Source organism: Streptomyces sp. DSM 15324, assembly GCF_001514285.1.
In the GTDB taxonomy this organism is placed as follows: Bacteria; Actinomycetota; Actinomycetes; order Streptomycetales; family Streptomycetaceae; genus Streptomyces.
The window spans coordinates 640,043-697,713 of the sequence record NZ_KQ949024.1; the positions used below are offsets into that span (position 1 = coordinate 640,043).

Consider the following 57,671-nt stretch of genomic DNA (forward strand, 5'->3'; position numbering starts at 1 on the left):
GGTCGACGGGGAGGCACTGAACGGTGCAGTGCAGCGCATCGTAGAACGCCACGACGTGCTGCGCACGACATTCCCGATAAACGCCCGGGGTATTCCTTTCCAGCATATCGCGGAGAACCTGGAAATCCCGCTCGAATTCATCGACCTGACGTCGCTCCCGGAACACACCCGGCAAGCGGAGGCCCATTCCGTCGTGACAGCGTGGGCGGCACTCCCCTTCGACCTGGAAAAGGGTCCGCTGCTGCGCGTCCGCTGGGTGCGTGTCACGGAGCAGGAGCACCTGCTGTGTTTCTCGTTCCATCACGCCGTATTCGACGGCTGGTCGATCGACGTGCTGTACCGGGAGCTGGCCCGCCATTACACCCCGGGCGGACCGCAGATCGCACGGAGTGCCGAGGCCACGCCGCCGAAGCCCGCCCTGCAGTACGCCGACCACGCCCGCCGCCAGCGCCGACGGCTCTCGGACGGAGCGCTGGACCACCACCTCGACTGGTGGCGCGCCCACCTCGACGGCGCGCCCGTCTCGCTCTCCCTGCCCCGTCGCGAGGCCCCCGCGGACGAGATGGCGGAGCAGGGCGCGCAGCTGGTGGCCCCGGTGCCGCCGACGACCATGGAGGCGGTCTCGGCGCTCGCCCGGAGTGCCTCGGCCACCCCGTTCCTCGTGCTGCTCGCGTGCTACGCCCTGGTGCTGGCCCGGCACACGGGGATGCGCAGCCTGCTGGTCGGCACCCAGGTCGCCGGCCGGTCACGTCCCGAACTGCGGGATCTCATCGGCCTGTTCGTCGAGACCATGCCCATCCGGGTGGACCTGGACGGGGCCGGCACCTTCGCCGAACTGGTCACCCGGGTCCGCGAGTCCGCCTGGGACACCTTCTCCCATGACCAGGTGCCGTTCGAGGCGATCGTGGAGGCCGTCCGGCCGCCGCGCGTCGCGGGCAGCACCCCCCTGGTCCAGACGGCCTTCGCCGCGCCCGCGGCCCTCCCGGAGCCGCCCGTGCTCGCCGGGCTCCTGGCCGAGCCGGTCGCCCTGGCGCCGACCACGGCCAAGTTCGCCCTCGGCATGGCCGTGGAGCCCACCGCCGACGGGCAGCACCGGATCTCCCTGACCTACGACCCGCGGATCGTCGACCACGGCTGGGCCCGCCGGCTCGTCCAGCGGTACGGCGAGGCGCTCGCCACCCTGCCGGCCGCACCCGGGACGGTCCTCACCGAGACGTTCCTCACCGGGGCGGTCCCCGGCGAGGCGGCGACCGACGGCACCGCGCCCGCCCCGGGCACGCACGCCCCGGACGCGCCCGCCGCCGGCCCGCCGCCGCACGCGGACCTGGAGACCACGCTCCTCGCCCTGTGGCGGGACGTGCTCAAGAACGACCGGGTCACCGTCCACGACAACTTCTTCGACGTCGGCGGCCAGTCCCTGGCGCTCGCCGCCATCCACGCACGCCTGGAACGCCTGCTCGACCGGGAACTGCCGATGGTGGCGTTCTACGAGCACCCGACCATCACCGCGCTCAGCGCCCACCTGTCCGGCACCGGACGCCCCGGCACCGCGGCCCCCGAGCCCCGGGCGGCGAAGGACCGGGTGGAGCGCGCCCGGGCCCTCCAGCGGCGGCGCGCCCTGCACGCGACCGACCGGGGCTGACCGGGCCCGTCCGGCCCACCACACACCACCCGAGTGAGGAGAAGAGCCATGCCCTTCGAGAGCTGCGAGGACTTCGTCGTCGTCCGCAACCACGAGGACCAGTACTCCCTCTGGCCCACCGATCTGCCCATGCCGCAGGGCTGGGTGAAGGAGCCGAAGAACGGCTCCCGCGAGGACTGCCTGGCGTACATCGAGGAGAACTGGACCGACATGCGTCCCCGAGGCCTCCGGCAGGCCACCACCGCCCCGTCCGCCGACTGACCCTCCGGCGTCATCCCCCTCACCGCGCCCGGCAGAAAGGCGAACATGAGCAACACGGACGACCTCGGCGACGACAGCGCCGCGGTCGCGGTCATCAGCATGGCGGGGCGTTATCCCGGCACCGCGGACACCGAGGAGTTCTGGCAGCACCTCGTGGCCGGCAAGGACCTGATCACCCGCTTCCCCGAGGCCGGTGACGGCCGGGCCGTACCCGCCTACGGCATCGTTCCCGACGCGGACTGCTTCGACGCCGGATTCTTCGGCTACTCGCCCGCGGAGGCCCTGCTGCTCGACCCGCAGCAGCGTCTCTTCCTGGAGTGCTGTGCGGAGGCCCTGGAGCGGGCCGGCTGCGTGCCGGCCGGGCAGCCGGGCCCGATCGGCGTGTACGCGGGTTCCGGCGCCTCCTCCTACGCGGAGCAGCTGCGGGCCGACCCGTCCGTGGCCGGCGTCGTACCGGACTGGCACCTCCAGCTCGCCACGGGAGTCGACTTCCTGACCACCCGGGCCGCCTACAAGCTCGGGCTCACCGGCCCCGCCGTCACGGTGCAGACCGCCTGCTCGACCTCGCTGGTCGCCGTGCACCTCGCCGTGCAGGCCCTGGTGGCCGGCGAGTGCTTCCTCGCACTGGCCGGGGGCGTCAGCCTGCGCACCCCCCATCCGGTGGTGATCCCGCCGGAGGGCGGCATCTTCGCCCCCGACGGCTACTGCCGGCCGTTCGACGCCGAGGCCCAGGGCACCGTGGCCGCCGACGGCGCGGGGGTCGTGCTGCTCAAGCGGCTCTCCGACGCGCTCGCCGACGGGGACCGCGTGCACGCCGTCATCCGGGGCTCGGCCGTCAACAACGACGGTGTCGACAAGGTCGGCTTCACCGCTCCGAGCGTGACCGGCCAGACCACCGCCATCCGCACGGCCTACGCGGTGGCCGGCATCGACATGGACACCGTCGGGTACGTCGAGACCCACGGAACGGGCACCCCCATGGGCGACCCGATCGAGATCAGCGCGCTCACCCACGCCTTCCGGGCCGACACCGACCGGGTGGGGTTCTGCCGGATCGGGTCCGTCAAGTCGAACATCGGGCACACCGACACCGCCTCCGGTGTCATCAGCCTGATCAAGACGGTCCTCGCCGTGGAGCACGGGGTCATCCCGGCCACCCTGCACTTCACCAGGCCCAACAAGGAACTCGGCCTGGATTCCGGACCGTTCGTGGTGAACGACCGGACGACCGAGTGGCCACGGACGGACACCCCGCGCCGGGCGGGCGTCAACTCGCTCGGCATCGGCGGAACCAATGCGCACGTCGTCGTCGAACAGGCGCCGCCGCCCGCAGCCGCGGCGGAGCGGGAGGACGCGGCCGGCCCCCAGCTGCTGGTCCTCTCCGCCCCGACCCCGCAAGGGCTGGCCGCCTCCGCCGAGTCGCTGGCCGACCGGCTGGCCGAGCACCCCGGGGCGCCGCTCGCGGACGTGGCCTGGACCCTCCAGACCGGCAGGACCGCGCACGACCACCGGCTGCACGTCGTCGCCGAGGACCACGCGGGCGCCGCCCGCCTGCTGCGCGGGGCCACCGGCCGCGGTCCGCGCCGCACCGACCCGGCCGAGGTGACGTTCCTCTTTCCCGGACAGGGTGGCCAGCATCCCGGCATGGGCAGGGAACTGTACGCCTGGTCCCCCGCCTTCCGGGAACGGGTCGACACCTGCGTCGCCGTCCTCGGCGGGCAGCTCGGCGAGGACGTGCGCACCGCCCTCCTCGTCGGCCCGGACGACCCCGAGCGGTTCGCGGCCGTCCGCGAGCGGCTGGACGCGATGGAACTGGCCCAGCCGGTGCTGTTCACCCTCGAGTACGCGCTGGCCGGACTCTGGCAGTCCCTCGGGATCTCCCCGACCCGGGTGCTCGGCCACAGCCTCGGGGCCTACGCCGCCGCGTGCACCGCGGGCGTCCTCACCCCGAAGGACGCGCTGACGCTGGTCGTGGAACGGGGCAAGCTGCTCGGCAGCCTGCCCACCGGAGCCATGCTGGCCGTCGCCCTGTCCCCCGCCGAACTCGGCCCCCTGCTCACGGACGAGCTGTCGATCGCGGCCGTCAACGGCGCCTCCCAGTGCGTGGTGTCCGGCCCCGCCGAGGCGACGGAACGCTTCCGCCGGGAACTGGAGGGACGGGAGGTCGACACCCGTCGGCTGCACATCTCCAGCGCGGCCCACTCCCACCTGGTCGAGGCGGTGCTGGACGAGTTCGACGCGACGGTACGGGCCGTACGGCCGCACAGCCCCGTCGTCCCGTGGATCTCCGACAGCCACGGCCGCGCGGTGACGGCGGACGAGGTGCGCGACCGGGGGTACTGGACCGGGCACCTGCGGCACACGGTCCGGTTCGACGAGGCACTGACCACGGCCCTGCGGGAGCCGGGCGTGCTGCTGGAGGTGGGCCCCGGACACACCCTGGCCACCCTGACCCGCCGCCACCGGTCCATGACGGACCGGCACCGGGTGCTGTCGAGCCTGCCGCACGCCGTCGAGGAGACCTCGGCGCACGCCGCGGTGCTGGACACGGCCGGCGAACTCTGGCGGCACGGCCTTCCCCTGTCCTGGGACCGGATCCACCCCTCCGAGCGGCACCGGGTGCCCCTGCCGACCTATCCGTTCCAGCGCCGGCGCTACGCCCCGGCCCCGGCCGTGCCCGCGCCGCGCACGGCGGCGGCCGCACCCCGGACGGCCGGGCCGCTGCCCGAGCCCCCGGCGCAGGACACCACTGCCGCGGCCGCGTCCCCGACGCCCGGACACACCGGCGACACGGCCGCCCGGCTCGCGCGGGTCTTCTGCGAGGTGCTGGGACTCGACGCGATCGGACCCGACGACAACTTCTTCGAAGCCGGCGGTGACTCGCTGATCGCCACCCGCCTCGCGACGCTGATCCACCGCGAGTTCGGCGTGAAGGTCACCGTGCGCACGATCCTCCTGGCCCCCAGCGTCTCGCGGCTGCTGCCCCGTCTGCTGCCCGGGGAACGACCCGACGAACGACCCGAGAAGTGAACGCGAGAAGGAACGGAGTTCTCCGATGACCGGCCGAGCATCCCGCTGGCTGCTGCGCAGAAACCCGGACGCGAAGGCCGCCGTGCGGTTGTACTGCTTCCCGCACAGCGGTGCGTCCCCCAGCGAGTACATGAGGTGGGCGGACCGGCTGCCCGGCATCGAGGTGCTGGGGGTGCAGGGCCCGGGGCGGGGCGGACGTATCGACGAACCGCCGTACGACGCGATGGACACGCTGGTCGGCGCGCTCCTGGACGAGGTCGAGTTCGAGGGGCCGTTCGCGTTCTTCGGGCACAGCCTCGGCGCCCTCACCGCCTACGAGGTGGCCCGGGCCCTGCGCGAGCACGGCCGACGGCAGCCGGCCCTGCTGTTCGTGTCCGCCATGGGAGCCCCCCACCTCCAGCCGCACACCCCGCCCACCCACCACCTGGACGACGACCTGTTCCTGCGCACCGTCGAGGCGTTCGGCCCGCTGCCCGCCGACATCCTCGAGGACCCGGAGATGCGGGAGATCGTCGTACGGCTGCTGCGCGCTGACGCCCGGATCCTCGACACGTACCGGCACGTGCCCGCCTCCCCGCTCGACCTCCCGGTGATCGCGCTGGGCGGCGCGTCGGACACCGAGACCGCGTTCCTGCCGGGCTGGGCCGAGCACACCACCCACCCGCTGAGCACCCACGTCCTGCCCGGCGACCACTTCTACCTGAGGGAACAGCGTGAAGAACTCCTCGACATCGTCCGCGGCCACCTCGGCACCCGCCGTGAGCCTGTCCAATGAGCTCTTCCTCGGCACCTTCCGCTGGGATCTGATCGCCGCCTTCCCCGGTCAGGACGAGGCCGACCGGCGCACCGGGGACGAGGCCGTCGCCGAGTTCACCCGGTTCCTGTACGAGCGGGTGGACCCGACCGGCACCGACCACGCCCGGGAGCTGTCGAAGGCCGTGGTCGAGGAGTTGCGGGACCGAGGCTGCCTGCGCCTGATGGTCGCCCGGGAGGACGGCGGCCGGGGCCTGTCGCCGTACAACACCTTCCGGCTGATCGAGGCGGCGGCGAGCTGGTCGCTGCCGGTCGCGAACGTCATGGGCATCGGCAACGGGTTCGGCGCCGGCGCCTATCTGAAGATGCCGCTGGACGGTCCGCTGCGCGACGTCCTGCGCGCCCACGTCGCGGCCGGCAACGTCTCCGGCCGGGCCGACACCGAACCCGCCGGGGCGGGCAACAGCCGTCAGACGACCGTCGCGACGCCGGTGGACGGCGGCAGGGCGTACCGGCTGAACGGCGAGAAAGTGTTCATCGGCAACGCGGTGATCGCGGACCTCCTCGACGTCACCGCGACCGTGCACACGGACGAGGGACCGCAGAGCGCGTCGTTCTTCGTGGACACCGCGTCCCCCGGTCTGCACGTGGCCGGGCAGCAGGACTTCATGGGCCTGGGCGGCGCCCCGATCGGCCGGGTGATCCTCGACGACGTCGAGGTGCCCGCCTCGCGCATGCTCACCGGGGGTGACCTCGGGCGGCTGGCCCGCGAGGTCAAGGAGTTCATCTACCTGGCGCGGACCATGAGCGTCGTACCGCCGTCCCTGGCCGTCTCGCGCCTGTGCCTGGAGTGGTCGCGCGCGTTCACGAACCGCCGGACCATCGACGGCCGCCCGCTCGGCTCGTTCCCGGAGATCCAGCGGATGGTCGCCCTGTCGGTGGCGGAGACCTACGCCGTCGAGAGCCTGGTCCGCTGGACCCTGCTGAGCGGGGGAACCGATCCGCTGCACGAGCACGCGGTGCTGAAGAACGTCGCCTCCGAGACCTGCTGGCGGGTCCTGGAGCGGACGATGGGGCTGCTCGGCGGCGAGGGCTACGAGACGGCCGCCAGCAAGGCCCGGCGCGGGGTCCAGCCCCTGCCGCTGGAGCGGTTCCACCGCGACGCCCGAGGGCTGCGGATCTCCGGTGGCGTCGACTACCTGGTGGACCTCCTGGCCGGGCAGATCCGCCTCACCGACTGCTACTACGAACGGACGTACCGGCAGGCCCCGCCCGGGGACGAGGCCGAGGCCGGGCGGCGCATCGCCGAGACGCTCGGCGGCCCGTGCGCCGGGCACGTCGCCCACGTCACCGCCCAGGCGGCGGAACTGGCCCGTGCCTGCCGTGAGCTGACCGAGCGCCATCCGGACCGGGCGGACGGCTTCCGTGAGCAGCACACCGTGCTGACCCTGCACGGCATCGCCAACGAGCTGCTCACCATGGGCGCCGTCCTCGCCCGCTCGGCCGCCGAGGACCCCACCGGAACCTCCGGCACCCGGGAGCTGGCCGACATCCACTGCGCGGCGGCTCGGCGCCGGCTGACCGGGCTCTGGGAGCAGCTCGACGAGGGCTGCGCCGAACAGTACGCCGGGGTGGCCGCGCGGTGGCTGGGCGGCCACGCCCACGAGGAACTGCTCGGGGACGCCCTGACCGCCGTACCACCGGCCGGGAACCACCCGCACCACCAGCAAGGAGTCCACTCATGACCGATCCGGGCCTCCCCCACGGTCCCCGCGCCACGACGGCCTCCCCCCTCCTCGACGGCCCCGGCGCCCCGGCCCTGCCGGTCGACCGGCCCCGCGAGGCCGCACCGCCGGCCGAGCGGTGGCTGGCGTTCGACGTGTCCGCGGAGGACGCGACCGCGTGCGAGAAGGCGGCGGCCGGGTCCGGCGCGACCCTGCACACGGCCCTGCTCACGGCGTTCGTCGCGGAGCTGGCGCGCTGGTCGGGCCAGTCGGACTTCACGGTCGGGGTGCGCGGTGGGCTCCTGCGGGCGCAGGTGGCGCCGACCGCGTCCTTCCGGAGCCTGCTGGAGGCGACCGGGAGGTCGCTGGACACCCTCGCGGACCCGCCGCCCACGGCGGCCGGTCCGGAGGGGCCCGGCACGGCGCAGGTGGCCTTCGCCGAGGGCGGGGCGCTCGTCGGGGTCACGGGCCACGGCCTCGCCCTCGCGTACGAGCCGCGCGAGGACGGCGGCCTCGCCTTCCGGGTGCACTACTCGGGTGCCGTGTTCGAGGAGTCGACGGTGGCGGCGATGACCCGGCGGTACCGTCTGCTGCTGCGCACCGCGTCGGAGCAGCCGGACGCCCCGCTGCACGGGCTGCCGCTCCAGGAGGAGCGGGACGAGGTGTACGTGGCCGGGCTGGGCGTGGGTGTCCCGCTGACGAGGCGTCCGGTGACCGTGCTGGAACGCTTCGACGCGGCCGTCAGGGAGCGGCCGCGTGCCGTGGCCGTCGTCGACGGGGACACCGCCCTGTCCTTCGCTGAGCTCGACCTGCGGGCGGAGCACCTGGCCCGGCGGCTCGTCTCGGCGGGAGCCGGCGCGGAGTCGGTGGTGGCCGTCTGCCTGCCCCGCTCGGCCGACCTGCTCGTGGCGATCCTCGGCGTGCTGCGCGCCGGCGGGGCCTACCTCCCCCTGGACCCGGCCTACCCGGTGGAGCGGCTGGCCTACATGCTCGACGACAGCGGCGCCGGGATCGTGGTGAGCCGGGAGGGCGTCCTGCCGGACGGGGTCCGCCGCGAGACCGTCGCGGTCGTCCCTCCGCAGGGCGACGAGAGCGCCCCCGACCAGGCGGAGCCCGCGCGCCGCCCCGTCCACCCGCAGCAGTGCGCCTACGTCATCTACACCTCCGGGTCCACCGGCCGCCCCAAGGGGGTCCAGGTCTCGCACGCCTCCCTGGCCGCCCTGCTGGCCGGGCTGGAGGAGTCGGGCACGATCCGCGCGGGGACCGGCCGGGTGGGATGGAACGCGAGTCCGTCGTTCGACGCGTCGGTGCAGCAGTGGATCCGTGTCGTGCGGGGCGACACCCTCGTGCTGTTCGAGGACGCCGTACGGCTGGATCCGGGACGGCTGGCCCGGGCCCTGGCCGAGGAGAGGCTGACCGACTTCGACATCACCCCCTCGCACCTGGAGTACGTCCTGCCGCGGCTCGGCCCCCGGCTCGGCGTCGGCAGCGGGCTGCGGCTGTGGGTGGGCGGCGAGTCCCTGTCGCCCACGCTCCAGCGGCGCCTCGGGGACCTGCGGGACCGGTGCGACGCCGTCAACGTGTACGGCACCACCGAGACCACCGTCGACACCACCGCGGCGCTCGTACGGGCCGACGGGCCTGCGCACCTCGGCGCTCCGCTGCCGGGGCAGACGGTCCGGGTGCTGGACGACCGGCTGCGGCACGTCCCGGCCGGGTGCACGGGCGACCTGTACGTCTGCGGGCCCGGGGTCGCCCGCGGCTACCTCGGGCGGCCGGGTCTCACCGCGGCGGCCTTTCTGCCCGATCCCTGGGCCGGTGACGGCTCACGGATGTACCGCACGGGGGATCGCGCCCGCTGGACGGCCGACGGCCGTCTGGAGTTCCACGGCCGGGCCGACCACCAGGTGAAGATCCGCGGCTACCGGGTCGAGCTGGGCGAGATCGAGGCCGTGCTCGCCGAGCACCCGCAGGTCCTGGAGTGCGCGGTGGTACGCCGGCGACGGGGCGACGGCTCCCTGCTCGACGCCTATGTACGGCTGACGGCCGCCGGTACGGTCGAGCAGGTGCGGGAGCGGGCCGAACGGCTCCTGCCGCAGTGGATGCGGCCCGCGACCTACACCCCGCTGCCCGCGTTCCCGCGCACCGTCGGCGGCAAGCTCGACCGGGCGGCCCTGGCCGAGCGGGGCCCTGCGCCCGTGCCGGTGACCGCAGCATGACCGAACGTCGGTTCCACGGCAGCGCCTGCCGAGAACAAGGGATCCCCGCATGAGCACCCGGCCGGATTTCAGCCTCACCCAACTGCTGTACTTCGCCACCATCGCCGAGACCGAGAGCATCTCCGAAGCGGCGATGCGACTGCACGCGTCCCAGTCCGCGGTGTCCTCGGCCATGCAGCGGCTGGAGCGTCAGCTCGGCGTCCAGCTGCTGCTGCGCCAGCGCGCCAAGGGGGTCGTGCTGACGCCGAACGGGCGGCTGCTGCTGAACGACGTACGCAGGATCCTGCGGCAGGCCCAGGACCTGAAGGACTCCAGCAGCCTCCTCCAGGAGATGGCCACGGGCCACCTCGAAGCCGGATGCTGCAGCACGATCACGCCGTTCCTGATGCCCAGGTCCCTGGCCCGCATGGAGGTGGCGCATCCCAGGCTGCACGTGAGTGTGCACGACACGCAGACCCCCTTCGACCTGCTGCGCAACGGGGTGTGCGAACTGGTCGTGACCTACGGTTTCTCCTCTGCCGAGGACATCGTGTTCACGGAGCTGGCGACTCCCCCGCTGTCCGCGCTCGTCTCCGAGTCGCATCCGCTGGCGGGCGAGCCGAGTGCCTCGCTGGCCGACTTCACGGACCTGCCGCTGCTGATGCTGAGCCTGCCGCACACGGGCGCGCACCACGCCTACGCACAGCGGATCTTCGCGCACAGCGGGATTCCCATGCCCCGGGTGATCCACGCGACGGGGCTCGAATCGCTGCGCGGCCTGGTCAGCGCGGGGGTGGGCTTCATGCTCACCCACCAGCCGCACTCGGAGCACACCCTGGACGGGGGACGGGTCTCCCGGGTGCCCATCGCCGACGACCACCCCGCCCTGCCGATCGGGGTGCTGACGATGGCGGGCGTCCGCCCGAGCCGCCGGGCGGAGTTGTTCATCGACGCGCTGCGGGTGGCCGCCCGGCAGGTGTACGAGCCGGTACGTGGCGCGCTGTACGAAGTCGACGCGCCACCGCCCCCCGTCCGGCAGGTCCGCCCGCACCGGGTCCTCGGCCTGGCGTGACACCGGGCACCGGAGGGCGTGCGCGGGGCGGCCCGCCGGACGGGGGGTACGGCGGTCTCACCGGGAGGTGGCGGTGAGACCGCGCAGCGGGTTGAGCCGGTCCTCCCCCAGCCGTGCGCGCAGGTCGGGGTCGGTCACTCCGAGTCCTTGCTCCGGTGCCATGCAGAGCACCGCGACCTTGCCGACCTGCCGGCTGGTCTGGACGACCCGGCACGCCTCGGCGGCCTCGGCGAGCGGGTAGACGGCCGACATCGCCGGGACGACGGCGCCGCTCTCGAACAGCCGGTTGGTGGCCTGCTGCTCCTCGTGGTTGGCTCCGTGGCTGCCGACGATCTTCTTGAGCTTCATCCACAGGTACCGGTTGTCGAAGGTGTGCAGGTAGCCGGAGCTGGATCCGCAGGTCACCACGGTGCCGCCGCGCCGGGCCACGATGACGGAGAGCCCGAAGGTGACGCGACCGGTGTGCTCGAACACGATGTCCGGTTCCCGGCCGGCCTTCTCGACGACCAGCTTGGCCAGCTTCCTGCCGGTCTCGACCACGCGCCGGGGGTCGTCGGCGATGTCGTCGGTGATGCCCAGCTCGGCGCGGTTGATCACCAGGTCGCAGCCCAGGGCGCGCACCGCCGCCTCCTTCTGCGCGGAGCTGACGACGGCCACCGGGATGCCGCCGCCGTTCTTGACGAACTGGATGGCGTACGAGCCGAGGCCCCCGGAGGCACCCCAGATCAGGACGATGTCGCCCTGCTTCATCTGGGCTCCGCGGTCGCTGACGAGCATCCGGTAGGCGGTTCCGGCGCACAGCGGGCTGACCGCGGCCTCCTCCCACGTCAGGTGGGCGGGCTTGGGCAGCAGTTGGCTCGCCCGGACCACGCCGTACTCGGCCAGGCCGCCGAAGTTGGTCTCGAAGCCCCAGGCCCGCTGTTCGGTGCCGAGCATGCCGTCGCCGTGGGTGGCGGGCTCCTGCTCGTCGACGTGGGCGGGGTGGACGATGACGTGGTCGCCGGGCTTCCAGCGCCGTACGCCGATGCCGGTGCGTACCACGACGCCGGAGCAGTCCGAGCCGAGCACGTGGTAGGGCTGGTCGTGACGGGTCGCCCAGCCGCCCTGCCGGGCGTTCTGCTTGAGGAAGTGGAAGGTCGGGATCGGCTCGAACATCGCCGACCAGACCGTGTTGTAGTTGATGGAGCTGGCCATCACCGCGACGAGGACCTCGTCCGGCGCGAGCTCCGGCATGGGCACCTCGCCGAGGCGGAGCGACTTGCGGACGTCCTTGTCGGCCACCCCCTTGAACATGTCGGCGTCCTCGGCCCGCAGGTGCAGGGCCAGGTAGGTGTCGGGCACCGGGGCGGCCTCGATCTCCGCGGCCGACGCGCCGTCCAGTACGGCTCGGGACAAGCTGCTCATGTCTGTCTCCTCAGGGGCACGAGGTCTTCCCGTCGCGGGTGTCCGCGAGCGCGAAGTACCTTGAAATGATCTTGTTGACGGTGTCCGGCTGCTCCAGGTACCCGAAGTGCCCCGCGTCGTCGACGAGGTCGAACGTGGCGCCGGGGATGCTGTCGGCGAGCTCGCGGCCGTACCGGGGCGGGGCGACCAGGTCGTGGGCGAACGAGATCACGTGGCACGGCACGGTGATGTCCGCGTAGGCGGCGCGCCGGTCGGGCATCGGCTGGAGCGCCAGCTGGGCCAGGACACCGGGGCCGGGGGGCGGTTCACGCTCGAAGAGCGCGAGCCAGTCCTGGATCTCCGTCTCGTCGTCCATCGTGCGGGGCGAGAGCATCTGCAGGGCGCGCACCGCCGCGCGGTAGGCCGGGGGGAGGTTCACGCCCGAGTCGCCGAGTTCGACGTCGGCCAGGGCCAGGTGGGCCCGCAGCGGGTCCGAGCGGGCGCGGCCGGCCAGCAGCACCGCCCGCCGGACCAGGTCGGGCCTGGCGAGCGCGAGTTCCTGGACGACGTGGGCGCCCATCGAGGTGCCGACCATCCGGACCGGTTCCGTCGCGAGGTGTTCGGTCAGGGCGGCCAGGTCCGCGGCGAGCTCCGTCACCTCGAACCCCTGCGGGCACTCGTCGCTCGGCGGGATGCCCCGGGAGTCGTAGACGTACGCCCGGTAGCCGGCCTCGACGAGGGCGGGCACCTGGTACGGCAGCCACGACGTTCCGGAGGCGCCCGCCCCGGCGACCAGCACGACCGGTTCGCCGAAGCCGTGGCACTCGTAGTGCAGCCGGGTCCCGCCGGCCGTCACGAACGGCATGGCGTCACTCCGTCCGGTCGTCGTCGCGGGCGAGGCCCGCGGGGTCCGGGTGGAAACGGACGGGCAGGCTGTGGAAGCCGTTCAGCAGGTTGGAGCGGACCCGCGGCGCCTCGCCGACGCGCTCGAACCCCGTCGTCAGGTCCCGCAGGGCCGTGAGCAGTTCGGCTATCTCGACCTTGGCCAGGTAGGAGCCGACGCAGTAGTGGGGGCCGTAGCCGAACGAGACGTGCCGGTTGGGCGTGCGGCCCAGGTCGAACACCTCGGGCCGGTCGAAGACCCGCTCGTCACGGTTGGCGGAGGAGTGCCACAGCGTGACGATGTCGTTCTCGGCGATGCGCACGCCGCGCACCTCCGTGTCGCGCACCGCGCTCCGGCCGAAGTGCATGGACGGCGACGCCCAGCGCAGCACCTCGTCGACGGCCGTGTCGATCGCGCACTCCCCGTTTCTCAGCCGCCGCCACTGGTCGGGGTGGGCGGCCAGGGAGTAGACGCTGTCGATCATGGTGAGCCGGCTGGTCTCGTCGCCCCCGATGATGAGGCTGTAGCAGTTGAGGACGACGTCCTCGTCGCTGAGGCGGACGCCGTCGACCTCACTGTGCGCCAGGATGCTGATCAGGTCCTCGCCCGGGGACCTGCGCCGCTCCTCGACCAGGTCCAGGAAGTAGAGCAGGATCTCGTTGCGCGCGACGGCCGACTCCTCCTCGTCGACGCTGTCGTCGTCGGCGCTGAGCGCCGCCTTGTTCAGGGCCAGCAGGAAGTCGCGGTCGCTCTCGGGCACGCCCAGCAGGTTGGAGATCGTGTTCATCGGGATGCGGCTGGCGATCTCCAGGGCGAAGTCGCACTCGTCCCGCGTCACCGCCTCCCGCACCAGCCGACGGGTGTTGGCCCGGACGGCGGCGGCGACGGGCGCGAGGACCCGGGGACCGAGCGATCTCAGCAGGATCTTGCGCAGTTGTTCGTGACGCGGCCCGTCGGTGACCGCGAGCATCTTGCCGCCGCCCGCGTCACCGCCCTCCAGCAGGGTGACGAGGACGTTGCCGCGCTCGGAGGTGAAGTTCTCGTCGTCACGGTGGACGGCCATGATGTCCTCGTGCCGGGAGAGCACCCAGAACCCGGCGCGTTCGCCCGTCGGCGGGTTCCAGTGCACGGGTGCGGTGTCGCGCAGCCGGCGCCAGAAGTCGGTGAGGTCGTGGTCGGCGAAGGTGGCGGGGTCGGCGAGGTCGAGGGTGTCGGTGGCGGAAGAGTTCATCGCGGGGGCTCCGGCTGGTCGGGTCGGGGCGTCGGCGGCCGGGCCGGCCGTCACCAGTGGGTGCGCCAGAAGCGCCGGCGCGCGAACGGGTAGCCGGGCAGCGGGACACGGCGGCCGGGCAGGCCCTCGTGCAGTGCGGCGAAGTCCACCCCCTGTCCGCGCGTCCACGCCCGGGCGAGCCGCCGCAGGGTGTCCTCGTCGTCCCGCGCGGCGGCGGTGGCGGGGGCGAGTCCGGCGTCGGTGGTGCGCAGTCCTTCCAGGTCCAGGTGGGTCCCGGAGGCACCGGAGGCGACCCGGTCGCCGGTGTCGGCCTTGAGCGCCTCGGCCAGTTCGGCCGTGGTGGCGACGACGCACGCCCAGCGCCGGTCCATGATCCGGCGCCCCAGGTTGAGGCTGAGGGCGATGTCGTCGAGCCGGGCGTCCGGGTGCCGGGCGAGCCACTCCCCGAGCGCCACGCGCCGCCGGGCGAGGCCGCGGTCGTCGAGGGCGGAGAGAGCGACGAGCCGGGGCACGGCGGCCTCGGGCTCCCGCTCGGGCAGCTCGGGCGGCTCCTCCAGCACCAGGTGGGCGTTGTAGCCGCCCCCTCCGAGCGCGGTGACGCCCGCGCGCCGGATGCCGGCCTTCGGGACCCAGTCCTCGCCTTCCCACTGGGGCACGAAGGGGGTGTTCGGGAGATCGAGATCCTTGTCCACCTCGGTCAGGTTGATCGTCGGCACGAGCCGGCGGTGGTAGAGCGAGAGCGCCGCCTTCACGGTGCCGGAGCCGCCGGCGGCCACACCCGCGTGCCCGATGTTGCCCTTGACGGACCCCAGGGACGTGGTGCCGGTGTGGTTGCCGTAGGCCATGTGCGCGGCGCGGACCTCCAGGCCGTCGGTGATGGGCAGCCCGAAGGTGTTGGCCTCGTACAGACCGACGGTGTCCGGGCTCACGCCGCCGACGGCCATGGCGCCCGCGATGCAGGCGCTGAGCCGCTCGGGCTGGGCGAAGCCGTAGGAGACCGAGCTGGCACCGTTGTTGTTGATGGCGGTGCCCTTGACGCTGGCGTAGATGTGGTCGCCGTCGGCGACGGCCTGCGTCAGCGGCTTGAGCAGCAGCGTCGCGACACCGCTGGCGAGCCGCGTGCCCGTGCCGTGGGCGTCGAACGGACGGCAGTGCCCGTCCCGGGAGCCGATGCGGCCCTCCTCCCAGAGGTAGCCGCGGCGTTGCGGGAGCCGCACCATCACCCCGCCGGCCACGGCCATGTCGGTCTGCCCCATGAGCAGCGACTGGCAGGCGAGGTGGACCGAGTAGTGGAAGCCGGTGCACACCGCCGTCACGGTGACCGCCTCGCCGGTGAGCCCGAGGTAGTACAGGGCGTTCGAGGTCATGGTGTCCGTGAACCAGGAGTTGCTGCGGTCCATCACCTCGGGGCCGACCGAGGCCCAGTCCGGCGGTGAGCTGTACTGGGCGGGGGTCATGGGGTTGGCGCCCGAGTAGATGCCCACCTCGCCCCGGACACGGTCCGGGTCGTAGCCGGCGTCCTCCAGGACGTCCCACACGCTCTCCAGGAAGAGGCGGTGCTCCGGGGTCATCAGCGTCGCGACGCGGTCGGTGATCCCGAAGACGGCCGGGTCGAACTCGTCGTAGCCTTCGAGCGGCGCGCAGGCCCTGACGTACGACGGATTGTGCAGCAGCGACTCGTCGCCCTCGATCTCCTCCGTGCGCAGGAAGGTGATGGATTCGCGGCCCTCGACGAGGTTCTCCCAGAACCGGTCCTTGTCGCCGGCTCCTGGGTAACGGCATGCGATGCCGATGATCGCGATGTCGCTCTCGTCGAGTTCCCGCTCGGGGTGGTCGTTCATCGGTCGGTTCTCCAATCGCAGCGGTGTTCAGCCGCTGGTCGGGCGGCCGCGGCGGACCGCGGAGCGGCGGGCCTCTGCGCGGCGCCTGGCCTCCGTGACCGCGTCGGGCGTGGTGTCCTGTCGGCTGTCGTCCAGCCACTCGGCGAGTGAGGCGATGTCCCGGAACCTGAAGAGGTCCGACACCCCCACCCGCCTGTCGAACCGCTGGCTCATCCGCTTGGCGAGCCGCACCAGCAGCAGGGAGTTCCCGCCGAGGTCGTAGAAGGCGTCCCGGACGCCGATGGTCCCCGGCTCGCGGTCCAGGAGTTCGCCCCAGAGTTCGGCGAGCGCCAGCTCCGTGGGACTGGTGGGCGGTTGCTGCGTCCGCGGCGCGAGGGGCGCCGGGGGTTCGGGCAGCGCCGCGCGGTCGAGCTTGCCGTTGGGCGAGACGGGGAGTTCGGCGAGGAAGACCACCGTCTCGGGGACCATGTAGTCGGGCAGGGTCTCCGCCAGCCGCCCGGTGATCCCGGCCTGGAGGGCGGCGTCGAGCCAGGGCCCGGTCTCCGCCTCCCGCCCGGCCGGGGGTTCGCTCGGCACGACGTAGCCCACGAGCGCGTCCCCGTGCACCGCGACCGCCGCCTCCTTCACCTCGGGGCAGCCGGACAGCCACGCCTCGGCCTCCTGGAGTTCGATGCGGTAGCCGCGCACCTTCACCTGGTGGTCGGCGCGTCCGACGAACTCCAGTTCGCCGCCGGGCAGGACACGGGCGACGTCCCCGGTGCGGTACATGCGCTCGCCGTCCGCGTACGGGTCCGGCACGAAGAGTTCCGCCGTCAGCCGGGGGCGGTTGACGTACCCCCAGGCCAGGCCCTTGCCCGCCAGGTACAGCTCCCCGGGTTCGCCCTCGGGGACGGGGCGCAGCTCCTCGTCCAGAGCGTAGAGGCGGGCCGTGGCGGAGGGGGTGCCGATGGAGGGCTCGCCGTCCTCGTCCGGCGGGACCAGTTTGAAGGTGCAGAAGACGGTTCCCTCGGTGGGGCCGTATCCGTTGAAGACCCGCTCGGCGCTCGTCTCCCGGTACACCCGGTCCACGAGCCGGCGCCGTACCGCCTCCCCGCCGAGGACCACGGACCGCAGGGAGGGGGGCAGGCCGCCCGCGTCGAGCAGGCCCGCCATCACCGAGGGGACGGTGTTGAGGTGGGTCACCCGGTGCAGGTGCGGGCTCTCGGGCAGGTGGACGGCGCTGTCCACCAGGATCACGGCACCGCCCCGGGACAGCGGGGCGAAGATCTCCATCACGGCGAGGTCGAAGCAGACGGAGCTGACGGCCGCGACCCCGCTCAGGTCGCACTCCGCGAAGATCCGGTCGGTCTCGTCGAGCATGGCCGCGCAGCTGCCGTGCCGGATCGCGACGCCCTTGGGCCGTCCGGTGGAGCCGGAGGTGTAGATGACGTAGGCGGTGTCGTCCGGGAGGGTGGCCCGAGGACGGGGGGCGGCGGGCGCGGGGTCGTCCGTGCCGTCGTCGAGGAGGAGCACGGTGGGGCCCTGCGGGCAGCGGTCGCGCGCCGTGGACGTGGTCAGCAGCAGCCGGGTGCCGCTGTCCTCCACCATGAAGTGGAGCCGTTCCTCGGGGTACTTGGGGTCGAGGGGCAGGTAGCAGGCGCCCGCGCGCAGGATGCCCAGGATGCCGACGAGCAGGTTCTCGGTGCGCTCGGCGCAGATGCCGACGACGACGCCGGGGCCCGCGCCCCGGAGCATCAGCCGCTCGGCGAGCAGCGCCGAACGCCGGTCGAGTTCCCCGTACGTCATGACGCCCGCGTCGGTGTAGAGCGCCGGCGTGCGCGGGGTCAGCGCGGCGTGTTCGAGAAACCTGCCGTGCAGGGTGTTCACAGCGCGCTTCCCTTCGCGACGAGGACCGGGGGCAGCAGTGCGAGTGGTGTGTCCGGTCGGTCGATCGACGTCAGGAGCACGGAGCGGAACCACTCCAGCAAGGTCGTCACGGTTTCCCTTTCCATGAGGCCGGGTTTGTACTGGACCTGGCCGACGACCTCGTCCGCGACGTCGGCCATGGTGATCTCCAGGTCGAACTTCGCGATGTGCCGGCGCAGCGGGACGGGAACCATGGGGAGTGCCCCGGTGGGTTCCTCGGGCTCGCCCACGCCGTGGAACAGCGTGGTGGCGTAGGTGAAGGCGTCGCCGGACAGCCAGTTGACGGCGAAGTCGAACCAGGGGGAGCGTCCGTCGGCCCGGGGCGGGTTCAGCTCCCGCGCCAGCAGGTCCAGGGGGTAGTCCATGTGTTCCAGCATTCCGAGCGAGTACGCGTGGACCTCCTTCAGCAGCCCGCGGAAGCCGATGCCGTCCGTCGGCCTGGCGCGGACGAGTGCCGTGTTGAGGTAGTAGCCGACCGCCGCCTCCCGGCCCGCCTCCCCGCGCTGGGCGACGGCCGTGGCGACCACGGCGTCCTGGGCGCCGGCGTACCGGTTGAGCGTGGCGAAGAAGCCCGCCATGAGGAGCGTGCTGAGGGAGACCCCTTCGCGGGCCGCGAACTCCTTGAGCCGGCGCGTGTCGTCGGCGTCCCAGCGGAACGTCAGGTCCTCGCCCTCGTAGCTGACTCCCGGCGGCCGCACGCCCGGCGGGGCCGCCGGGCCGGGCTCGGACGGCAGGTCGAGATGAGCGGGCGGCTCGGCCAGGCTCTCCGTCCACCAGCGCAGTGCCTCCTGGGCGCGGGGCCCGGCGAGCCACCGCTGTTCCCAGGCGACGAAGTCGGTGTAGGGGGCCACGGCCTCCTGCGGCCCGAGGTCGTCGTGCAGGGCCTGCGCGTAGAACTCCCGCAGGTCGTGCACGACGACGTCGACGGACGCCGCGTCGGCCGCGATGTGGTGGATCACCAGCAGCAGATGGTGGTCCTCCGGTCCCCGGGACACCAGCGCCACCCGGAAGACGGGGCCCTGGTCGAGGTCGAGCGGTTGGTGGCCGTGGTCGACGAGGAGGTCGAGCACCGCCTCGTCGTCGAGGCCGGAGGCGTCCTCGGTCAGGAACTCGTACACGGGGTCCGCCCAGACCAGTTGGTGGGGGCGTCCGCCGGCCTCGGCGAAGGAGGTGCGCAGCGCGGGGTGGCGTTCCACCACCGCGGCCACGGCCCTCTCCAGCGCCTGTTCGTCCACGGGGCCGCGGATCCGCGCGGCGCACATGAGGTTGTAGGCGACCCCGTCGGGCGACAGCTGCTGCATGTACCAGATCGCGGCCTGCCCGTGTCCGGCGGGCGCGACGGTGAACGTCCGGTCCTTCTCCAGGGCGGTGCGCAGGGCCTCGGACGCGGGGGTGCCGTCCTCCGCGGGTGCGAGGAGCCCGCGGGCGACGAGTTCGTCGAGGAGCTCCGCCGCGTCGTCGTCCGTGAGGTGCGCAGGCCGCGGGTCGGCGTCGTCCGGTGCCGTCCCGGGCCGAGGGGTCTCGGACCGCGGCGCGACGAGCGTGAGGACCCGGTCGAGGAGTTCGCCGACCGTGCCGCCCTTGAGGAACTCCACCGGTGACACACGGTGGCCGAAGAGCGTCTGCATCCTGTTGGTGAGCCGGATCGCGAGCATGGAGTCCAGACCGAAGTCCTGGAGCCGGGCGGTGGGGCCGAGCAGGTCGGCCGGGACGGCGAGCATCTCGGCGATCTCACCGAGGACGACGTCACGGGGTTCCCGCGACCCGGTGGGCACGGCGGGCTCCTCGACGGCGGCGCCGGGGGCGGCGCCGACGTCGGCGCCCCGCTCGCGCGGCGCCGCGGTCGTGCCCAGCCAGTACCGCTGCTTCTGCCAGCGCACCAGGGGGGTCTCGACCGCCTGTGCGCCGGCCGGGTACAGCGTGTCCCAGGTCAGGGGCACGCCGTGGGTGAAGAGGGAGGCGACCGAGCCCAGAACGGAGCGGACGTCGCTCTGCCCGCGGCGCAGCGAGTCGACCACGTGCACGGAGGCGCCCCGGGACAGCGCGGTCTCCTCGATGGCACCGCGCAGGGTGCCGTGCGGACCTATTTCGACGTAGGTGTCGATGCCGTCCTCGACCAGCGCCGCGACGGCCTGGGAGAACCGGACCGGCTCGCGGAGGTTGCGCACCCAGTAGTCGGCGTCGACCCGCGGGTTCACCACTGCGTCGAGGGCGGTGGAGCGCAGCGGCACCCGGAAGGGCCGGGGGGTGATGTCCTTCAGCTCCGCCCGCAGGGCCGGCAGGACCGGCTCCATGAGCACGCTGTGTCCGGCTCGCTCCACTCGGAGCGCACGGCTGGACAGTCCGGCCCGCTTCAGGTCCGCCTCCAGGGCGCGGATCGCCTCCGGTGTGCCGGAGAGGGCCACGCCGGTCGGGCTGTTGTAGGCCGCGACGGACACCTCGCCCTCGTAGCGGGCGAGACAGGCGGACAGCTCCGGCGACTGCTCGGCGACGATCATGGCGCCGGGGCCGACCTCGTGCTGGATGAGGCGGGAGCGGGCCACGGCGATGCGGGCGCCGTCCTCGAGGGACAGCGCGCCGCCCACGCAGGCCGCGGCCACCTCGCCGAGACTGTGTCCGACGAGCGCGGCGGGCCGTACGCCGAGGTCCGTCCAGAGCCGGGCGAGGGACACGTGCAGGGCGAACAGCACCGGCTGCTGGATGTCCCCCTCGTGCAGCCGGGACGTCTCGGCAGGCGCCAGGAGCTCCTCCAGCACGGACCAGCCGGCCACCTCGCGCACCGCGGCGTCGCACTCCTCCATGGCGGCGCCGAACCCGGCGTGCCGCTTCAGGAGTTCGCGTCCCATGCCCGGCCACTGGGTGGCGCTCCCCGAGAAGACGAACGCGACCCTCCGGTGGTCGCCGTCCGCGGTGGCGCCCCGCAGGACGGCGGGGTCGGGTTCGCCCGTGGCGACCCGGGCGAGTGTGTCGAGGAGCTCCTGGCGTCCGCCCGCGAGGATCGCGACGCGGTGCCGGTGGTGGCTGCGCCGGGCCGCGAGGGTGTGGGCGAGGTCGGGGACGGTGAGGCCGGTGTCCCGCTCGACGTGCCGGGACAGCGCCCGGCAGGTGTCCAGCAGGGCGTCGGCCGAGTGGGCGGTCACCGGTACGAGGTGGGTATCAGCGGGCTCGGGCTCGGGGACGGCGCGGGTGGGCGCGCCGCGCCGCACGGGCGTGACGTGCCGTCCCCGGTCGCCGACGAGGAACGAGTCGGCGGCGACGGTCAGTCCGGCGGCGTGCAGTTCCCCGAGGGAGGAGAGCAGGCTACGGGCGTCGTCGGTGCCGCGGCGCATCGAGGGAAGGCAGCTGATCGGCCGGTCGGCGAGGGTCTCGCGGACCGGTTTGAGCAGCACCGGGTGCGGGCTGATCTCGATCATCGCGTCGACCCCGTGGTCGGCCGTCGTCAGCAGGGCGTCGAGCAGCCGGCTCTCGCCGCGCACGTTGCGTGCCCAGTAGTCGGGGCCGACCACGGTCTCACCGGTGATCCGCTCGCCGGTGACGGTGGAGATCATGGGGATCCTGGGCTCGGCGGGCGTGATCCCGGCGAGTGCGGTCCGCAGCGGGGCCACGACGGCTTCCACGAGGGGCGAGTGGGCGGCGTATCCCATCCGGACCGGGTGGCTGGTCACGCCGTCGGCCGTGAGCCGTGCGGCCAGTTCCCTCAGCCGGGTGCCGTCGCCGGAGACCAGCACGGAGCCGGGGCTGTTGCGCCCGGCGAGGGTGACGTGGTCCGCGAGGGCCGCGAGGTGGGGTGCCAGGCGGGTCTCGTCGCAGTCCACCACCATCGCGTCCCCGAGACCGACGGCGTGGCGCTGCACGAGCCGCGCGTGGTGCACGGCCAGCCGGACGGCGTCGTCGAGGCCGAGCGCCCCGGCGACATGGGCCGCGGCGAACTCGCCGATGCTCTGCCCGAGGACGACGTCGGGCACCACGCCCAGGGAGCGCCACGCGTCCGCGAGGGCGATCTGCACGGCGAACAGGACGGGTTGGACGACTTCCATGTCGTCGAGCCGGGCCCGGTCCGGTCCCGCCAGCAGCTCGTCGAGGACGGAGAAGTCGGCCACCTCCCGGATCCGTGCGTCGACGCGGGTCAGGGACGTGCGGAAGGCGGGCATCCCGGCCAGCAGCCGCCTGCCCATGCCGAGCCACTGGCTGCCGGTGCCGGAGAACAGGAACGCCACACGGGGCGGGCGGGTGCCGGTCTCGCGGTGGACCAGTCCCGCGTGGTCGCGTTCGGCGGTGAACGCCGCCAGTTGCGCCCGCAGTTCGTCGCGGTCGGCGGCGGTCGCGGCCAGCCTGAAGGGGCCGGTGCCGCGGGTGTCGAGCGCCTCCCGGCACAGGGCGGGCAGGTGGGTGCCGGTGCCGTCCGCGAGGTCGGCGGCCAGTTCGGCGACCCGGTCGTCGAGTGCCTGCCGGGAGTCCTCGCTCAGCAGCAGCAACGAGGCCTCGGGCCGCGGTAACTCCTCGGTGACGACGTGGCAGTTGGTGCCGCCGAAGCCGAAGGCGCTGACGCCGGCCCGGCGTCCGTCCGCTCTGCGGGGCCAGGGGGCGGTCCGGTCCTGGACGCGCAGCCCCGCCTCGGCGAAGGGGATGCGGGGGTTGGGGCTGGTGTAGTGCAGGCTGGCCGGAAGGACGCCGTTGCGCAGGGCCAGCGCCACCTTGACCAGGCCGGCGATGCCGGCCGCCGGTTCCAGGTGTCCCAGGTTCGTCTTCACCGAGCCGATCCGCAGGGGGTCGCCGGGGTCGCGTCCTTGGCCGAGGACGGTCCCGAGGGCCTTCGCCTCGATCGGGTCGCCGAGCGGGGTGCCCGTGCCGTGGCACTCCACGTAGTCCACCAGCTCCGGGGCGATGCCGGAGCGCCGGTAGGCGGTGCGCAGCAGTGCTTCCTGGGCGCGGGGGTTGGGGGCGGTGAGGCCGTTGCTCAGACCGTCGTTGTTGACGGCGCTGCCGCGGATGACGCAGTACACGGGCAGTCCGCGTTCGAGGGCCGTCCGCAGCGGGGCGAGGACGACCACGGCCGCGCCCTCCGAGCGGACGGCGCCGTCGGCACGGGCGTCGAAGGCCTTGATGCGGCCGTCGGACGAGAGCGCGCCGAGCCGGTCCATGGCCAGGAAGTGCTCGGTGAGGAAGCTCAGGTTGACCCCGCCGGCCAGGGCCAGTTCGCTCTCGCCGCCGCGGATCGACTGGCAGGCGAGGTGGACCGCGACGAGCGAGGACGAACAGGCCGTGTCGACGGCCATGCTGGGCCCTTGCAGCCCCAGCACGTAGGAGAGGCGGCCCGCGATGATGCTGTCCTGCGTCCCGGTCGCGGTGTGCGGCCCGATGTCCTCCTGGGTTGCGGACCGGTGCGCCAGCGCGGCGTAGTCGCTCCAGCTCGATCCCATGAAGACGCCGGTGTCGCTCCCGGCGAGGCTGCGCGGCGGGATGCCGGCGTCCTCCAGTGCCTCCCAGCCGAGCTCCAGCACCAGCCGTTGCTGGGGGTCCATGGCGACGGCTTCGCGGGGGGAGATCCCGAAGAACAGGGGGTCGAACAGGTCGATGTCGTCGAGGTGCCCGCCCCAGCGGAACGAGGGCGCGACGTCATCGGGCCCGATGCGCTCCCGGCGTACCGGGGGCACCACGTCGACGGCGTCCCGCCCCTCGACGAGCAGCCGCCAGTACGACTCCGGGTCCGGCGCTCCGGGGAACCGGCAGCCGATGCCCACGAGGGCGACCGGCTCCTGCGGGTCGTACCCGCGCCGCGTCCGGCCCCCTCCCGTGTCCTCGTCCTGCGGGTCCCCGGCCAGGGCGCGGCACAGTGCCTCGGGGGTCGGATGGTCCCACAGGGCGGTGACCGGGACCGGCCGGCCGAGGAACTCCGACAGCGCGGTGACGAGCTGGACGGCCTTCGCCGAGTCCAGGCCCGAGCTGTGCAACGGTGCCCGGTGGTCGAGCTCATGACGCGGGACATCGAGCAACTCGGCGAGCCGGGAGGAGAGGAAGTCCTTGGTCTCGTGGATATCACGCGCACCGGAATCAGCCGGCATATCTCTTCCTCCGCACATCGCAGGTACCGGAATCTGGTGGGGTCGAGATCACTTTCCACATCTTCGACGAGGGAAAGTCGGCCTTCAAACACACTTTTTCGATGTCCTGAAAAGGCTGAGGCGATGAACTGCCGTACTTCGACGGAAGCGCTGCGGCGCATCGACTTCCGTCAAGTGACCGGAAATGACAGCAAGTTCCGTTCGCGATCGGAAAAATTCCCTGGCCTCTTCGTGTTAGCTTGCGGTGATCACCACTGGACCGAGGAGTGTGACATGGCACGAGGCGAGGGCATGGGCGGGCCGGTCGCGGATCTGTTCGCGGCCGGAAGTTCCTCCTTCATCGACTTCCTTCAGGCCCACCGGCCGGAAATGCTCGGCACGTCCGGGCTCCTGCCCGAGGGCGTCCGGGCCGCACCCGACCAGGTTCCGCACGGCACCACCGTCTTAGCCCTGGTCTACCGGGACGGTGTGCTGATCGCGGGTGACCGCAGGGCCACGATGGGCCACATGATCTCGCAGCGCGACCTGGAGAAGGTGCACCCGGCGGACGACCACACGGCCCTCGCCTTCGCGGGCTCGGTGGGGCTCGCGCTGGACCTGGTGAAGCTCTATCAGGTCGAACTGACCCACTTCGAGAAGATCGAGGGCATCCCGATGACCCTCAACGCGAAGGCGACCCGGCTGGGCCACCTGGTCCGGCAGAACCTCGGCCAGGCCATGCAGGGCCTGGCCGTGGTGCCGCTGCTGGCGGGGTACGACCCGGAGACCGGCAAGGGCCGCGTCTTCGGCTACGACATCACCGGCGGGCGCTTCGAGCGGGAGGACTTCCACGCCGAGGGCTCCGGGTCCGTGTTCGCCCGGGGCGCGCTGAAGAAGCTGTACCGGCCGGAGATGTCACGGCGGGACGCGGCCCTGACCGCGCTCCAGTCGTTGTACGACGCGGCGGACGACGACTCGGCCACCGGCGGCCCGGATCTCAGCCGGCGGATCTACCCCATCCTCTCGGTGCTGACCGCGGACGGTTTCGAGCGGCTGTCCGAGCAGGAGACGGAGGAACTGGCCCGGGAGATCGTCGACCAGCGTCACCGTCTGCCCAACGGGCCGGTCGCGGCGGTGTGAACGACGGCCGGGGGGCCGCCGGGCCCGCTGTGGCCCGGCGGCCCCCCGGCCGTCTTCCCGCTCAGCCTTCGTGGAGCGTGATCACCGCGCCGGGGCAGAGCATGGCGGCGTCCCGGACGGCGTCGTGGAACTCCTGCGGCGGCACCGCGTCCAGCAGCGTCACCAGGGCGTCGTCCTCGTCCTGGTCGAAGACCTCCGGCGCGTACTGCCGGCACTGCCCGGACCCCAGGCACCTGTCCTTGTCGATGTCGATCCTCACCGGCGCTGCTGCCTCTCGTTCTCGTGCGTCACCAGGTGACGGGGAGCCGCTGGACACTGAAGAACAGGGCGTTCTCACGGAAGTCGATCTCCTCGAAGGGGACGGCCGGCCGCAGCCCCGGGAAGCGGTCGAACAGGGCGGGCAGGGCGAGCTGGAGCTGGGCGCGGGCCAGCGACTGGCCCAGGCAGTTGTGGATGCCGTGGCCCCAGGCGAGGCTGTTGCGGCCCGCCCGGTCGCGGGTGAAGTCCAGCACGCCGGGCCGGTCGAAGACCCGGGGATCACGGTTGGCCGCGTTGAGGGCCATGATCACGCCCTCCCCGGCCCGGACCGTCTGTCCGCCGATCTCCAGGTCCGCGGTGGCGATCCGGCGCACCCCGGTGTGCAGTCCGGGCAGATAGCGCAGCAGTTCCTCGACGGCGGCGGGCACCAGGTCGGGCCTGGTGAGCAGCAGGTTCAGCTGGCCGGGGTCGCGCAGCAGGGCGAGGGTGCCGAGGGTGAGGCTGGTGGCGGTGGTGTCGTGGCCGGCGATGAGCAGCAGCGCGATCGCCCCGACGGCTTCCTCCTTCGACAGTTCGCCGGTCAGTACCCGTGCGACGGCCAGTTCGCTCACCAGGTCGTCCCCGGGGTCGTCGGCCTTGGCGTCGATGAGGTCGCCGATGTAGGCGAGCAGGTGCCCGTAGGCGGCGGCCACCTCGGCACCCGGGAGACCGAGGTTCAGGATCTTCTTGGTGTTCTCCTGGAACACCTCCCGGTCGCTGAAGGGGACGCCGAGGAGTTCGCACATCGTCAGCGTGGGCAGCCGCAGGGCGAAGTCGTGGTACAGGTCGACCGGTTGCGGCAGGGCGGCCATGTCGTCCAGCAGGTCCTCGACGGTCCTGCGGATGAGGGGCTTGAGCTTCTCGACGTTCTTCGGCATGAACGCCTTGGTCAGCATGCGGCGGATGCCGGTGTGCTCGGGCGGGTCGTACTGCGAGAAGGTGCCGGGCGGCATCGGGGGCTCGTCGGCGCGCATGTGGGGGAAGCCGGGCAGGCCGCGGTCTGCGCTGAGCCGGCTGTCCGCCAGGGCGGCGCGGACGTCCTCGTGGCGGGTGACGAGCCAGGCGTACCCACCGCTCTCCACGGCGATCCTGCGGACGGGCTCCTCCTCCCGCCACCGGTCGAGGGCGGGCGGCAGGTCGAACGGGCAGGTGCCCTGGTCACCGGGGTTGGGCAGCGGGGCGAGGACGGTCTCGGTCATGGCGTTCTCCGGGCGGGGCGGGTAGGCGGGGGCCGGTGCTGCGGGGGGGGGCGAAGCCAGGGCGGCGGGGCGGGCCACGGCGAGGGGGCAACGGCGACGGGGCCACAGCGACGGGACTAAGGCCACGGGGCCCCAGCGACGGCGCCACGGCCGCAGGGCCACGGCGGCGGGGCCACAGCCGCAGGGCAACGAACGCAGGGCAACGGCCGCGGGGCCACAGCGACGGGGCCCACGGCCGCAGGGCAACGGCCGCAGGGCAACGGCCGCAGGGCCACAGCGGCGGGACCACAGCCGCAGGGCCACAGCCGCGAAGCCACGGCGACGGGGCCACAGCAGGAGGGCAACGGCCGCAGGGCAACGGCCGCAGCGACGGGGTGCCACGGCGACGGGGCCACAGCGACGGCGCCACGGCCGCGGGGGCCGCGGCCGCGGTCACAGGTGCACGGTGCCGCGTACGCAGGTGACGCTCTCGCCGCTGATCCAGATGTCCTCGCCCTGGGTCTCCACAGCGACGACACCGTGGCGTCCCAGGCGGGCGCCCTGGCCGGCGCGGTAGGCGGGCGGGGCGGTGCCGTCGCCGATCAGCCACTGGGCGAGGCCCGCGTGCAGGCTTCCGGTCACCGGGTCCTCGCGCACCCCGGCCGGCAGGCCGAAGGCGCGGACCTCGAAGCTCAGCGGTGAGCCCGGCGGATGGGGGCCGACGACGCCGAGCATCAGCCGGCGCAGGTGGTGGTCGTCCGGTTCCAGGGCGAGGACCTCCGCCGCCGACGCGAGGCGTACGGCGGCCCAGCCGGGGCCGTTGTCGACCCACTGGTGTGCGACGATGCGCTCGCGGCCGACGCGCAGTGCCCGCGCTATCCGGTCGACGTGGTCCGCGTCCAGCGGGCCGGTGCGCCGCGGTCGAGGAGCCCGGAAGCCGAGCCCGGAAGCCGAACGCCGCACCGCGACCAGGCCGGCGCCGCACTCCTGGACGACCGTCCCGGGCGACTTCGGTACGCCGCCGGCCTCCAGCCAGGCGTGGGCGGTGCCCAGGGTGGGATGGCCGGCGAACGGGATCTCCCCGCCGGGGGTGAAGACGCGCAGCGCGTAGTCGGCCTCGCCGGAGGAAGGCGGGACGACGAAGGTCGTCTCGGAGAGGTTGGTCCACGCCGCGAGGCGGGCCATGTCCCGTTCGTCGACCCCGTCGCCGTCGAGGACGACCGCGACGGGATTGCCCAGGTAGCGGGTGTCCGAGAACACGTCGACCTGGGCGAAGGGACGTTCCCTGGGGCTCATTCGCCCTCCACCAGAACCAGGTCCATGTGGGTGCCCGCGCGCAGCGGGACGATGGCCTGGTACTCGGGCGAGGTGTACCAGAGGCGGGCGAGATGGGCCGTGGGGAACACCATCACCGACAGGTGCGTGGGGTTCCAGTCGCCTTCGAGCGTCTCGAACGCGCCGCCGCGGATCATGAATCCGCCGCCGTACAGTTCGAGGGTGTGGAGCACTTTCTCGCGGTACTCCGCCATGGCCCGCTCGTCGCCGATCACGCCGACGTTGCCGATCAGTAGTGCCGTCATGGGAAAGCTCGTCTCTCGGTCCTGGTGGGGCGGTCCTGGGGGGTCAGCAGCTGAAGGCGGTCTCGGTGCCCACTCCGAGGCTCCGGGCGGCGCGTACGACGGCGAACCCGGAGGCGACGTCCTGGGCGGCCATGCCCAGCGACTTGTAGAGGGTGCGTTCCCCGGGGGCGGTACGGCCGGCGTGCTTGCCGAGCAGCACCTCGCCGATCTCGGGCAGGTGCCGGTCGGCGGGGACCAGTCCCGCCTCGACCGGGGAGGCGATCTCGGAGGACTCCCGCAGAGCGCCCTCCCTGCTGTCCACGAAGACGGAGCAGGCCGCGACGGCGGTCGCGTCGAGTTCGCGCCGGCCCGGTACCGAGGAGCCGACGGCGTTGACGTGGACGCCTTCGGCGAGGTCGGCCGCCCGTACGACGGGTTCGGTCGTGTCGATGGTCGTGCAGACCAGGTCGGCGCCGCGCAGCGCGTCGGCGGGGGTGTCCACGAGTTCGACGTCCACGCCGGTCCGGGTCCGCGCCCAGGCCACGAACGCGGCGGCCCGCTCGGCGCCGCGGTTCCACAGCCGGACCCGGCGCAGTGCGCGGATCTCACCGAGCGCCAGCAGGTGGCCGCGGGCCTGGGCACCGGCACCGATCAGGGCGAGGTCCCCGGCGTCGGGCCGGGCCAGGACGTCGGTCGCCACGGCGGACGCGGCGGCGGTACGCAGCGCGGTGACCGCCGCGGCGTCCATCATGGCCAGCGGCCGGCCGGTCTGCGGGTCGAACACCACGACCACCCCCACATGGGTCGGCAGGCCGCGCTCCGTGTTGCCGGGGACGTGCAGCACCGCCTTGAGGCCGTAGCCCGAGTCGGTCTCCCCGGTGACGTGGCACGGCATGGCCGCGAGGAGCGAGGAGTCGTGGCCCGAGCCGAGCACCGTGCGCACCGGTTGGACGACGTCGCCCGCGCTGTAGCGGCGCATCACGTCGGCCACCACCCGGTACGCGTCGGCCGCCGGGAAGACCTGGCGCACCTGGTCGCCGTCGAGCAGCAGCATGATTTCTTTCTCCTTCTGGGGTGTCCGGCGGCCTCAGACGGCCGGGCCGGTGGAGCCGGCCCGGCCGGCCTTGGTGAACACGGACCAGACCATGCGGATGGGCCGCTTGCCCGTGATGAACGTCAGCCCGTACCGCTCGGCGGCGGGCACGGTGGTGAGGGCGAGGTCGGCGGTCCCGTCCTGGACGGCGAGCGCGGCGGCGCTGGTCGAGTCCGCGTACAGCACCTTGTAGGTGGTGTGCCGGGCCGGCATGAGCTGGGCGATGATCGGTTCGGGCGAGGGGTGGCTGGCGACGGTCGGGGAGTCGGTGACGGGTACGGCCCCTTCGCGGGCGGCGATGCCGTAGAGCGGGGTGTCCATCACGAACACGTTGGTCAGTTCGAGGGCCGGGTCCATGTAGAAGTGGTGGACCGCCTTGTAGGCGTTGGCGACCACGACATGGGTCACGGCGTTCTCGCGCAGCGCGTCGGCGGCCTCCTCGTAGGTGTCGAACAGGTGCACGGCGGCGGGCGGGTCGCCGGCCCCGGCGACCCGGCGCGCGAACTGGGCGGCGGCCACCTCGCTGCTCGTCCCGGTCGGGCCCAAGGTGCCCACGGAGACGACGTCGTCCGAGCCGGGACGCAGGAGGGTGTCGAAGCTGAGGAGCGTCATCCTTGTTTCCCTGAGGTCGGCGTTGCATGGGAGGAGACGGGCGTGAGCCACTCCGGATGGGCTCCGCCCGGGGAACTCACGGCCTCGGTGTACAGCTCGCGGACCCGGGTCGTGACCGGGCCGACGGCGCCCGTCCCCACGTCCCTGCCGGAGAGGGAGGTCACGGGGACCACCCCGTTCCCGGTGGAGGAGAGGAACACCTCGTCGGCGGTGAACAGGTCCGCGGGGCGCAGCACCCGTTCCCGGACCTCCGTGCCGGCCTCCCGGCAGAGGGTGATGAGGGTGTCCCTGGTGATGCCGGGCAGGAGGTCGCCGGTGTCGGGCGGGGTGACCAGGGTGCCGCCGATGACCGCGAAGACGTTGGCGGTGGTCGCCTCGGCGACGTTTCCCGCGCGGTCCAGGAGGATGGCGTCGTCGTAGCCGGACGCCCGTGCCTCGTCGCAGGCGAGGGCGGTGGTGGCGTAGCCGCCGGTGATCTTGGCCTGGGCGGGCAGGCTGTCGCCGGCCGGACGCCGCCAGCCGCTGAGGACGGCGCGCACTCCGTCCGCGGCCCTGGTCTGGGGGAAACCGAAGGTGGTGATGGACAGCGCGTCGGAGACGCCGCGCAGCGAGACGCCCGGTGGGGTGCCCGGCAGCAGGGAGAGCTTGTACGCCACGGGCCGCACGTAGGCGTCCGTGTCGTGGGCGTTGCGCCGCAGCAGTTCGACGGTGAGGTCGACGAGTTCGCCCGCGTCGTGCCGGATGCCGGTGATGCGCAGGAGCCGGCAGGCGCGCAGCAGGCGTTGGTAGTGGTCGTGCGCCCGGAACAGGAAGACGCCGGCGTCCGAGCGGTGGGCGCGGATCCCCTCGAAGGCGCCCGTCCCGTAGTGCAGGCCCTGGGTCGACAGCGGCAGTCGTGGGGCGGTGGCCGGGACGAACTCGCCCCGGTCGTACGCCCACGCACCCAGTCCGAGCGCCGGACGGATGAGGGTCGCGCTGTCCTGGGGCCCCATCAGACCCTCGTCGCGGCGATGCGCACGGCCGAGGCGTGCTCGTCCGAGGACGTGGTGCGCAGGTCGACCACGCGGGCGGCCTTCCAGCTGACCATCGCCCCGGTGCTGGTGATGGGGCCAGGGGTGCCGAAACCGACGGTGAGGGGGGTGTCGAGCGTCGCCCGGCAGTCCTCGACGGCCGCTTCGACGGCGCCGCTCTCCCGGTCGGGGTCGGCGAGCAGGGTGAGCGCGAGCCGGTCGGTGCCGTCCTCGTCGCGGTCCACGGTGACCTGGTAGTCCTGGTAGCGGAACCGGCGCAGCAGCAGGTCTTCGAGGTCGTAGCCGTTGACGGTCCGGCCGTTGAGGAGCAGCCGGTCGCCCACCCGCCCGACCGCCTGCAGCGAGGGCGCGGGCACCGCCGCGTCCGGCGCGGGGTCGGTCATCCTGACGAGGTCGCCGGTGCGGTAGCGCACGAGCGGCTTGGCGCCGGTGTAGAGGTTCGTCACGACGAGTTCGCCGTAGCGGACGCCGTCGGGGTCCGGCTCCACCGGTTCGAGGGTCTCGGGGTCGATCACCTCGTAGAGATTGATCAGCGGGGCGGTGCGCAGCGCGCCGTCCGAGGCGGCGGCCGCCAGCACGGACGCCTCCTGCGAGGCGTAGAGGGCGTTGCGCGCCTCGGCGCCCCAGAGCGCGCCGATGTTCTCCAGGAGGCTGGGGGACATTAGTTCGCCGGTGAGCATCAGGACGCGGACGGAGAAGTCGCGACGGGGGTCCAGGCCCGCCTCGGTGGCCTTCTGGGCGAGCCGCATGGCCATCCCGGGGGTGCAGAACAGCCCGGTCACCGACAGCAACCGCATGACCTCCAGGGCGCGGTCGAACCCGATCACGGGAGAGTGCGGCCACATCTTGGCCACCGCGTGGCCGAGATTGCGGCAGACGTCGCCGAAGGTGTCACCGGTGGCGTGCAGTTCGGTCGGTCCGAGGACTCCGATGACCTGTTCCTCGCCATGGGCGGCCAGGACGTCGTGGTAGTACGCCGTCAGGACGGTGTTGTTGTGGATGGAATCCTCGTTGGTGCGCGGACACGGTGTCGCCGCGCCGGTCGTCCCGGTGGTCTCGTAGAAGATCCACGCCTTGGAGACGGGCTGGGAGAGGATGTCGAACTGAGCCTTCCTCAGGTCGTCCTTGGTCGTGAAGGGAATGCCGCGCAAGTCGTCCACGCGCAGCGCGGAGACCTGTTCCTCGGTGATTCCGGCTAATTTCCGCCGGTAGAAGGGGGAGTTGACGCGAACGTATTCGACGGTTTCGCGCAGTTTGCGATTCTGGTGGCCCGCCAGTTTTTCCGCATCCCATTCTCCGGCCATGAACTCCGCGAACTGGTCGCGCAGCCCGGCGGTGAGCGCGGCGGACTCGGGGTCGTATTGCGTGAACACTAGGGCTTCCAATCAGACGGGCCCGCCTCGGTGAAGGGCGAAACGTGGAAGGTCCTGATGGACCGATCGTGCCGAGGTCACCAACGCTTTTCAATCGCGCTTTTCCGATGGCCTGGATCGAGATGTCAGATGGAAGGGGCGGAGCGGTCCGCCCCTCCCGGTGCCCGGGGCCGGGATCAGGGCAGGGCGACCACCTGGGCGGCGCAGGTGAGTCCCGCGCCGAAGCCCACGAGCAGCGCCGGATCGCCGCGGGAGAGCCCGCCCTGGGCGAGCAGGGCGTCCATGGCCAGCGGAATCGAGGCCGCCGAGGTGTTCCCCGCCCGTACGACGTCCCTGGCCACCACGGTGTGCGGGGCGAGGCCGAGGGACCGGGCGGCGGAGTCCACGATCCGGGCGTTGGCCTGGTGGGGGATGAAGGCGGCGAGGTCCGCGACGTCGAGCCCCGCCGCGTCGAGCGCCCGACGGGAGATCTCCGGGACCGTGCCGGTCGCCCAGCGGAACACCTCCGGGCCGGCCATTCTCAAGGTCGGCCACGGTCCGGACCCGTCACGGGTGTCCAGCCAGGAGCGGTCGTGGGCGATCATCCGGTGCTGGTTCCCGTCGGACGCCCAGACGACCGGGCCGAGGCCGGGGGTCTCGGACGGGCCCACGACGACGGCACCGGCGCCGTCGCCGAAGAGGAACGCGCTGCCCCGGTCCGCCGGATCGACGATGTCGCTCATCCGCTCCGAGCCGATGACCACGACGAACCGGGCGTCGCCCGCACGGACGACGGAACCGGCCAGCGCCAGTCCGTAGGAGAAGCCCGAACAGGCCGCGCCGACGTCCACGGCCGCCGCGTCGGTCCCCAGCAGGTGGGCGATGCGCGGGGCGACGGCCGGCGACTGCTCCAGCGAGGACATCGTGGCCAGCAGGACGAGACCCACGTCCCGCAGGTCGGTGCCGGCCTGGGCCAGCGCCTTGCGGGCCGCCTCCGTCCCCATGGTGACGACGGTCTCGTCGGGACCGGCGAAGTGCCGGGTGACGATGCCGGAACGCCGGCGGATCCACTCGTCGCTCGAATCGACGCGCGCGCAGATCTCGTCGTTGGTCACGACCCGCGACGGCCGGTACGCGCCGGTGCCCTGGATCCTCGCGTGGGCGGAACCCGCGGTGGCGCGAAGGCGCCCCATCACGCCTCCCGGGCGGACGGGACCAGGCGGGTCAGTGCGCCGTCCTGGTAGAGCGAGCGGCACGCCTGCCGCTGCACCTTGCCGCTGGAGGTCTTCGGCAGCTTGCCGCGGCGTACGACGACGACGTCGTCCGGTGTGATGCGCTGTTCCGCCCGTACCGCGTCGCGTACGCGCGCACGGAGCGTCTCGGCGTCCAGGGCGCCCAGGACCCGCCCGTCGGCCTCGACGACCACGACCAGCCGTTCGCGCTCCCCGTCGTCGAGCGAGAAGGCGGCCGTACCGTTCGGCTGCACCCCGGGCACCGAGCGTTCGGCGGACAGTTCGATGTCCTGCGGGTAGTGGTTGCGGCCCTTGCGGACGATGACGTCCTTCATCCGCCCGGTGATGTACAGGTCGCCGCCGTACAGGAAACCGAGGTCGCCGGTGCGCAGGTGCGGGGCCCCGGCGGCGTCCTCGTGGTCGTCGGCGACGCGGGCACGGAACGTTTCCTCGCTGACGGCGGGGCGGCCCCAGTAGCCGTCCGCGACGCACGGGCCGGAGATCCAGACCTCCCCGACCTGGCCCGGCGGCCGGGGCCGCCGGGTGACGGGGTCCACGATGCGTATCCGCGTGCCCGCGACCGGGCGCCCGCTGCCGACCACCGGAACGGCACGGTCGGCGCGCTCCCCGACGGGCTGGGCCCTGCCCTCGCGGAGTGCCTCGGCGGACAGCCACAGCACCGCGGGCTCGCGATCCGCCCCGGTGCCGGTGGCCTTGAGCGTGTTCTCCGCGAGCCCGTAGCCGGGGCACATGGCGAGCGGGTCGAAGCCGTGGGGCGCGAACGTGTCGGTGAAGGCCCGGACCGTGCTCCAGCGCACGGGCTCGGCTCCGTTGGCGGCCACCCGCCAGCTCGACAGGTCGCCCACGCCGGCGGTCATGCCGTTCTCCGCGGCCCGCACGCAGAGTTCGTAGGCGAAGCTCGGGGCGGCCGAGTGGGTGCCGCGGAATCTGGATATCGCCTCCAGCCAGCGGGCGGGACGGCGGACGAAGGAATCGGGGGCCATCAGGTACGAGGGAATGCCGGCCCACAACGGCAGTACGACGCCGAAGAGCATTCCCATGTCGTGGAAGAGCGGAAGCCAGTTGACCACGGTCCCGTCGGGCTCGCACGGCCAGAGCGCGTCGGTCTCGACCGCGTTGGCGAGGAAGTTGGCGTGGCTGACCATGACGCCCTTGGGGTGCCCGGTGGAACCGGACGTGTACTGGAGCAGCGCGATGTCCCGGGGGTCGGGAAACCGCTCCGGCGCACCGCCCTCGCCGGTGCTCAGCAGGCCCGGGTCGTCGGTGGCCACGAGGTCGAGCCCGTCGAGGGCGGGCAGGTCGCCGAAGCGTTCGCGCAGGTCGCGCAGGACCTCGGTCGTCGTCAGGACGGTCGCGGTACCGGCGTCGTCGGCGATCCGGCGCAGCCGCTCCACCTCGGCGCGCCGACGGGGCGGCTGGACGGGGGCGCCCACCACCCGGCCGTACATGCAGCCGAGCAGCGTCCGCACGAACTCCAGGCCGGAGGGGTACATGAGGACGGCGTTTCTGCCCGCGAGCCCCGCGGCGGTGAGCGCCGCGGCCCGGCGGCACGCCGCCTCGTGGAGTTCCCGGTAGGTCAGCGACTCCTCGGCGTCCTCGCCGTCTTTCAGAAAGACATAAGCGGTCTTGTGCGACTGTCGCTCGCTGCGGTACCGCAGGGCATCGGGAAGAGTAAGGAAATCGGCATGTGGTTCCGGCCTGGCCGTGGTCACGTTTCAGAACTCCCTGTAGGCGATCAGAACGCAGTCTCCGTACCGGTGCACCTACGAAGAAAGCGTCTTGGGTCCTCCTGCACCCAGGATTCCGATGCCTTGCGCGGTTTTCAAACACACTTTTCCGATACCGCGGATTGAGTTCTCTGATATGCCGAGTGAACGTCATGAGAGGGAGTTCAGATCAAACCCTGGGCGCGGGCTGCGAGGACCCCGGCCTGAAACCGGCTTTCGGCGCCCAGTTGTTTCATGATGTCGGCGATATGCCGGCGCGTCGTCCTCAGGGACATGCCCACGCGTCGGGCGATGGCCTCGTCCTTCAGCCCGGCGGCCAGCAACTGGAGGATACTGCCGTCGAGTTCCTTGGCCACCTGCCCCAGATCGGCCGCCGTGGCGCCCGTGAGGGGCGTGGCCCGCGTCCAGAGCATTTCGAAGACCTTCCGCAGGTAGGCGACGACGGAGGGCTCGCTGATGCAGACGGCTCCGTCCTCGTCGTCCGCCATCGGGATGAACGCCGTCCTGGTGCGGTCGAAGAGCACGAGGCGTCCCACGAGTTCGTGCGCGGTGCGGTATTCGGCGCCCCGGGAGACGGCCTCGTCCATGTACGCGAGACTGGGGCCGTTGAAGCGGGCCGTGTGATGGTAGAGCGTGCGCATGGTGACACCACGTGAGAGGAGGGCGTGGTCTCGCGATCTGGCCTCCTCCAGCGCCTCGGGCGCACGGTTGCCGCCGGGCTGCATGGTCAGCATCTCCTGACGGCACTCGGCCGCGGCCCGGTTGAGGGCGGCGCGCACCTCGTCGAGGTCGGGTATGACCTTGAAGGACTGGCAGCGGTTGCCACTGGGGTCCTTCAGCCTGACGGGGTTCAGAAACCTTTCTCTCAACCGGGTGAAGTCCGAGGTCAACCGGTCCAGTTTCTCCTGCTCGCGGCGGATCGTGTGGTGCAGCGGAAGGACGTGGCGGACCGACGCGACGTCGGGGTCGACCGCCCGGGCGCGCAGCCTGTTGCTCGGGTCCACCCGGATCAGGCCCAGCAGGATCAGCCGCTCGAACGCCTTGACGACTTCCTTCAGTTCGACTCCGAGTTCTTCGGCGGCCTGACCGTCGTCGAAGTAGCCCCTCTCCAGAACCCACCCGTATAAGTCATACATGTTCTCGTCCAGGATCGAATCGCTGCTGCTGATCGTCACGTTCTGGTCCACGAGAGCTCCTACGTTCCGGTCCCCGCGCCATGACCGTACCCGAGGGTCTACGTGCGTAGGCCACTGACCAGTGGATCTCGGCCGCGACGCGGCTTGAACTGGACGCACCGGTCGAAACGTCCGCGTCCGGCGGGATTCGCCGCGTGTCAGAACAGCGCGCGCTCGTTCTCCGGCCGTCTCACAGGTCGAGGACCAGGCGGCAGCGGGCGCGGCCGACGCAGATCATCATGGTGTCGTTCGCGTCCCGTTCCTCCTGTGTGAGCAGGCTGTCCCGGTGATCGGGGACGCCTTCGACCACCTTCGTCTCGCAGGTTCCGCAGATGCCCTCCCGGCAGGAGTTCGGGGGCTCGACGCCGTTCTCCTCCAGCGCCTCAAGGACGGTGCTGCCGGGCGCCACGGTGATGCTGCGTCCGGTCCGGTGCAGCACCAGTTCGAAGGCCTCCTCCCCGGTGTCGGCGGCGGACGGGGCGGGGCGGGCGGCGAACCGCTCCAGGTGCAGCGTTCCCGGCGGCCAGGCGGCGCAGCGCGCTTCCACGGCGGAGAGCAGCGGCTCCGGACCGCAGGAGTACACCAGCGTGTCCGGCCGCGGCGGGCCCAGGAACGTGTCCAGGTCGAGCAGCCCGTACTCGTCCTGCGGGCGGACCGTCACCCGGCCACCGTGGCGCGCGAGATCGGGGAGGAACGCCATGCTCGACCGGGACCGTCCCCCGTACAGCAAGGACCAGCGCGCCCCCGACGCGGCGATCTCCTCGATCATCGGCATGATCGGCGTGATGCCGATGCCTCCGGCGATGAACAGGTACTCCGACTCCGGGGTGCCGACGAGGGGGAAGGCGTTGCGGGGCCCGGTGACGTCGACGACGTCACCGGGGCGCAGGGATTCGTGCACCGCCCGCGACCCGCCCCGCGAGGCGGGTTCCTTCAGGACGGAGATGCGCCAGGTGGAGCGGTCGGCGGGCGAGCCGCTCAGTGAGTACGGGCGGACGGGGCCGCCGGGCAGGTGCAGGTCGAGATGGGCCCCGGGCCGCCAGGGCGGCAGGTCGTCGGCGTCGGGGCGGCGCAGGTGCGCCGAGAGCACCCCGTCGGCCTCCCGCACCAGGGCCTCCACCCGCAGCCGCAGGCGCTGTTCCTCGCTTGCCACACGCATGGTCACCACTTCTGAACTCGAAACTTCTGAACCTTGGACCTGGAACCTGTTCCTAGGGCACCCAGCTCAGGGCGCTGTCCTGGACGGGTGCCAGACGGACCACGGCGAGTCGGGAGTCCGAACCGTCCGGGCGGCGCACGCCGACGACCAGCGGGTCGTCGCCCGCGAGCACCAGCGCGTCGGCGTCGGCCAGCAGATGCCGCTCCTCGACCAGCACCCGCCCGCCCGAGGCGATCAGGACCACGAGTTCGCCGTCCGTGCGCACCACCGTGGGCGAGGAGCCGGGGTCGAGGACCTCGACCGCGGGCGCGACCGTCAGCGGGTCGGCCGCGACCTCGACGGTCGTCCCGCCGGGCAGGGGCGCGGCGACCCGGAGTGCCGTGGGCGACGGCGCGTCGGCGTGGCCCCGGTCGCCGGCGAGCAGGCACACCTGCCACTGCCACCGCTCACGCCGGGGCGTGTCCGGCGACGCGGCGACCTCCCAGCAGGCGCCGCCCACGTGCCGGTGGGCGTTGGCGCGGAGCAGAAGCCTCATCGGTCCGCCTCCTCGTTCTCGGGGCGGGCAGCTGCCGCCCCGCTCATCGCACGGCCGCCGGGAATGCCCTGGTACGCGCGTGCCGGGTATGGGTGACGACCTGCCGGGCAGGACCGTCCGCACGGGTCGCTCCCCGTCGAACGCGTCGTCGCCGCGGTCGGTACGGTCGGTACGCCGTTGGGCCGCACGTCGGCCGGAAGCGGCGCCGCGGCCTCGGCGTCGGCGTCGGCGTCGGCCGAGATCGGCTGGGCCGCAGCCTTGGAGGGGGCGGACCGGTCTGCGCCGGCTGAGGCATCGGTGCAGCCGGCTGCGGGATGAGCGCGGCAGGGATCAGCCCCGCACCGCGGCGGGCGCGGTCCCGGACGCCGGGGCGGAGCGGTCCGCCTCGGGAGCCCGACCACCGGCCTGCTGCTCGGCCGCCAGGAGCCGGGAGAGGATCCGGCGGGCCTTGGCGACGCCGGCGTCCTGGCCGATGAGCACGTCGTGCTCCGTCTCGGGGCGGTCCCGCATGCCGATCTCCTGGGCCCGCAGGGCGTCGGCGTCCTCCCGCAGCACGGTGGCGAGCCCGGCCTCGAGCTCCTCGGTGGCCCACTCGGCGTCGACGGCGAAGTTCCGGCTGAACGCGTAGTAGTACCAGGTGGTCTTCTCGTCGACCGGGGTGATCCCGTTGAGCACCTTGATCAGGTAGCCCTCCTCACGCGGCCGGCCCTGGCCGGTGATCCCGGAGTGCAGCACGTGGTAGCTCGGGACGTGGAACTCGGTGGCGTGGAACCGGTCGTACAGGCCCTCGGCGGCCATGGTCCGCGCATACAGCGGCGGCGCCTGCACGCCGGGCATCAGCCGGTCGGCGGTCACGACCCGGCCGTCCACCTCGACCGTGATGCCGTGCTCGTAGATGTAGTCGTCGCCGACGGTCGTCCGGTGCAGGAACGACTCGTGGGTCAGGTCCAGCAGGTTGTCGTGGATGAGGTCGTGGCGGCACTCGAAGAGCACGGTGTGGGTGACCGTGGCCCACGCCGGGTCGTCCATCCAGTGCGTGTCCGGGACCAGGCTCTCGTCCGCGAGTTCCCGCTCTCCCGTCCAGACCCAGATCCAGCCGTCCTTCTCCACGACCGGGTAGCTGCGCACCCGGGCTCGGGCCGGGATGGCGGACTGGGCGGGCACGCGGGTGCAGGCGCCGTCGGGGCCGTAGGCGAAGCCGTGGTAACCGCATTCGATCGAGTCACCGACCGTACGGCCCTCGGACAGGGGGTAGGCCCGGTGGGCGCAGCGGTCGGCGAGGGCGACCGCCCCGCCGTCCGGGGTGCGGTAGAGCACGATCGGCTGCTTGCAGATGACCCGGCGCACCGGCTTGGCGGTCACCTCGGCGGACCATGCGGCGACATACCAGGTGTTGAGGACGAACATGGCCAGGAGCCCCTCTCTGGATGCAGTGGACACACTGTATACAGTGGATTCACGGGCGACAATGGCCCCGCCCGAGTGGTTTTCTCTCCCCAGGTGAATCCGGCCGCGCGGCGGGATCCACCGCGAGGCAACGCTAGGAACGGAGTGCGACGTGAAGCCTTTGCGGGGCGACCCCCGGGACACACGCCCCCTGGGCGTCCGCGTCTACGAACGGCTCCGCGACGAGATCGTCTCCGGCGGCCTGGAGGCCGACGCCCCGCTGGTGCAGGAGCAGTTGGCCGAGCGCCTGGGGGTGTCCCGCACCCCGCTGCGCGACGCGCTTAACCGCCTCGCCCACGAGGACCTGGTCACCTGGGTGCCGGGCAGCGGCTACCTCGTCAACGCCCTGAAGCCGAGCGACATCTCCGAGGTCTACCAGGTGCGGCAGTCCCTGGAGACCGTGGCCCTGCGGCTCGCCTGCGGCAGGCACGACCGGGCCCAGCTGGCGCGGCTCCTCGCCCTGATCGAGGACATGGCCGCGTCCGACCCGCTCGACGCGGTGGCGCAGTTCGAGCTGAATCGCGCGTTCCACATGTCTTTGATCGAGCCCTGCGGGAACGCGCTCCTGCTCCGGATGATCGACACGCTGTGGGACCACCCGGTCAACCGCCGCATCACCAGCTCGTACGTCGCCGACGCCGCCAACGTCCCGCTCATGACGAGCGAACACCGCGCGATCTTCGAGGCGGCCCGGGACGGCGACGAGGAACTCCTGGTCCGGCTGGCGACGGAGCACATGTACGCGGGCTACCAGAAGACATTGCCGGAGGACACCGCCATCGAACTGCGCCCCCGGCCGGGCTCGGAAGGGCTTCGCTAGGGCCCGTCGTCGAGCCGGTACAGCGAGCTGGTACAGCGGTCCGTACAGCGATCCGTACAGCGCCCAGGCCCCCGGCCCCCGGCCCCCGACCGCTCGGGCGCGGCGGAGCTGCCGCCGGCCCGGGGTGGCCCGTCCGCTCCGCCTCCCCGTGCGGCCGGTGGCCCGGGTCAGGCGCTCGTGAGGACGACGAGCTGCCGGGTCGCGCGGGTCATCGCGACATAGCGGTCCACCGCCCCTTCGACTCCCGTGCCGAACTTCTCCGGGTCCACCAGGACGACCAGGTCGAACTCCAGGCCCTTGGTCAGCTCCGGGGGCAGGGAGCGGACCCGCGGGGTCCCGGGGAAGGCCGGGGCGCCGATGACACAGGCGATCCCGTCGGCGTGGGCGGCGAGCCAGTCGTCGAGGATCGTGTCCAGGTCGGCGACGGACCCGTGGACGACGGGGATGCCGGTGCTGCGGATGGACGTCGGGACGTTGGCGTCCGGGAGGGCGGCCCGGACGACCGGTTCGGCCTCCGCCATGATCTCGGCCGGGGTGCGGTAGTTGACGCTCAGGGAGGCCAGGTCGATCCGGTCGAGGCCGATGCGCTCCAGGCGCTCCCGCCACGACTCGGTGAAGCCGTGCCGGGCCTGGGCGCGGTCCCCGACGACGGTGAAGCTGCGGGACGGACAGCGCGACAGCAGCATCTGCCATTCGGCGTCGGTGAGTTCCTGCGCCTCGTCGACGACGATGTGCGCGAACGGGCCGGCGAGCAGATCGGGGTCGACGACGGACAGTTCGGCCTCGTCGACCAGGCTGACCTGGGCGTCCGCGCCCCGCAGCATGGTCACCAGGCCCTCGCCGTCGTCACCGTCGGCGCCGGAGTCGGCCACGGCGTGGATCAGGTTGTCCACGACGTGCGCCATGCGCTCGCGCTGGGCGGCGAGGACGGCCTTGTCGCGCTGCCTGCGCCGCGCCGCCTCCGGGTCGCCGAGCCGTTGCCGCGCCGCGTCCAGCAGCGGCAGGTCGGACACCGTCCAGGCCTGGGCGTCCGCGCGCTGCAACCGTCGTACCTCGTCGGGGCTCAGCCAGGGAGCGCACATCCGCAGGTACGCGGGTACCGTCCACAGGTCCCCGACCAGGTCGGCCGCCTCCAGCAGCGGCCAGGCGCGCTGGAGGGTGCCGAGGAGTTCCCTGTCCTGGCGCAGCGCCCGGCGGAACTGCTCGGGTGACAGGTCGTCGCCGTCGTGGCGGTCCCGCAGGATCTCGACGAGCCGCTCCCAGATCTGGTTGCGGGCCTCGTTGTGCGGGGTGCCGGGTTCGGGCGCGTCGAAGGCCTCGGCCCAGTCGTCGGCGGTCAGCCGTACGTCGGTGTGGTCGACGGTGACGGTCAGGCCCTCGGCGGGCGGCTCCTCGTAGAACCGGACGGCCTTCTCGATCGCCTTCACCAGGTCCGCGGACGCCTTCAGCCGGGCGGCCTCCGGGTCGGTCTCGACACCCGCGGCGGCCCCCTCGGGGACCAGGTCGCGCAGGACGCAGGTCTGGACGCCCTCCTCGCCGAGGCTCGGCAGGACGTCGGCGACGTACGACAGGTACGGCCGGTGCGGGCCGACGAACAGCACGCCGCCGCGGCGGTGCCCGAGGCGCGGGTCGGAGTAGAGCAGGTGGGCGGTGCGGTGCAGGGCGACGACGGTCTTGCCGGTGCCGGGGCCGCCGTCCACGACGAGGGCGCCCCGGGAGCCCGCCCGGATGATGGCGTCCTGGTCGGCCTGGATGGTGGAGAGCACGTCCCGCATCCGCTCCGAGCGGTTGCCGCCGAGGCTGGCAATGAAGGCGGACTGGTCGTCGAGGGCGGCGGCGTGCCCCTCGAAGCCGTCGGCGGTGAACACCTCGTCCCAGTAGTCGCTGATCCGGCCCCGGGTCCAGCGGTAGCGGCGGCGGCTGGCGAGGCCCATCGGGTCGGCGTGGGTCGCGGCGAAGAACGGCGCGGCCGCCGGGGAGCGCCAGTCGACGAGCAGCCGGTGGCCCCCGCGGTCGGTCAGGCCGAGCCTGCCGACGTACACGGGCGCGGAGCCGTCCGCGCCGGCCATGTGTCCGAGGCAGAGGTCCAGCCCGAACCGGCGCAGGGTGCGCAGCCGGCCGGTCAGACGGTGGACCTCGATGTCCCGGTCCATCGCCTGGCGGCCGGTGCCGCCGGGTGCCCGGAGTTCGGCGTCGAGGAGGTCGGACAGTTCGGCGATCGACTCCTCCAGGCACTCCGCGACGGCCGCGAAGTGCCGTTCGTCGGCGGCGATCAGCTCGGGATCGGCCTTCCGGGAGAGCTGGTCGGGGAGGTCGAACGCACTCGGGACACCCACGTCGTGCCTTCCTCTTTCTGCTGGATCCTGGCCACGACCTGGGATTTTGCGGCACGAGGGGGGCCTTGCCGCAAGCCCCCCGGTGCGCTATATGTTGAGAGTGGCGGGAGCTTGGTCTCCGGCCTCTTTCATTTTCTCCAGGAAGGTCAGCACCGAGGCGTCCTCCTCGATCAGCGGGACGAGCGCCGCGTTGAACGGGCCGCCGTACGGGGCCTTCAGGTGCGCCTGGAAGGCGTCCTCGTCCCGGTACACCTCGAAGATCCAGTAGGCGCGCGGGGCGGCGGTCCTGGTGTACACCTCGAAGGCGAGGTTGCCCTCCTCCTCCCGCACCGTGCGGGCGTACTCCCCGATCAGCCGGGCGACCTCGTCCTCGGCGCCCTCGCGGGCGGTGAACTCGGCGAGCAGTGTCTTCGTCATGGTCTCAAGTCCTTTTCGGTCGCGGGTGGTTGGGCCGCGAGTGGTTCGGTCGCGGTCGGTCGGTCGCGGGCGGTCGGTCGCGGGCGGTCGGTCGCGGGTGGTTCGGTCGCGGGCGGTTCAGCCCCGGTCGGTCAGCCGCGAGTGGTTCGGTCGCGGACGGTTCAGCCGCGGGCGGTCCACCGCAGGCGGTTCAACCGCGGGCGGTCAGTCGCGGGCGGTCAGTCGCGGGCTGCGGTGGTGAACGGCGGGGCGGGCTCCTCCAGCCGGCTCCGCCAGGGCGGGTTGGGGCCGGCGACCGAGCAGGTCAGGGCGGCGACCCGGGCGGCGAAGCGGCAGGCCTCGGCCACGTCCTCGGCGCGGACGTCCGTCAGCCGGCCGCCGAGGAGCGAGCGGGCGCCGAGGTGGTGCAGCAGTCCGGCGGTGAAGGAGTCGCCCGCGCCGACCGTGTCGACGACCTGGGTGGTGACCGCGGGCACCCGCACCCGTTCCCCGTCGAGCGAGGCCAGGGCGCCCTCGGCGCCGAGGGTGATCACGACGAGCCGGACCCCGGCGGCGTGCCAGAGGTCGCAGGCCCGCTCGGGCGCGGTGCCCGGCAGCAGCAGCGCCAGGTCGTCCTCGCTGAGGCGCAGGATGTCGGCGAGGGAGCACCACTGCGCCAGCCGGGCGCGGTAGACGTCGGGATCGACCAGCAGCGGGCGGACGTTGGGGTCGATGCTGACGGTCGTCCGGGCGGCGGCCGTGGCCAGGAATTCCTCGACGACGGCCGCGCCGGGCGCGCGGACCAGGGCCAGGGATCCGGTGTGGACGCAGGCGGTGGCGGACAGGTCGACCCGGGCCAGTTCCCCGGCCGTCCACTGCCAGTCGGCGGTGCCGCGGGCGTGGAAGGAGAACGCGGCCTGGCCGCTGTCGTCGAGTTCGGCCACGGCCAGGGTGCTCGGTTCGGCGGCCGTGACGGCGGACGACAGGTCCACTCCGGACGCCTCCAGGTGGCCGCGGAAGAGCCGGCCGAAGACATCGCCGGAGAGGCGGGCGAGGAAGCGGGCCGGGGTGCCGAGCCGGGCCAGGGCGACGGCCGTGTTCGCAGGTCCGCCGCCCGGCAGGACCCGCAGGGCGAGCTCGTTCGGGGTGCTCACGGGCTCGGTGAACGCGTCCGCGACGCACTCTCCGAGAACGGTGATCTGACGCGGGCTCATGGGCTGCTCTTCTCTGCGGGCGACCGTGGGACGGCGACCGGGCGACGGTGCGGACGCCCGTGGGACGTTGCCGATTCGTGACGGGCGGAGGGCATTGACGTTTCCGGGAGACGGAGTCCATCATCCTCGCCATGCAGTGTCAACGATGACATAAGTCAACGATGACAACTCGGGACGGCATCCCTCGATGCCGGCCGCGCCGCTCGCAATCCCGCAGGAGTCGTTCATGTCTCGCACCACACGTCCGTCCACCTCCCTCCTCAGAGCCGCCGCGGTCATGGGCGTCGCGGCCCTGACCCTGACGGCCTGCGGGTCCGGCTCCGGCTCGGGCTCCGCGAGCTCCGGATCGGGCTCGGACGGCGTCAAGGTCGGTCTGATCACCAAGACGGACACCAACCCGTTCTTCGTGAAGATGAAGGAGGGCGCGGAGAAGGCCGCCAAGTCGGAGGGCGTCAAGCTGATGACCGCGGCCGGCAAGTTCGACGGCGACAACGCCGGGCAGGTCACCGCGATCGAGAACATGGTGGCCGCCGGGGTGAAGGGCATCCTGATCACCCCGAGCGACTCCAAGGCCATCGTCCCCGCGATCGAGAAGGCCAAGGCCAAGGGCGTCCTGGTGATCGCCCTCGACACCCCGACCGAGCCGCAGAGCGCGGTCGACGCCCTGTTCGCCACCGACAACCTCAAGGCCGGGCAGCTGATCGGCGAGTACGCCAAGGCGGCCATGGCGGGCAAGACCGCGAAGATAGCCACCCTCGACCTCGCGCCCGGCGTCTCCGTCGGCGTCCAGCGGCACGACGGTTTCCTCAAGGGGTTCGGCGCCACCGACAAGGACGTGGTCTGCGCCCAGGACACCGGCGGCGACCAGGCCAAGGGGCAGACGGCGATGGAGAACTGCCTCCAGAAGGAGCCGGACATCAACGTCGTCTACACCATCAACGAGCCCGCCGCGCTCGGCGCCTACACCGCCCTCAAGGCCAAGGGCCGGGAGAAGGACGTCCTGATCGTCTCGGTCGACGGCGGCTGTACCGGCACCCAGGCGGTCAAGGACGGCAAGATCGCCGCGACCTCGCAGCAGTACCCGCTGAAGATGGCCGCCGAGGGCGTCAAGGCCGTGGTGACGTACGCCAAGGACGGCAAGAAGGCCTCCGGTTACACCGACACCGGCGTCACCCTGATCACCGACAAGGCACAGACCGGGGTCGACTCCAAGGACACCGCCTTCGGCCTGGAGAACTGCTGGGGCTGAGCCGCCCGCCGGTCCCACGACCCGCCCTCCACCTCAGCGGGGCGGCCGGCCCCACCTCCCCGACCGGGGCGGCCGCCCCCTCGCCTTCTGTCTCCCGACAAGGACCTCGCATGACTGCCACGTCCACGCCACCCTCGGCCCCGACGCCGTACGCCGAGCTCAAGGCACCGACCACGGCCCGCAGACTGCTCACCCAGCCCACCACCGGCCCGCTGGTCGCCCTTCTCCTGGCCTGTGTCTTCTTCTCCTTCTCGACCGACCAGTTCCTCACCGGCGGGAACTTCTCGCTGATCGTGCAGCAGGTCATGGTGGTCGGCACCCTCGCCATCGGGCAGACCCTGATCATCCTCACCGCGGGTATCGACCTGTCGTGCGGTGCCGTGATGGCGTTCGGCAGCATCGTGATCGCCAAGATGGCCGCGCAGGGATCGCTGCCGCCGCTGCTCGCGATCGCGCTGGGTCTGGTGGTCTGCGGCGGCTTCGGCCTGCTGAACGGCCTGCTGGTGCAGAAGATCCCGCTGCCGCCGTTCATCGTCACCCTCGGCATGCTCAACGTGGCGTTCGCGCTGACCCACATCTACTCCGCGGAACAGACCGTCACGAGCCTGCCCGGCCCGCTGACCGCGCTCGGCGAGACCTTCCCGCTCGGCCGCACCGACATCACGTACGGCTCCCTCGTCACCATCGCCCTGTTCCTGCTGTTCGCCTACGCACTGAGCAGCACCGGCTGGGGCCGGCACGTCTACGCGCTGGGCAACAGCCAGGAGGCGGCCCGCCTCAACGGCATCCGCACCTCCCGGCTCACCATCGGCATCTACACCGTCGCCGGTCTGCTCTACGGCGTCGCCGCCCTGCTCCTGATCTCCCGCACCGGAGTCGGGGACCCGCAGGCGGGCCAGACGGACAACCTCGACAGCATCACCGCCGTGGTCCTCGGCGGGACCAGTCTCTTCGGCGGCCGCGGCTCGGTCCTGGGCACGTTCATCGGCGTGCTCATCGTCGGTGTCTTCCGCAACGGGCTCCAGCTGATGGGCGTCGCCTCCATCTACCAGACCCTGATCACCGGCGTGCTGGTGATCCTCGCGGTGACCGTCGACCAGCTCTCCCGGAAGAAGGCCCGATGAGCACCATGCCCTCCCCCACGCCCGTCCTCCAGGCCCGCGGTCTGGTCAAGCGCTACGGCCAGGTCACCGCCATCGACGGCGCCGACTTCGACCTGCTGCCCGGCGAGGTCCTCGCCGTGATCGGCGACAACGGCGCCGGCAAGACCAGCCTGATCAAGGCGCTCACCGGCGCCCTGACCCCGGACGCCGGCGAGATCCGGCTGGGCGGCGAGCCCATCACCTTCTCCGGTCCCCAGAGCGCCCGCGCCCACGGCATCGAGACGGTCTATCAGGACCTCGCCGTCGCCGCCTCGATGGACATCGCCTCCAACATGTTCCTCGGCCGGGAGCTGCGCCGCCCCGGCGTCCTCGGCAGTGTCCTGCGGATGCTGGACAAGAAGCGGATGCGGCAGGAGGCCGCCGAGCACATGGCCGATCTGAAGATCGGGCTGCGCTCGCTGACCCAGTCGGTGGAGACCCTCTCCGGCGGGCAGCGGCAGGCCGTCGCCGTGGCCCGGTCCGTGGCCTGGGCGAGCAGCGTCGTCGTCATGGACGAACCCACCGCCGCCCTCGGCGTCAAGGAGTCCGGCCAGGTCCTCGACCTGATCCGCCGGGTCCGGGACAAGGGCATGCCGGTCGTGCTGATCAGTCACAACATGCCGCACGTCTTCGAGATCGCCGACCGCATCCACGTCCACCGCCTCGGCCGGCGGGCCGCCGTCATCAAGCCCACCGACTACTCGATGGCCGAGGTCGTCGCCATCATGACCGGCGCACTCACCATCGACGCCGCCGGAGATACTGTCGTGACGGACTCCGAGGCCGCCAAGGCCGCCGGGGTCCAGGCCGGCTAGAACCCGCTCGCACAGGTTCTGGCGACACGATTCGACTCCAAGGATCCGCCCGAGGCCGCGGGCGGAACCGACGAGCACAGGAGATCCGCACCTCCATGGCAGCGAACCGCCGCCCCACCCTGGCCGATGTCGCCCGCGAAGTGGGTGTCAGCGCCAAGACCGTCTCCCGCGTCCTCAACGAGGACGGACCCGCCTCCGCGCAGACCAGGGAACTCGTGCTCGCCGCCGTGGCCCGGCTGGGCTTCCAGCCGAACCTGATGGCGCGCAACATCCGCGTCGGGGGACCCGACACCACCGTCGGACTCGTCATCCCCGACCTCGGCAACCCCTTCTTCGGAGCCGTGGCCCGCGGTATCGAGGAGACGGTCGGGGCACGCGGCCTGACCCTCCTCATGGGCTCCTCCGCGGACGACCCCGAGCGCGAACGCGCCCTGACCGCCACCTTCCTGGCCCGCCGGGTGAGCGTCCTGATGGTCGTCCCCTCCGTGGGCGCCGACCACGCGCACCTCAAGCCGCACCGGTCCGGCGGGCTGCCCGTCGTCTTCCTGGACCGGCCGGGCACGGGCCTCGCCACGGACAGCGTCGTCAGCACCAACCGCTCGGGCGCCCACGACGGCGTCGCCCATCTGATCGCCCACGGCCACCGCCGCATCGGCTTCATCGGGGACCTGCCCACCAAGCTCTACACCCGCCGCGAACGTCTGGCCGGATACCGCGAGGCACTGCGGGAGGCGGGCCTGCCGGACGACCGCTCCCTGGTCACCAACGCCCACGACCAGCACGGAGCCTCGGCGGCCACGGCGCAGTTGCTGGACCTGCCCGATCCGCCCACGGCCCTGTTCGCCGGCAACAACATCGTCGCGCTCGGGATAGTCACCCAACTCGCCCGCAGCAGACGCAAGGACGTCGCGGTCGTCGCCTTCGACGACGTGGCCCTCGCCGAGGCCCTCGAACCGGCCCTGACCGTGGTCGCCCAGGACCCCGAGGAGATCGGCCGCACCGCCGCGACCACCGCACTCTCCCGCCTGGACGGCGACCGCACGCGCACCCGCACCCTCACCGTGCCCACCCGCCTGATCGTCCGCGGGTCGGGGGAGCGCCCGGCTCCGTGAACCGACGCCCCGGGCGGCTCCCCTGGAGCCGGCCGGGGCGCCCGTCCCGCCCCCACGCCCCGGCCGCACCGCCCGCCGGGGCGTGTCCTACGTGGCGGGTGGTCAGCTCTGCGTCAGGGTGACGTCCTGCTGCCGGGTCGCGTGCAGGCGGGGCAGCGGCAGGCCCCCGTGAAGTTCGAGTTCGGTGATCGTGGCCTCGACGTGGGCGGGGCCGGCCGTCAGCGCGCCGCCCTGGACCTTGCCCGCGTTCCGCCAGGAGTGCACGGCGCCGTCGCACAGCGCGCGGCTGCCGCCGATGCCGTAGCGGGCGGGGGCGTCGCCCTGCTGGACGGCGGAACTGATGAACACCGGCCCCGTGTTGCCGACGCAGCGGTAGGTGCCGGAGAGGATGACGGTGCCGTCGGCCGCGATCGTGGCGGCCGAGGCGATGGTGAGGGACTCGGTGGGGTCGGCGGTGGCGGCCTGGGCCGGCAGCGCGAGCAGGAGCAGGGCGGCACCGGCCGCCGCGGCCAGTGCGGGGCGAAGCAACATGGAAGACCTCCTATGGTGGGGGGCCTCCACTGGTACCGGGCGGAGGGGCCCGAGGCCGTGACCGTCACCCCTTCGGTGGCGAGTCCGCACCGGTCGTCGGCGAACGGTCCTCGAGTTGTCCTGGTGCTGTCACGTTTCGGGCCCCCCTCTGGCGGCGCCCTCGGGAGAGGGCGCATGGTCGTCCCATGCGAGGCCGACCGGCCGGCCGGCCCCCCACCGACGTGGAGGTGCGCCATGTGTTCCCACTCCTTCGCCGCCGCTCCTGCCGACGCCCGCTCGCCGCACGTCGTCGCCGCCCACCCGGAGCAGGGCTGGAACCTGCTGTGCGACGGCACGATCGTCTTCGACGTTATGTCGATCTCTGGGGCTGGTGTGGCTGCTGACCAGGGACGTTGCGAGATGGACATGTCCTTATCGAGTCGGGTTCGGGCTCGTGTGCCTGGTTCAGCAAGGACCGATCACGTTGGTCGCTGGCGGTGGGGCCAAGGTGCGGAGGCGGCGGATCTCGCCGTGGGCGGTCTCCAGCTTCCGGGTGAGGTCGGCGACCTGGTCGCGAAGTTGCCGGTTGCGTTCGAGTGCGGTCTCCAGCCTGCGTTGCAGGGAGGCGTCGCTGGCGGCATGGCGGGGACTGCGCTGTGGGGCCGGGGCTCGCATCCGAAGCTGGTTGATCGCGGTGATGAGGTCGGTCTGCGTGTATAGCCAGGACCGGGAGACACCGGCAGCGTTCGCGATGCCGACGACCGTGGGCCGTTCACTGCGGCGAGCCGCAGCCTTGACGGCTTCTTCGGCTCGCTCGCGTGCCTGCCTGCTGCGCGTCTTCGACGCTTCGACGAGGAAGCGGGCATTGTCAGCCGGTGGCATCAAGATCGGTCACCTTCCCGCCGGCCACGATCTGCTGCGGTCCGGCCTGTTCCAGGGCGTCGATGATGGTGTCGAGCTTGCCGAGCGTGCGGGTGTTCTTCTCGACGATGCGCGACAGCCCGGCCTTCTCGGCGTCGCCGATGAGCTTGCGGGTTTCCTCCCGCTGGCGTCGGTGCTGGTCGAGGAAGTCGCCGGTGGTGATGAAGAAGCGGCAGTCCAGACACGGGTTGGCGTACTCGCAGTTGGTCTGGATGGGGGCTCCGCAGTAGCCGTTGGGGAGACTGACCTTGGCGCGGACCAGGGACAGCCGCATCCAGGTGGCATCGGCGAGCGGATGGTCGACGGGCAGTGCGACGGGTTCGCCCTCGGCGTTGACCTTGAGGGACTTCTCCCAGTGCTCGCGCAGGGTCTTCTGGTGCAGCCGTGCGTAGATGGCCGTCATCTGCGGCGACATGTGATCGAGCAGTTGCTGGACGATGTGCTGCGGGACATTGGCGTTGATGAGCCGGGTGCCCAGCGTGTGGCGGAACTGGTGGAAAGTCACCCGAGCTGGACGACCGTGCTCGTCGATGAGGCGGATGCGCTCCAGCCAGGTCTCCATCTGTTCACGGCACCAGCTGTCCGAGACAGCCTTGCTGCCGTTGAGGTTCGCCACCCAGCCGGGGAACAGGAAGCGGCTTCCGGCGGGGAAGCGAGCCTGGACGCGCTTCTGTTGAGCGGCGATCTCGTCGGCCAGGGCCTGGCTGATGGGGAAGAACGCGATGCGCCCGTGGATTTTGTGGTTGACCCAGGTCAGGTAGGGGGCGCCGGTGTCGTCGTGGGTGACGCAGTCGAACCGCAGGCGCCGGGCGTCCTTCATGCGCAGGCCGCAGGAGATCAGCAGCGGGACCATGAGGCGGAGATCGTCGGTGGATATCAGCGCCAGGCTGGCGGGGTTCTCCATCTGCCGCATCAGGTGCTCGGAGATCCAGCGGGGCTTGGCCGGCGGCGGAGGCGGGGCGTCGTTGTAGACGACGGCGTCGCGGGGCAGGTCGGGCTGCCAGTCGTGGGCGCGGGCGTCGGCGAGGAACCGGCCCAGCGAGTTGACCGCGGCCCGGCGGGTGAACACGTCCGGGTAGTCGATGGCGAGGGCAGCGATCCACGTCTCGATCCTGATGCGGGTCAGGGCGGCGGGCTCGGCGTTCGGTGGCAGGTGCCGGGAGAGATGGGTCAGGGAGCGCAGGTTCTGCGCGACGGTGTTGACGCTGATGTTCGTGCTGATGCGCCAGCGGCACCATCGTTTGGCCAGCTCGCGCAGCCAGGGCTGGGTTATGCCGCCGAAGCGCAGGTAGCGCGTTTCGCCTTCGGCCAGGGCGAAGTGGCGCAGGTCCCAGGTCTCGCGCGGATACTGGTCGGCCCACGGGTCATCGGCGATGAGCAGGTGCTCCAGGGCGAAGCGGGTGTCCGCGATGAAGCGGAAGGCGACCACGTTGTAGCCGTGGCGCCGTCCGCCGGGTCCCAGCGGTGCGACGTGGTCGCGCCAGCCGGTCTCGTCCCAGTCCAGAAGGCTGGTGACTGGCGCCTCGCAGGCCCAGGTGACCGCGCGGCGGACGTCGCGGGCGGGGGTGAAGCGCAGTCCTTCGTCGAGGCGGTGTTGCAGGCCGAACTGGAACTCCAGACGGAGTGCGGGATCGAGCTGGCTCAGGCGGATCTTCGGGTCGCCGCGGTGGGCAAGGTCGTCGTACCAGCTCGTGAGGTCAGGGCGGCCGTGCTTGCGCCACCGGTTGTGGTGCGTGTGACACAGCGGCGCATCAGTGCTGTCGGTCCAGCGCGGGCAGTCGGGAAACTCGCAGTCCCGCTCGGCAGCCCACGGCCTGCGCGGCGGGTGATAGAGGGTGCGTCCCACCCAGTCCTCGAGGGGTGGCCGCCCGGCGTGGGTCCATCGCGAGGCATGTCGGTGACACAGGCCGTGGGCGGCCCTGGCCCGGTTGCACCCGGAGACCAGGCAGGCCGCCACCTGCTGGCGGCGGCGCAGTCGCGCGTCCTCGTCCGCGGCCCAGCTGTCCAGGTCGGCCGGGCGTCCTGCGGCCACCCAGCGGTGATGGTGGGTGCGACACAGCTTCAGCGAACCCATGGTCAGCGTCGTCGGGCAGGAAGCGATGCGGCACTCCCCGGGGAAGAACACCGGGCTGTCACGCGGCGGACAGAACACCTCGGCCCGGAACTCCGGGCGCACCGTCTCCATCAGCTTCGCCAGCAGTCCCGCCGAACCGCGGCGTATCTGGGGCGTGTTCACCGGGCCGATGCCCCGTCCTTGATGATCCCGGCCGAGAGGAGCACCCGGCGATGATCCTCGACACCGAGGTGACTGTAGATCTCGGCCGTGGTCTGCGGACTGGCATGACCAAGGAGTTCGGCCACGACCTCGATCGGCACCTCGGCGCGCAACAGCCGTGTGGCGTAGGTGTGCCGGCAGGCGTGCGGCGAGAAGTGCGTGATACCGGTCCGCTTCTGCAGGCGTTCCACCAGTTCGTTGACGTTCGCCCGGGTCATCGGCGAGCCGATCGGCTCGCGGAAGAGGTTGGCGAACACGAAGTCGCAGTCCAGCGTGCCGTACTCGCTCTCCATGTAGGCGGCGTAGCGGTCGAACAACTCCGGCCTCACGGGGACGATCCGGCCCTTCATGCCCTTGACGCGGGCCCGGTTGGCGTTGTCCTCGCGCGGAACGACGTGCACCTCACCCTTGCGGAGGTTCAGGTCGGCATGCCGCAGGCCCAGAGCCTCACTGATCCGCAGCCCCGAGTCGTCGAGGAGAGCGATCAGGAACCGGTCCCGACGCCGGATGCAGGCGCTCATCAGCCGCTGGACCTCGTCGTCGGTCAGCGTCCGGGGCGGCTTGTGGTGGGCGGGGATGCGGATCGGGCTGTACTCGACCTCGCCGCCCCGCTGGGTGTGCGCCAGCATCGGCGTGTAGGAGCCGGTCGGCTGCCTGCCCAGCAGGTTTCCCAGCAGCGCGGGCACGTCCTCGTCCCGCCGGGCGTGGAACCGGTAGAACGACGCGAGCGCGGCCCGCTTCCGCTGCAACGTGGTGTTCTCCAGCGCCTGGTCGACACCGGGCAGCACGAACACCCCCGGTGCACGGGCCGGCTTCGGACGACGCAGCCAGTCGAAGAACTGGGCCAACACCTCCAGGCGCACGCGCCGGAAGTCGAGGCCCGTCTGCTCCAGCCAGACGAAGAAGTCCCGCAGGTCGTACGCGTAGCCCTGCACCGTGTTCGGCGACGCACCGGTCGCCGCCAGGTACCCGAGGAACTCCTCCACCGCATCGACGGGCAAGCCGTCGGCCCCCACCACGGTGTACGAGACCGGATCGTCCTCGGACAGCCGCAGTCTCTGCACAGCGAACGACACACCACACCCCAGGACGACATGGACAGGCGAACAGAACCCGTCCATGTAGCAACGAAAGGCCCTCCAGTGACAGCGAGTTGGACATCAAAGACACCCGGAAGACTGATCGGCATAGTCGACGACTCCGGGGAACTCCTCCCCGACGGCAGCGTGGTGGCCCCCCACCGCGTCCCGGCGGACCGGCTGACCGTCGCGGCCTGACCCCGGCCGCCGCCCGCGGCCCGCTGCCGGCGGCCACGACGAAGGTCACATACGGCGGCGGTACCGCCGGGGATCGCCCGCGAGGGTGACGGCCTAAAATGATCAATGTGTCCGACCAGCCCGCACCTCGGTCTCTCATCGTCACGCTGTACGGCGCGTACGGCCGCTTCGCGCAGGGTCCGCTGCCCGTCGCCGAGCTGATCCGGCTGCTCGCGGCGGTCGGCGTCGACGCGCCCTCCGTGCGGTCCTCGGTGTCCCGGCTGAAGCGGCGCGGACTGCTGCTGCCCGCCCGTACGGCGCAGGGCGCGGCCGGGTACGAACTCTCGGAAGAGGCACTGGAGTTGCTCGACGACGGAGACCGACGGGTCTACGGTGCCGCACCGGCCGGCGACGAGAGCTGGGTGCTGGCGGTGTTCTCCGTACCGGAGTCGGAGCGGCAGAAGCGGCACGTCCTGCGGTCCCGGCTGGCCGGCCTGGGCTTCGGCACGGCCGCCCCGGGCGTGTGGATCGCCCCGGCCCGGCTCTACGAGGAGACCCGGCACGCCCTCGATCGGCTCGGGCTGGCGGCCTACGTCGACTTCTTCCGCGGCGAGCACCTCGGCTTCACGCCCACCGTCGAGGCGGTGGCCCGCTGGTGGGACCTGACGGCCATCGCCGAGGAGCACGAGGCGTTCCTCGACCGCCACGAGAGCGTGCTGCACGCCTGGCGGCACCGGCCGGACACCCCGCCGCAGGAGGCCTACCGCGACTACCTCCTCGCCCTGGACGCCTGGCGCCATCTGCCCTACGTCGACCCGGGGCTGCCCGCACGGCTGCTCCCGCCGGACTGGCCCGGGGCCCGTTCGGCGGCCGTCTTCCACGAGCTGCACGAACGACTGCGCGACGCGGGCGCGGAGTTCGCGGGGGTGTGACCCCGGAACACCCGTCGTCACTGGAGGTAAGGGCGGCGGTCAGATCCGGACGGGCATGTCGATCACGCCGGTGGTGGAGCCCGTGGGCGGGCTGTCGAGTCCGAGGGTGCCGTCGACCGCGGCCAGCCGTTCTCGCAGGCCCAGCAGGCCGCTGCCCGCCCCGAGCCTGGCTCCCCCGGCACCGTTGTCGTGGACCCTGATCCGCAGCCGTTCACCGATGAGGTCGGCGTCGACCGACGCCTCGGTCGCCCCGCTGTGTTTGGCGATGTTCGTGAGCAGCTCGGCGACGCAGAAGTACGCCACTCGTTCTATCACCGGGTCCGGCCGTCGCGGCAGGTTCACCGTCAGCGTGACCGGCACACCGGCCTGCGCCGTCAACTGGGGCAGCGCGTCGACGAGTCCCCGCTCCAGCGCCGCGGGGGTGATCCCGTCGATGAGGCGCCGCAGCTCCGCGATGGCCGTGTCGGTCTGGGCACGGGCCCGGGTGACGAGCGTGCGGGTCCGGTCGAGGGACGGTTCGCCGTCCAGTGCGTCGGCGGTCAGTGACAGCGTCATGGCGATCGCGACGAGCTGGGCCTGTGTACCGTCGTGCAGGTCGCGCTCGACCTGCCGCAGGTCGCGGTCGCCCTCCGTGAGGGCCGTGCTTCGCGCCCATTCGAGCTTTCGGACCCGCAGTTGGGAGGCGGTGGGGCCGAGCAGCGTCCGGGCCAGCAGCCGGTGCAGGTTCGTCATCGCGCGGGCTGTCACCGGGGTGAACGCCAGGACGACCAGAGCGCCCACGGCGGTGACGGCGGACAGCCACAGCTCCTGACTGCCGATCAGCGCCCATCCGAGGGACCACACACTGAACACCGGCAAGCCGATCGTCGCCACGAAGGTGAGGACATCGACAGGGAGCCGGAGCAGCAGGTACAGCATGCTGCGCCAAGCGGTCACGTCGGACAGGCTGCCGCGGATCCAGCCGGCCGCGCCGGCGACGGCCGGCAGGGGCGGCGGGGCGTCGACGGCCTCGCCGAGCAGTGCCCGGACCAGCCACGCCTGTGCACGGCCGAGGTAGCGGGCTCCCCGCAGACCGACCGCGAGCACCGGTAGTCCGGTCAGCGTCAGCGAGAGCAGACCGCCGACGTAGAGGACGGCCAGGACGTAGCCGATGCCGAGGACGGAAAGGGGCGGCCCGGTGACGGCGAAGGCGATGGCTCGCGGCCACGTCGTCCGTACCTTTGCGCGACCCGGGTCGCCGGGGCGGGGCGCTGTCATGCCGTGCTCACCGCGGTCGCGGCGGGCTCCGACGTGGCCCGCGCACCGGTGACCAGGATCGTCAGCACGGTCAGCGCCACCGTCCCGAGCACCAGGGGGCCGTACGCCCGGAGCGGAACAGTGGGAAGCGGACCGCCCGTGGCGGCCACCGCGAACGCCATGCTCGTGGGCGCCGCGACCAGGACTCCGAGCAGCACTCCCACCATGGCGGTCAGCGTCGCCTCCGCGCCCAGCATCCGCATCAGCTGCCACCGGGTCGCGCCGGTCAGCGCGAGCAGCGCGTACTCCCGGCGCCGCGACGCGGTCAGCGAGACGAGTGTGTTCACGGTGGCCACCGAGCCGAAGCCGGCCAGCATGGCGAGTTCCACTCCGCGTAGCCAGTTGTCGCTCTCGGCGTACGCACCGGGCGGGGCGACGTGCTGAAGGGTTCCGGTGACGGCGGCGAACGTGGTCGAGAGCCCGACGAGCAGCGCGATCGGCACCACCGCGGAAGACAGCCGGTGGGCGTGGCCGCGCAGGTTGTCGGCGGCGAGGGCGCCACCGGCGTGGCCCCGGTGCCTGGCGCCCGCCAGCCGGAAGGGCAGACCGAGCAGCACCGTCGCCAGCCGTGTCAGCAGGGGGCCGAGCAGTCCCACCGCGCTCATGAGGATCAGCGATCCGAGCAGGGCCGCCTGGGCGGACTTCTCCACCGGTTGACCCAACGTGAGCATCACCATGGGTACGGCGCCCGCGAGGACGAGCAGGCCCGCGATGCCCCGCAGCCAGCCCAGTCGGCCCTCTTGGGCCGTCTGCGCCAGCGCCTCGGACGGCCTTCCGCGGACCGTGCGGCGGGCGGCTATCTTCGTCGCGCCGACCCCGACCACCAGCGTCGCAGCCGTCCCGATCAGCAGGGGCCACGGCGACCAGGACACGGCCGCGCCCGCCGGGGCGATGCCCCGGGCGACGAGTTCCGTGAGGAACCACCGCGCGCCCCACGAGCCGAGGACCCACGCCGGCGGTGAGACGAGGAGGGTGACCAGCAGCATCTGGCATCGGACGAGCCGTTCGACCTGTGCCGGCGTCGCCCCGCTCGTGCGCAGCAGGGCCAGGTCACGCGCTTGTCGCCGTACGGAGAACGAGAGTGTGTCGGCCACCACGAACAGCGCCATCAGCATGGCGATCTCACCGAACGCCCCGCCGATCACCCCGAGCCGCGAGCCGCCGTCGCCGCCGATCGCCGTGGCGATGAGCGACCCGAACAGCGTGATCACGGCGACGGCCGGCAGCAGTGCCGCGGCCAGTCCGGCGAAGGACGAGGGCCTGGCTCGCAGGGCCGCCATGGCGAGCCTCAGCATGCCGGCTCGCTCAGCTTCTCGGCGATCAGCGCGGCGGACGGGCGTACCAGGTCGTCGACCAGGACACCGTCGGCGAGGACGACGACCCGGTCGGCGAAACCGGCGGCCAGCGGATCGTGTGTCACCATCACGCAGGTACGCCCCTCACGCTCGACACCCTCCCGCAGCAGCCCCAGCACGTCCCTGCCGGTGGAACGGTCGAGGGCACCGGTCGGCTCGTCGGCGAACAGGATCCGCGGCCGGGTGTACAACGCCCGGGCCACGGCGACGCGTTGCTGCTGACCGCCGGAGAGGCGGCCGGGGCGTTCCTTTCTCCGGTCCGCGAGTCCCACCTGCGCGAGGGACTCGGTGACGGCGGCCCAGTCCACCCGGTCGCCCGCCAACCGGGCGGGGAGGGCGACGTTCTGCTCGACCGTCATCGCCGGCATGAGGTTGTACGACTGGAAGATGAAGCCCGCCTCGGCACGCCGCAGCAGCGCGAGGCGCCGCTCGGGCAGCGCGGTGATGTCCGTGGTGCCCCAGTGGACCGTGCCGGAGGTCTGCCGGTCGATTCCGGCGAGGCACTGCAACAGGGTCGACTT

Annotated in this window: 44 protein-coding genes and 1 pseudogene (2 of these 45 running past the window's edge); 15 read left to right on the top strand and 30 right to left on the bottom strand. The window is 72.4% G+C overall.

Annotation, left to right across the window (positions count from 1 at the left end):
- The 7 genes in view from AQJ58_RS08950 to AQJ58_RS08980 are tightly spaced (at most 49 nt apart) and all read left to right on the top strand, a layout consistent with a single transcriptional unit that may run on beyond the window.
- A protein-coding gene (locus AQJ58_RS08950; RefSeq protein ID WP_079078787.1) for a condensation domain-containing protein crosses the window boundary here: on the top strand, nt 1-1,642 show its 3' portion. The gene continues 179 nt to the left of window position 1, outside the view; 1,642 of the gene's 1,821 nt are visible here — the last part of the coding sequence; the start codon falls outside the window, past its left edge; its stop codon occupies nt 1,640-1,642.
- A 48-nt stretch (nt 1,643-1,690) separates the two neighbouring features.
- Nucleotides 1,691-1,903, top strand: a complete 213-nt coding sequence (locus AQJ58_RS08955; RefSeq protein WP_067247055.1) for an MbtH family protein — start codon at nt 1,691-1,693, stop codon at nt 1,901-1,903.
- A 45-nt stretch (nt 1,904-1,948) separates the two neighbouring features.
- Nucleotides 1,949-4,933, top strand: a complete 2,985-nt coding sequence (locus AQJ58_RS08960) for a type I polyketide synthase (RefSeq protein WP_067247056.1) — start codon at nt 1,949-1,951, stop codon at nt 4,931-4,933.
- Nucleotides 4,934-4,958: 25 nt separating this feature from the next.
- The gene (locus AQJ58_RS08965; RefSeq protein ID WP_067247058.1) at nt 4,959-5,708 is read left to right on the top strand and encodes a thioesterase II family protein; all 750 of its coding nucleotides are present in this window, start codon (nt 4,959-4,961) and stop codon (nt 5,706-5,708) included.
- A complete protein-coding gene (locus AQJ58_RS08970; RefSeq protein ID WP_159056223.1) occupies nt 5,692-7,431 on the top strand; it encodes an acyl-CoA dehydrogenase family protein in 1,740 nt (579 codons plus the stop codon). The genes AQJ58_RS08965 and AQJ58_RS08970 overlap by 17 nt, the downstream gene beginning before the upstream one ends.
- Complete coding sequence (locus tag AQJ58_RS08975; protein WP_067247063.1) at nt 7,428-9,629, top strand: non-ribosomal peptide synthetase; 2,202 nt, start codon at nt 7,428-7,430, stop codon at nt 9,627-9,629. Before AQJ58_RS08970 ends, AQJ58_RS08975 begins: the two co-directional genes overlap by 4 nt.
- A gap of 49 nt (nt 9,630-9,678) precedes the next feature.
- Nucleotides 9,679-10,680, top strand: a complete 1,002-nt coding sequence (locus AQJ58_RS08980; RefSeq protein WP_067247068.1) for a LysR family transcriptional regulator — start codon at nt 9,679-9,681, stop codon at nt 10,678-10,680.
- Between the two features lie 57 nt (nt 10,681-10,737).
- On the opposite strand, the gene ccrA is transcribed toward AQJ58_RS08980, so the two are convergent.
- The 6 genes from ccrA to AQJ58_RS09010 are packed head-to-tail and all read right to left on the bottom strand — an operon-like array spanning nt 10,738 to nt 23,985.
- A complete protein-coding gene (gene ccrA, locus AQJ58_RS08985) occupies nt 10,738-12,084 on the bottom strand; it encodes a crotonyl-CoA carboxylase/reductase (protein ID WP_067247071.1) in 1,347 nt (448 codons plus the stop codon).
- A gap of 10 nt (nt 12,085-12,094) precedes the next feature.
- Nucleotides 12,095-12,928 (bottom strand): alpha/beta fold hydrolase, encoded by an 834-nt coding sequence (locus AQJ58_RS08990; protein WP_067247074.1) that lies wholly within the window; start codon nt 12,926-12,928, stop codon nt 12,095-12,097.
- Nucleotides 12,929-12,932: 4 nt separating this feature from the next.
- Nucleotides 12,933-14,177, bottom strand: coding sequence for a cytochrome P450 (locus tag AQJ58_RS08995; protein ID WP_067247077.1), 1,245 nt, complete (start codon nt 14,175-14,177; stop codon nt 12,933-12,935).
- A 50-nt stretch (nt 14,178-14,227) separates the two neighbouring features.
- A complete protein-coding gene (locus AQJ58_RS09000; RefSeq protein WP_067247078.1) occupies nt 14,228-16,018 on the bottom strand; it encodes a beta-ketoacyl synthase N-terminal-like domain-containing protein in 1,791 nt (596 codons plus the stop codon).
- 27 nt (nt 16,019-16,045) lie between these two features.
- Nucleotides 16,046-17,884 (bottom strand): non-ribosomal peptide synthetase, encoded by a 1,839-nt coding sequence (locus AQJ58_RS09005; RefSeq protein ID WP_067247081.1) that lies wholly within the window; start codon nt 17,882-17,884, stop codon nt 16,046-16,048.
- The gene (locus AQJ58_RS09010; protein WP_067247082.1) at nt 17,881-23,985 is read right to left on the bottom strand and encodes a type I polyketide synthase; all 6,105 of its coding nucleotides are present in this window, start codon (nt 23,983-23,985) and stop codon (nt 17,881-17,883) included. Before AQJ58_RS09010 ends, AQJ58_RS09005 begins: the two co-directional genes overlap by 4 nt.
- 273 nt (nt 23,986-24,258) lie before the next feature.
- Between AQJ58_RS09010 and prcB the strand changes: the two genes are divergently transcribed.
- Nucleotides 24,259-25,104 carry a proteasome subunit beta gene (gene prcB / locus AQJ58_RS09015; RefSeq protein WP_067247085.1) on the top strand — a complete coding sequence of 282 codons (846 nt, stop codon included), beginning with the start codon at nt 24,259-24,261 and terminating at the stop codon, nt 25,102-25,104.
- Nucleotides 25,105-25,165: 61 nt separating this feature from the next.
- Here prcB and AQJ58_RS09020 read toward each other — a convergent pair whose 3' ends face one another.
- From AQJ58_RS09020 to AQJ58_RS09085, 14 genes are all read right to left on the bottom strand, one after another.
- Nucleotides 25,166-25,363 carry a ferredoxin gene (locus tag AQJ58_RS09020; protein ID WP_067247088.1) on the bottom strand — a complete coding sequence of 66 codons (198 nt, stop codon included), beginning with the start codon at nt 25,361-25,363 and terminating at the stop codon, nt 25,166-25,168.
- A gap of 28 nt (nt 25,364-25,391) precedes the next feature.
- On the bottom strand, nt 25,392-26,600 hold the full coding sequence (locus AQJ58_RS09025) for a cytochrome P450 (protein ID WP_067247089.1): 1,209 nt from the start codon (nt 26,598-26,600) through the stop codon (nt 25,392-25,394).
- Nucleotides 26,601-27,032: 432 nt separating this feature from the next.
- Nucleotides 27,033-27,875, bottom strand: coding sequence for a PhzF family phenazine biosynthesis protein (locus AQJ58_RS09030; protein ID WP_067247092.1), 843 nt, complete (start codon nt 27,873-27,875; stop codon nt 27,033-27,035).
- Nucleotides 27,872-28,159 carry a DUF1330 domain-containing protein gene (locus AQJ58_RS09035; RefSeq protein ID WP_067247093.1) on the bottom strand — a complete coding sequence of 96 codons (288 nt, stop codon included), beginning with the start codon at nt 28,157-28,159 and terminating at the stop codon, nt 27,872-27,874. Before AQJ58_RS09035 ends, AQJ58_RS09030 begins: the two co-directional genes overlap by 4 nt.
- Before the next feature lie 43 nt (nt 28,160-28,202).
- A complete protein-coding gene (locus AQJ58_RS09040) occupies nt 28,203-29,192 on the bottom strand; it encodes an ornithine cyclodeaminase family protein (protein ID WP_067247095.1) in 990 nt (329 codons plus the stop codon).
- A 33-nt stretch (nt 29,193-29,225) separates the two neighbouring features.
- Complete coding sequence (locus AQJ58_RS43795) at nt 29,226-29,843, bottom strand: prephenate dehydratase domain-containing protein (RefSeq protein ID WP_067247097.1); 618 nt, start codon at nt 29,841-29,843, stop codon at nt 29,226-29,228.
- A complete protein-coding gene (locus AQJ58_RS09050) occupies nt 29,840-30,835 on the bottom strand; it encodes an aminotransferase class IV (RefSeq protein ID WP_067247098.1) in 996 nt (331 codons plus the stop codon). The genes AQJ58_RS43795 and AQJ58_RS09050 overlap by 4 nt, the downstream gene beginning before the upstream one ends.
- Entirely contained in the window at nt 30,835-32,247 is a 1,413-nt protein-coding gene (locus AQJ58_RS09055) for a phenylacetate--CoA ligase family protein (RefSeq protein ID WP_067247099.1), read from the bottom strand. The genes AQJ58_RS09050 and AQJ58_RS09055 overlap by 1 nt, the downstream gene beginning before the upstream one ends.
- 176 nt (nt 32,248-32,423) lie before the next feature.
- On the bottom strand, nt 32,424-33,419 hold the full coding sequence (locus AQJ58_RS09060; RefSeq protein WP_067247100.1) for a beta-ketoacyl-ACP synthase III: 996 nt from the start codon (nt 33,417-33,419) through the stop codon (nt 32,424-32,426).
- The gene (locus AQJ58_RS09065; RefSeq protein ID WP_067247101.1) at nt 33,419-35,191 is read right to left on the bottom strand and encodes a fatty acyl-AMP ligase; all 1,773 of its coding nucleotides are present in this window, start codon (nt 35,189-35,191) and stop codon (nt 33,419-33,421) included. The genes AQJ58_RS09060 and AQJ58_RS09065 overlap by 1 nt, the downstream gene beginning before the upstream one ends.
- Nucleotides 35,192-35,370: 179 nt before the next feature.
- Nucleotides 35,371-36,393, bottom strand: a complete 1,023-nt coding sequence (locus tag AQJ58_RS09070) for a helix-turn-helix transcriptional regulator (RefSeq protein ID WP_234359997.1) — start codon at nt 36,391-36,393, stop codon at nt 35,371-35,373.
- Between the two features lie 178 nt (nt 36,394-36,571).
- Complete coding sequence (locus AQJ58_RS09075; protein WP_067247771.1) at nt 36,572-37,540, bottom strand: PDR/VanB family oxidoreductase; 969 nt, start codon at nt 37,538-37,540, stop codon at nt 36,572-36,574.
- 52 nt (nt 37,541-37,592) lie between these two features.
- Complete coding sequence (locus AQJ58_RS09080; RefSeq protein WP_067247104.1) at nt 37,593-38,075, bottom strand: hypothetical protein; 483 nt, start codon at nt 38,073-38,075, stop codon at nt 37,593-37,595.
- A 330-nt stretch (nt 38,076-38,405) separates the two neighbouring features.
- The gene (locus tag AQJ58_RS09085) at nt 38,406-39,515 is read right to left on the bottom strand and encodes an aromatic ring-hydroxylating dioxygenase subunit alpha (RefSeq protein WP_199844550.1); all 1,110 of its coding nucleotides are present in this window, start codon (nt 39,513-39,515) and stop codon (nt 38,406-38,408) included.
- Nucleotides 39,516-39,633: 118 nt separating this feature from the next.
- On the opposite strand from AQJ58_RS09085, the gene AQJ58_RS09090 reads away from it, so the two are divergent.
- Nucleotides 39,634-40,341, top strand: coding sequence for a GntR family transcriptional regulator (locus tag AQJ58_RS09090; RefSeq protein ID WP_079078788.1), 708 nt, complete (start codon nt 39,634-39,636; stop codon nt 40,339-40,341).
- A 167-nt stretch (nt 40,342-40,508) separates the two neighbouring features.
- Here AQJ58_RS09090 and helR read toward each other — a convergent pair whose 3' ends face one another.
- The 3 genes from helR to AQJ58_RS09105 all read right to left on the bottom strand — a co-directional run bounded on the left by helR (nt 40,509) and on the right by AQJ58_RS09105 (nt 44,287).
- Complete coding sequence (helR, locus tag AQJ58_RS09095; RefSeq protein WP_067247111.1) at nt 40,509-42,677, bottom strand: RNA polymerase recycling motor ATPase HelR; 2,169 nt, start codon at nt 42,675-42,677, stop codon at nt 40,509-40,511.
- 87 nt (nt 42,678-42,764) lie between these two features.
- On the bottom strand, nt 42,765-43,094 hold the full coding sequence (locus tag AQJ58_RS09100; protein WP_067247112.1) for a putative quinol monooxygenase: 330 nt from the start codon (nt 43,092-43,094) through the stop codon (nt 42,765-42,767).
- A gap of 218 nt (nt 43,095-43,312) precedes the next feature.
- Nucleotides 43,313-44,287, bottom strand: a complete 975-nt coding sequence (locus AQJ58_RS09105) for a carbohydrate kinase family protein (protein ID WP_067247115.1) — start codon at nt 44,285-44,287, stop codon at nt 43,313-43,315.
- Nucleotides 44,288-44,513: 226 nt separating this feature from the next.
- Between AQJ58_RS09105 and AQJ58_RS09110 the strand changes: the two genes are divergently transcribed.
- From AQJ58_RS09110 to AQJ58_RS09125, 4 genes are all read left to right on the top strand, one after another.
- A complete protein-coding gene (locus AQJ58_RS09110; protein WP_067247118.1) occupies nt 44,514-45,536 on the top strand; it encodes a sugar ABC transporter substrate-binding protein in 1,023 nt (340 codons plus the stop codon).
- 110 nt (nt 45,537-45,646) lie between these two features.
- Nucleotides 45,647-46,660 carry an ABC transporter permease gene (locus AQJ58_RS09115; RefSeq protein WP_067247121.1) on the top strand — a complete coding sequence of 338 codons (1,014 nt, stop codon included), beginning with the start codon at nt 45,647-45,649 and terminating at the stop codon, nt 46,658-46,660.
- On the top strand, nt 46,657-47,493 hold the full coding sequence (locus AQJ58_RS09120) for an ATP-binding cassette domain-containing protein (RefSeq protein ID WP_067247123.1): 837 nt from the start codon (nt 46,657-46,659) through the stop codon (nt 47,491-47,493). The genes AQJ58_RS09115 and AQJ58_RS09120 overlap by 4 nt, the downstream gene beginning before the upstream one ends.
- A 95-nt stretch (nt 47,494-47,588) precedes the next feature.
- On the top strand, nt 47,589-48,605 hold the full coding sequence (locus AQJ58_RS09125; RefSeq protein WP_067247126.1) for a LacI family DNA-binding transcriptional regulator: 1,017 nt from the start codon (nt 47,589-47,591) through the stop codon (nt 48,603-48,605).
- 102 nt (nt 48,606-48,707) lie between these two features.
- Here AQJ58_RS09125 and AQJ58_RS09130 read toward each other — a convergent pair whose 3' ends face one another.
- The gene (locus tag AQJ58_RS09130) at nt 48,708-49,136 is read right to left on the bottom strand and encodes a DUF6299 family protein (protein WP_067247129.1); all 429 of its coding nucleotides are present in this window, start codon (nt 49,134-49,136) and stop codon (nt 48,708-48,710) included.
- Nucleotides 49,137-49,370: 234 nt separating this feature from the next.
- Between AQJ58_RS09130 and AQJ58_RS44310 the strand changes: the two are divergent.
- A pseudogene (locus tag AQJ58_RS44310) lies at nt 49,371-49,484 on the top strand (DUF5999 family protein); the annotation flags it as partial.
- Between the two features lie 96 nt (nt 49,485-49,580).
- On the opposite strand, the gene AQJ58_RS09135 reads toward AQJ58_RS44310, so the two are convergent.
- Genes AQJ58_RS09135 through AQJ58_RS09145 form a run of 3 tightly spaced genes read right to left on the bottom strand, consistent with a single transcriptional unit; the run spans nt 49,581 to nt 53,375 of the window.
- Nucleotides 49,581-49,997 (bottom strand): DUF6262 family protein, encoded by a 417-nt coding sequence (locus AQJ58_RS09135; protein WP_067247130.1) that lies wholly within the window; start codon nt 49,995-49,997, stop codon nt 49,581-49,583.
- Entirely contained in the window at nt 49,984-52,272 is a 2,289-nt protein-coding gene (locus AQJ58_RS09140) for a tyrosine-type recombinase/integrase (protein ID WP_067247139.1), read from the bottom strand. Before AQJ58_RS09140 ends, AQJ58_RS09135 begins: the two co-directional genes overlap by 14 nt.
- Entirely contained in the window at nt 52,269-53,375 is a 1,107-nt protein-coding gene (locus AQJ58_RS09145; protein WP_234359998.1) for a tyrosine-type recombinase/integrase, read from the bottom strand. Before AQJ58_RS09145 ends, AQJ58_RS09140 begins: the two co-directional genes overlap by 4 nt.
- A 311-nt stretch (nt 53,376-53,686) precedes the next feature.
- On the opposite strand from AQJ58_RS09145, the gene AQJ58_RS09150 reads away from it, so the two are divergent.
- Nucleotides 53,687-54,499, top strand: coding sequence for a PaaX family transcriptional regulator (locus AQJ58_RS09150; RefSeq protein WP_067247144.1), 813 nt, complete (start codon nt 53,687-53,689; stop codon nt 54,497-54,499).
- 39 nt (nt 54,500-54,538) lie between these two features.
- On the opposite strand, the gene AQJ58_RS09155 is transcribed toward AQJ58_RS09150, so the two are convergent.
- The 3 genes in view from AQJ58_RS09155 to AQJ58_RS09165 are tightly spaced (each overlapping or abutting the next) and all read right to left on the bottom strand, a layout consistent with a single transcriptional unit that may run on beyond the window.
- Entirely contained in the window at nt 54,539-55,756 is a 1,218-nt protein-coding gene (locus AQJ58_RS09155; protein ID WP_079078789.1) for a sensor histidine kinase, read from the bottom strand.
- Complete coding sequence (locus AQJ58_RS09160) at nt 55,753-57,090, bottom strand: ABC transporter permease (protein ID WP_067247146.1); 1,338 nt, start codon at nt 57,088-57,090, stop codon at nt 55,753-55,755. Before AQJ58_RS09160 ends, AQJ58_RS09155 begins: the two co-directional genes overlap by 4 nt.
- A protein-coding gene (locus AQJ58_RS09165) for an ABC transporter ATP-binding protein (RefSeq protein ID WP_067247147.1) crosses the window boundary here: on the bottom strand, nt 57,084-57,671 show its 3' portion. The gene runs 180 nt beyond the window's last position; the window shows 588 of its 768 coding nt (coding positions 181-768); its start codon lies beyond the right edge, outside the window — the gene reads right to left on this strand; it ends in the stop codon at nt 57,084-57,086. The genes AQJ58_RS09160 and AQJ58_RS09165 overlap by 7 nt, the downstream gene beginning before the upstream one ends.

Bases quoted from the DNA above. Each gene is read 5' to 3' on its own strand.
- AQJ58_RS08955 (WP_067247055.1), top strand. From the start codon at position 1,691: ATGCCCTTCGAGAGCTGCGAGGACTTCGTCGTCGTCCGCAACCACGAG.
- AQJ58_RS08960 (WP_067247056.1), top strand. From the start codon at position 1,949: ATGAGCAACACGGACGACCTCGGCGACGACAGCGCCGCGGTCGCGGTC.
- AQJ58_RS08965 (WP_067247058.1), top strand. From the start codon at position 4,959: ATGACCGGCCGAGCATCCCGCTGGCTGCTGCGCAGAAACCCGGACGCG.
- AQJ58_RS08975 (WP_067247063.1), top strand. From the start codon at position 7,428: ATGACCGATCCGGGCCTCCCCCACGGTCCCCGCGCCACGACGGCCTCC.
- AQJ58_RS08980 (WP_067247068.1), top strand. From the start codon at position 9,679: ATGAGCACCCGGCCGGATTTCAGCCTCACCCAACTGCTGTACTTCGCC.
- ccrA (WP_067247071.1), bottom strand. From the start codon at position 12,084: ATGAGCAGCTTGTCCCGAGCCGTACTGGACGGCGCGTCGGCCGCGGAG.
- AQJ58_RS08990 (WP_067247074.1), bottom strand. From the start codon at position 12,928: ATGCCGTTCGTGACGGCCGGCGGGACCCGGCTGCACTACGAGTGCCAC.
- AQJ58_RS08995 (WP_067247077.1), bottom strand. From the start codon at position 14,177: ATGAACTCTTCCGCCACCGACACCCTCGACCTCGCCGACCCCGCCACC.
- AQJ58_RS09000 (WP_067247078.1), bottom strand. From the start codon at position 16,018: ATGAACGACCACCCCGAGCGGGAACTCGACGAGAGCGACATCGCGATC.
- AQJ58_RS09010 (WP_067247082.1), bottom strand. From the start codon at position 23,985: ATGCCGGCTGATTCCGGTGCGCGTGATATCCACGAGACCAAGGACTTC.
- prcB (WP_067247085.1), top strand. From the start codon at position 24,259: ATGGCACGAGGCGAGGGCATGGGCGGGCCGGTCGCGGATCTGTTCGCG.
- AQJ58_RS09025 (WP_067247089.1), bottom strand. From the start codon at position 26,600: ATGACCGAGACCGTCCTCGCCCCGCTGCCCAACCCCGGTGACCAGGGC.
- AQJ58_RS09030 (WP_067247092.1), bottom strand. From the start codon at position 27,875: ATGAGCCCCAGGGAACGTCCCTTCGCCCAGGTCGACGTGTTCTCGGAC.
- AQJ58_RS09035 (WP_067247093.1), bottom strand. From the start codon at position 28,159: ATGACGGCACTACTGATCGGCAACGTCGGCGTGATCGGCGACGAGCGG.
- AQJ58_RS09040 (WP_067247095.1), bottom strand. From the start codon at position 29,192: ATGCTGCTGCTCGACGGCGACCAGGTGCGCCAGGTCTTCCCGGCGGCC.
- AQJ58_RS43795 (WP_067247097.1), bottom strand. From the start codon at position 29,843: ATGACGCTCCTCAGCTTCGACACCCTCCTGCGTCCCGGCTCGGACGAC.
- AQJ58_RS09050 (WP_067247098.1), bottom strand. From the start codon at position 30,835: ATGGGGCCCCAGGACAGCGCGACCCTCATCCGTCCGGCGCTCGGACTG.
- AQJ58_RS09060 (WP_067247100.1), bottom strand. From the start codon at position 33,419: ATGGGGCGCCTTCGCGCCACCGCGGGTTCCGCCCACGCGAGGATCCAG.
- AQJ58_RS09075 (WP_067247771.1), bottom strand. From the start codon at position 37,540: ATGCGTGTGGCAAGCGAGGAACAGCGCCTGCGGCTGCGGGTGGAGGCC.
- AQJ58_RS09080 (WP_067247104.1), bottom strand. From the start codon at position 38,075: ATGAGGCTTCTGCTCCGCGCCAACGCCCACCGGCACGTGGGCGGCGCC.
- AQJ58_RS09100 (WP_067247112.1), bottom strand. From the start codon at position 43,094: ATGACGAAGACACTGCTCGCCGAGTTCACCGCCCGCGAGGGCGCCGAG.
- AQJ58_RS09105 (WP_067247115.1), bottom strand. From the start codon at position 44,287: ATGAGCCCGCGTCAGATCACCGTTCTCGGAGAGTGCGTCGCGGACGCG.
- AQJ58_RS09110 (WP_067247118.1), top strand. From the start codon at position 44,514: ATGTCTCGCACCACACGTCCGTCCACCTCCCTCCTCAGAGCCGCCGCG.
- AQJ58_RS09115 (WP_067247121.1), top strand. From the start codon at position 45,647: ATGACTGCCACGTCCACGCCACCCTCGGCCCCGACGCCGTACGCCGAG.
- AQJ58_RS09120 (WP_067247123.1), top strand. From the start codon at position 46,657: ATGAGCACCATGCCCTCCCCCACGCCCGTCCTCCAGGCCCGCGGTCTG.
- AQJ58_RS09125 (WP_067247126.1), top strand. From the start codon at position 47,589: ATGGCAGCGAACCGCCGCCCCACCCTGGCCGATGTCGCCCGCGAAGTG.
- AQJ58_RS09130 (WP_067247129.1), bottom strand. From the start codon at position 49,136: ATGTTGCTTCGCCCCGCACTGGCCGCGGCGGCCGGTGCCGCCCTGCTC.
- AQJ58_RS09135 (WP_067247130.1), bottom strand. From the start codon at position 49,997: ATGCCACCGGCTGACAATGCCCGCTTCCTCGTCGAAGCGTCGAAGACG.
- AQJ58_RS09150 (WP_067247144.1), top strand. From the start codon at position 53,687: ATGATCAATGTGTCCGACCAGCCCGCACCTCGGTCTCTCATCGTCACG.
- AQJ58_RS09155 (WP_079078789.1), bottom strand. From the start codon at position 55,756: ATGACAGCGCCCCGCCCCGGCGACCCGGGTCGCGCAAAGGTACGGACG.
- AQJ58_RS09160 (WP_067247146.1), bottom strand. From the start codon at position 57,090: ATGCTGAGGCTCGCCATGGCGGCCCTGCGAGCCAGGCCCTCGTCCTTC.